We start from the raw sequence: 57,671 nt of genomic DNA on the forward strand, positions 1-57,671 counted from the left end.
CGCCGTCGCGACGGCGTCGAACATTTCTCCCCGGGTACAGACCCACTCATCAACGTAGTCAGCATGGAGGTCCTGGTAGTGGCGGTACGCGTCGACAGTAGCTGCCGCGATACGGTCATCGAGGGTTGAGCCCTCGAACTCCGCCGCCAGTGCGTCGGCAGTCCCGACGCCGGCGTCGTCGAAGAGTGAGAAACGACTACTGAACGAATCCGCAAGAGCGGCCGAGGCGGGTTCGCCGGCGAGAGCCCCATCTGTTTCGGCTGTCGTTCCGTCGAGCGCGTACTCCGCCAGCCGGCGGTTCAACTGCCCGGAGAGGGGTTGAACCGGACCGTGAAGCTTCTCGTGCCAGTCACGAACGACCGCATCGAGCGTCTCGGCACGAAGACGGAGGGGTTCGTAGGACGCGGCCCAGCGGTCCTCGACCATACTCCGGCGAGCGTCGTTCCGCGTTATATACAGGATTGAACCAAGAAGGTCATCAGCCACCTGGTCAGCCCTTTCAAAAGCAGCTTGTTCCAAACGTGCATGTCGGGAACCAGTTAGAAGCGTATTATTCATCGAATACTATTCAACAAGAGATCCGTCTTACTTCACTTTTGGCGAGATAATCTCGTTATAGGGGTATTCTGAATGCACACCACATTTCTACAGGTAGATTTAATACACGGAGTGATGCACAAGAGCCGAAATGGTCAAACGAGGGATTTTTGGATTCAACTGATGGAGAATAGCTTCAGTTCTCCTTTGGACTCACGGTGGGGAGTGCAACAATGAAAGTCGTAAATATAGTTGGTTCAGGTTCTCTTAATACCGAACTTGATCTTGAAACGCTCTCTGAAGAAATAGGCCAGCCTCAGGCTAGATATGACCCTGATAAGTATCCCGGTATATATCTTCGATTTGAAAAAGAAACCCCGCTAATCACTATATACAGAACTGGCAAATATATCATCACTGGACCCACTTCAGAGGAGGAAGTATTCGACCTTCGGGAACGGTTTCTTAATTTTCTGTCCGATATGGACGTCATTGAAAACGCAACTGACGAGTGGTTTTCCGTCCAAAACTACGTCTGTACTGAAGACCTTGATCAGACTCTGAATCTGAATGCGCTCGCTATCGGATTGGGACTGGAACAGACGGAGTACGAACCCGAACAATTCCCCGGCCTCATTTATCGTCCCGAAAGACACAACGGGGTTGTACTACTCTTCGCTACCGGCCGCGTCGTGATTACCGGCTGTCAAAGTGTGGATGCGGCAGAAGAGATATTCACCGATCTGAAGGATGATTTGGCGGAGTTTGTTTGAATCGAGTAAGTCGACCTTCCAAATCAACATTTAAGTCGAGTGAAGGAGCAAGGTGCTGTATGTCCATTTGGCTCGTCCAATCGAACACCTCCATCAGACTCAACATCCATGACTGACGAGCAAACCAAAGAGATTCGGCGACGTTTAGATGAGGACCTCTCTTTAGATGATTTCGAACGCGATTACCGCTCCACTGGAGAGGCGGCAACTCAGTTCTTCCAAGATCTCTTCGTTCAGGTGCTCAACTTCGAAGAGACGACATCACCTCTAGGTGACGCAACTTGGCAGGACATCCCTGTCCACGAGTGGCCGAATACAGCACGGGCGAATGCCGCTCGCCTCTTCGCCGAATCTGGGAACTTCCGCGTCATCTACGTCGAACTGGAGAAGCTGACCCGGACAGCCGAACGTAACGCTATCCAGAGCCTCACTCGGTCGGATCGGACGAGTGGGTGGGCCATCGACGGCTCCTTCCTGACTGTGTTCCACGCACCGGACGAGGACATCTGGCATCTCGTCACCCCCTACGAAGAGGACACCGACGACATCACGACTGGTCGCCCGGTGCTGCGCAGGTACACGCTCGGTGAGGGAGAGACCCACCGGACCGTCGCCAACGCACTATCAAGTATGGATGCCAGCAAGGGACGGCTGGCAGAACGCATCGACGAGGCGTTCCGAGTCAAGCCCGTTACTGAGGATTTCTATGAGAACTACAAGGGCGCCTTCGACACACTCAGTAAGGAACTTCGCCGTAAGGGGTTGGAGATCGAGGACGCCGACCGGTACGCGCACACCACGCTCAACCGGCTGATGTTCTTCTACTACCTCCAGAAGAAGGGCTGGATTGGTGATCGGAAGGACTTCGTCCGATGGTTCCACCAACAGTACGAGGAGTCCGACGAGGAGGACGTGTTCCACGAGAAGTGGCTCTCGGCGCTGTTCTTCGAGGGTATGAACAGCCCGGAAGGTGGAGAGATAGATGCTGATCTCCCCTCGGATGTCGAGTCGGCCATTACTGGACTCCCGTATATGAACGGTGGACTCTTCCAGCCAACTGAGGAGGACGAAAGCCATACCTTCCTGTCTGACTCTGTACTGAAATCGGTGATTGAAGAGTTCCTCGAACAGTATAACTTCACCGTCACCGAGGAGAGTCCCTACGACATTGATGTTGCCGTCGATCCGGCGATGCTCGGGAAGATCTACGAGTCCCTAATTGTAGAGCAGGAACGCGGTGAGGCAGGGATCTTCTATACGCCGCGAACGGAGGTTGACATGATGTGCCGAGTGGCGGTCTATGAACAGCTCACTACGCGCTCCGACGAATTCTCTAACCTTGATGACGAGCAGCTGGTCGAGTTTGTATTTACTGAACCACATGAATGGGAAAGCCAGACAGATAATGAGCGAGAAGAACTCTTAGAAACTTTACGAGAACTGAATATAGTTGACCCTGCATGTGGGAGTGGAGCATTTCTCGTGGGGATGAAACAAGCCCTCACCGAATTGTATAGAAAGTTGGGTGAAACGCCAGATTATGACCTAAAAGAACAAATCATCAATGAAAACCTCCATGGGGTTGACATCAAAGGCTGGGCTGTCCGCGTTGCAGAGTTCCGTCTTTGGCTCTCGCTGATTCAGGGAGAAGATGAACTCCCTGAAGAGCGGCCCGTCCTTCCTAATTTCTCATTTAAACTACATACCGGCGACAGTCTCATTCAGTCGGTGGGTTCCATCGAATTGCCTTCATTCAAGGAAATTCGAAGGGACGCAACGGAGGGGGTCTTCAAGAAATTACAGGAACTGGAAAAAGCAAAAGATGGATTCTTCCAAGGGAATATCGAAGACCAGTCAATTATCGAAGAAAAGCAGAAGGAGCTGCTAATTGCGTACATTGACGATAGAATGGAATCGCTGGAAGGCGCTGCAACAACCCAAAGTACGTTGGGGGGAGGAGCAACAGAGTCATCCCAGCAGTCCGCCGCGGAGGCTGAAGCCGAAATTGAACAATTGGAAACACTGCGTGAGCGCATCCTAGCCGGTGAGTTCACTGATTTCATCTGGGAGCTGAATTATCCCGAAGTAATGCTCAGCGGCGGATTCGATATCGTAATCGGAAATCCGCCATACGTACGACAGGAAGATATTATCGATCAAGGGATCAACCCCACCCGCTTGGAGGAATTATCCTCAGATGAGGTCAATGATCTAAAGTCAGAATATAAAGAGGATCTGCGGGAGTTCGTTGAGACTCGTTTTGACGTTAAGCCGTACAAGACCAGTGACTTGTATCTATATTTTTACTTCAGATCGATGGACCTTCTCCGCGAAGGGGGGACACTTTCGTTCGTCACATCTAACTCCTGGCTTGATGTCGACTACGGGGTTCGGCTTCAAGAGTTCCTTCTCACACAGGGCGATATTAAATACATTTTAGAGAACCGCTCACAGCGAACGTTTGAAGAGGCAGATGTTAACACGATCATCTCGATAATTAACAAAGGGGCCCCAGAAAGGCTTGTTGGGCGGCCCAGCTTCGTCTCAGTATACGATCCGTACAGCCAATTTACGGACACTGGAACATTAAATAGCGTACTTGTTGGAGATGGAGAAGAATCGGAGACTCTGTCATTCCAAGGGAACGATCTCGTCGTGCGGAATCGGAGCTCGTGGCGTTCGATCGAATTGTCAGCCGCCGCTCTTTGGCAACTTGGGGGAGGTACAACCACTCGAACCGGTAATGGAGAGGGGGAAGCAATTCCCCAAGGTAGGTACAGGTCCGGGAAATGGGGGAAGTACACTCGGGCCCCTACGGTGTTCTTCGAACTGGCCGGAAAAACCGACCAATCGCTGTCCCAGCTAGGAGAAGAGTGTACGATTAAGCGTGGGACACGTACTGGCGCAAATCAATTCTTCTATCTTCCGAGCAAGTACTACAACGCACATCGAGAGGGAGAAACCCTCGTTCTAAAGTCGACGGGGGAATGGCCAGATGCGGAGTACGAATCAGAGCTGCACATCCCGCGGGAATACTGGATGCATCAAACTGAGAATGGATGGGAACCGAACCTTGTACTGAAAACCTCAAAATCGTTCGATACAACGATCTTCGACCTCGATTCACTGGAACTTGGTAAAGGACTTCGCTACCTGCTCGTGATAGACGATCCCAAATCGGAGCTCAAGGGAGACATGAATGAATACGTCGAGTGGGGCGAGTCGTACGATCCCAGTCAAGATGATCTGGGGAGAAAGCGGACTGGGTTCCCCTCTTCTGTCTCAGGACGGGGTATTGAATGGTACGATCTCTCGGAAGATCTACAACGTGGGGATGTCCTACCTATGAAGAACATCAATACGCGTCACGTCTATTGGTTCCCCGAACAAAGGACATGGATTGATGACCGCCTCCACGGTATTGAGGTCCCCGGCGACGAGCGTAATCGTCGGTACCTTGCCGGTGTGTTAAACTCTACCTATGGAACCCTCTCATGTGAGGTGAATGGCCGCGTAAATCTGGGTCAAGGGGCACTAGATATCGCAACAGACGATCATAAAGCTACACTCATCCCACCGCTTGAAGATGTCGACACAGAGCTGAAAGATGAAATTGCTGACCAGTTTGAAACGTTTGGGACGAGGAGCGCCTCATCCATATTCGACGAACTTGGGGCAACAACACCAGCAGAATTGTCGTTTGACTCTGTTGCAGAGGATCGCTTGGAACTAGATCGACTTGTTATTCAAGAGTTGTTCGGCTTTGATGAGGACACCCATAGACAAGTATACGAAGGAACTCTTGAACTCGTTGGTCAGCGTATTTCAAAGGCTGACAGCGTCTGAGAGAGTTATACCCTCGAGATGAGGGTATGGAACCGCGGTTGAAACAGTTATATCCTAAGATCGCCCTCGAGAAGTCGCCGTTTAAATTCAGCGGCATTAATACCATTCTCCCTGTCTGTACTGATCCAGTTGGATCCGCCCGCATTAGGATCAATATTGTTGATTTTGAACAGTGTCATCATAGAATCATCGTTAATCGTTTCCTTGTTCTGATAAGCGATCAACGGGACGGCATCCGCTCCTTGCGCACTTGTTACCTGTAATACATAATTTCGGAGATCATCTTTGAATGGAGTCCACCCATCGAGATCAATGTAGCTTCTTTTCAATTCAATCAGATACTTCGGCGTTACACCATCGGATGTGATAACAATATCAAGATCCTGTTTTTTGAAGCGCTCAGGGAGGTTCGCCCGGCTCCAGTCGTGAAAACCGCCCGCTGTTCGCTTGTTCTTGGCCTTGCTGGTCCCCATACGGTCATAATCCGTTCCAAAGTACTCCTGTAATTTTGCCGCCGCACGATCCAGATCTAGCCACTCCCGATCGACGTGAAGGGTTCCATCAGGCTTGTCAGTTACCTGTCCCACCTCAAGTTTCCCAGAGTCAAATCGACCTTTTCCGATCCATAGTAGGGGAACGTTGTTCCCACGGGCGAACTTTTGCATCATCTGCAATTCGTCAGTCTTGGTGAAAGATTCGAATTCGCCCGGATAGTTATAAGTAAATCCGAGCAGAGAGGCATCATTCGAGCCGGATGCCTCTCCCCAAACAAGCATCGCCTTCTCATCTGTTGACATATATACACGTTCTTCTGAGGATAGGTACTCGTCGAAGTTGGAGCTCATCATGAAAACACCGTATTGGCATTAGTATATATCCGTCGCTGAGATTTGTCACGAGAAGCAACGAACAACTCAAAGGAACCGCCCACCAAAACAGTCATCTGTAATCATTGTGTCCGACGGATGTATGGAGCTAGGAATCATCGACAACGATCAATATTCTCGCCTTGATGAGGTTCTGAAGTCAGGGTTGGCGAGAAATGATGTTGATCGTATACGGATTGCGGTCGGCTACCTCTATATGAGCGGGCTAAAGCGACTCCGTCCCGAACTGGACAATTTCCTAGATCGGGGTGGTTCCCTTCAAATAATGATGGGGAATCCGAATCAGCAGGGTTTGGATGAACTCGTGGAAGCCAATAAAAACCTCAGACTCGCGGGAACACAATTCAGACAGGCTAGCAACGTCAAGTGGAGTGAACGAACGGAGATGCGTGCTGAGACCGCCGAAAATTATGCAAAACAGGTTCTCTATGAGGATCCTTCAGTCGAGAATCAGGAATTCTTCTCGAAACTGATTGACTGGCTGGAACAGGGACGGATCAAACCGCGGCTCTATCTCCAGGAGCGATTTCATGCGAAGGCATATCTTTTCGAAAAAGATGATGGCGACATCTTTTCTCCGCAAGGAGTTGGCGTGGTTGGGTCATCCAATCTGAGCCTAAGTGGTCTCCATAGCAACACCGAACTTAACGCGCCGGTTTATAACGAGAAGGTCAATCAACTTCAGAATTGGTTCGATGACCTCTGGGAGGAAGCGGTTGAATTTGATGAGGACTTGCTGGACACGTTTGAGGAGTCCTGGGTTTCAAACAATCCTGGACACGTTTCAGCGGACGACGAGCCACCAGCACTACCGGGCGATTCGCTTCCGAACGACACGACTGAGACACTTCGAGAGGTGAGCAGTGGTACTGGTCTCCCGGCACCATATCTGGTGTACACGAAAATCCTATACGAGCTCTACAAAGAGACGCTGGAGACCGCCGAGGACTATCTCCAGTCGTTCGACGTGTACGAGGACCTTTATGAGTTCCAGAAGTGGGCTGTAAATCGCGGGATCCGTATCGCCAACAAGTACGATGGTGTCCTCGTCTCCGACGTCGTCGGGATGGGGAAGACGTTCGTCGGCCTCGGTCTCCTCGAACATTTCCACGCACGGAACCGGCTTCGCGGCAACAAGGGGAAGATGCTGATCATCTCGCCGAAGCATCTCCAGCCAATGTGGGAGCGTATGGTCAACAAGCAGTACAACTTCAACGCGGAGGTGATCAGCCTGGGAATGGTGTCGAAGGAAGGCTACCACAAGACGCTCTTGGAGGAGCACGACGACACGACAGTGTGTCTCGTCGACGAGGCCCACCACTTCCGGAACGACGATACGCATCGGTACGACAATCTGCAGTCATTCCTACCAACGGTCAACCAGACGATTCTCCTGACGGCGACTCCGTACACGAAGAGCGCGTGGGACGTCTACAACCAGATCAAGCTGTTCCACATCGAGGATATCACGCAAATTCCGATTACGCCGCCAAACCTCTACGACTTCACGAAGATGGCGGATAACGACGAGACAGATCTCTCGAATCTTCTCAGTCACGTGATGGTGCGGCGGACTCGCCAGGACATCATCGACCAATATGGTGAGGAGGATGAGGATGGCAATTTGTATCTCCAGATGGGGGGCGAACGACGGTACCTCCCAGATCGGCACTTACAGACGGTCGATTACAATCTGCACGAAACGTACTCAACCGCAGACGGTGTGAATGATTCACTCTATGAGGCGATTGTAGAGACGCTGGAAGACCTCACGTTCGCGCGGTACTCTCTAGGTCAAGAGGAATACCTGAAGACAGGGTATGCGAATCAGGACCCGTATCAGAATCTCTCTTCGATGGGAAGGAGCATTCGTGGGTTGATGAAGTCCAACCTCCTCAAGCGGTTGGAGAGCAGTGTTCATGCCTTCTATACATCGCTCAATCGGATGCTTCGGAGCTACCGAATGTTCCGAGATCTACTTGACGAAGGAACGGTTGCTGTCGGGAGCGATGTCTCAGAACTCATCAATAGTGGGGAGCAGATCGACACCATCCTTGATGAGATCGACGAAATGGTCGAAGAAGGAGAGTACGCGGCGTACCAAACGGAGGCCTTCCATCTTGACGAACTAAAGCGTGACCTTGAGACCGATATCCAGCTCCTAGCTGATCTGCAGGCCACGTTGGAACCATTCCATCAGGAAATCCAAGACGACTACGCGATGGATGACAAGGTCGAACAGCTCCGGGGACTCCTTGGAAATCTCCGAGTAGGCTCACATGATATACTTCAGCGTGGGGATCGGGCTGAGAAACTGATCGTGTTCACGCAGTTTACAGACACAGTAGAGTATCTGGAGGCTGCGTTTGAGCAGTTCCAAGACCGGGGGCTAGTCTCTGATGACGTTCGGTTTGCCAGTGCCACGAGTGACACGTCGAATGTGGAGGACATCATCCAGCGTTTCGCTCCAGAGGCCAACGATGCACGGGATGAAATCGATCCGAGTGACGAGATAGACATCCTCTTTGCGACCGACGTGGCGGGGGAGGGGGTCAATCTTCAAGATGCGAATTTAGTCATCAACTACGACCTACACTGGAATCCCCTACGTCTAATTCAGCGAATCGGTCGTGTTGACCGCCTCGGGAGTGGCCACGACGATATCTATGCTCTCAACTTCCTACCGGAAACGGAACTTGAAGAGGAACTCGGTATCGTTGACCGTGTTGAGTCTCGGGTGCAAGAGATCAGTAGTGTTCTCGGTGAAGACGGGGAGATCCTGAGCCCGGAAGATAACGTGAACAAGTCGTATATGGAGGATATCTACGCCGAAGAGGACATCGAGAAGGTCGAAGACGACGTTAACGAGATCATCGGGAGTGACGATCTTATCGGTCCAGCAAGCAGCCTTCAGGATCTTAAACAGGAACATCCGGATCTCCTCAGTTGGTTGGATGACCGTGACGGTATTCGAAGTGCGATGGAGTGGGATCGAGAATATGACGGTGTCGTCATTGTCTATCGGCAAGGAGACTACACAACCCCGTACCTCGTTACGTTCCCGAGCGAGGGAGGTCAGGATCTTGCCACACAGGAGAAGGACACCATTGTCGAAACAATCACATGTCCCGTCGATGAACCAGTCGCATCCGTCGACGCAGAGAGATTCGACAGTCGCTACGAACGGGCTGTACAGGTGGCAAGAACGGAGTTCGGCGATGACATGGGGAAACGGCGGCAATTCCAGCGAGAGGCCCGTCAAGGTGCGAGTATTGATCGGGAATACGTAATTGACGAACTCGGAGAAGTCGCATCGTCTGTAGAAAATACCGACCAACAACAGACACTAGCACAGTTCCAGGACATCGTCGAGACTGTATCGGCAGACCAAATCCTCGACGAATTCCGAGACTTACGTAACGAGGAAGTCACGGGTGAAGAACTGGTAGCTGCTGTTCGAGAAATCATCTCACGGTATAATTTGCAAGAGAAATACGAGGAACGCCAAGAGTGGGCGGAAGAACAGGAAGAGCCACCCCATGTCGTCGCGGGGATGTATTTGAAAGGAGGAGAATAGATCGCTTCCCACCGCGCTGAAGTTCAAATAGCTGTAGGAGCCAACTCTAACCATGACCGAATTAGACAAACTGCCCACCACTGACTCTGGACATGTCGTCAAGCAACAAGCGATGAAGTGGATGGAAGGACTGGACGAACCAAGTGATGAAGAACTCAAAGACGCCGTGATTCCGAAGCCCTCCGACTTCTCAGGTAGTAAGTATCCAACAGAGATCTCCACGGTTCGAATTACCGGAACTCCTGAATTTATTGAGGCAGCAGGAGCCCTCCTCAAGCCCTTGCTCGATTTTGAAGACGATACTACCCGTGTCGAAGTCAATCTTCAACGTACTGAGGATCGGGATACCGGAGAACTAACTGATAATTACGCTCTCTACCTATCTATCGCCGAGCGGGGATGAGTCCAAGACACCACCAGTACACTATGGAAAACACAGACAAAGGAGATCGGGTCCGAATTGACATCCCCGACGAGACCGATCCAGACCACCAATATCACGGAGACCACGGTGTAGTTGTGAATGTTCTCTCGGACGACGCCGGCGTAGAAACAGGAGATTCACGGGACTCACGGCTCTATCGAATCCAGCTCGAATCGGGAGAAACGATTGATGTTCGATGGCGAGATATCCGTCCTCCGATTCAGTAACTGACTTTCAACCACCTAGTCGAGTAATCAGCGATAGGGTTCAGAGTCCTCGGTAACGACCTGATCGAATAAGCTCTCCACGCTTGCTTCAAGATTCTGGACGTATTCATCGTAGGAACCAGTGTCGGCGTTAGTCGTCACTGCGAAGGAGTGCAACGAGTACCCCTCGACTGTTGAGGGAGGCATCTTCACACTTCCACCGGGATAGACTAGAACGCCTGGAACTTCAAGGGAGAGGATGTAAGAGGTCAGCTGATACACGTCGCTAGAAGAGGGCGATTCGTGGTTGGTTTTCCACTTCGCATCGGCGACGAGTATCGGTTCCCCACCGGCTGTCCGGACGAGGACGTCCGGTCGCATTGAAACCGAGTGGGGACCGTCAACGAGGTTCGGGATCGAGGCCTGACCGTCAACGCGAAGACCCTCTTGTTCTTGTGCGACAGCACGAAACCCCCGTTCGACGATCCGCTCGAAGACGGTATTCATATTCACGAACAACGCCAGCGAGCGCTGAGTCCCGGCACGGATATCCTCGAAAAATTCTCGCTCTAACACCAGCGTCGCCAGTTCGAGTAATGTCGTATAGTGGTCATTTAGTCGAGAGAGTTCGATACGTCGAACGGTTGCTGGCTGTACCGGTTCCACGCTAACGAACTCCCTGAGCTGTCGCTCCTGTACTCTGAGCTGGCTCCTGAGGTCGTCATCACTTACGAGAGTGATGAGTACCCGAATTGACGCCAATACCGCCTGATTCAGTGTATTGTCCGTGGTAAACTCCTCGTAGTCGACGGCGAAGTCGGTCGTGACAGGAGAAGGGCGCTGAAGCTGTCGTTGTACGTCGATTCGGCCTTTGACACGTTTTTCGATGCTACTCGTGGCGACGTAATCCCGATGAAGACCTTGTGAGAGCACCGAGTGGAGTTCAGCCCGAAACAGGATTCCAATCGCATCAAAAAATGACGAGGCACTTGTGAAGTCCGTCTCCAAATCGAGAGTGTCGACCGGCGTGTCGAAGGCGTACCGAAGCGCCCACAGTAGCCGGGTCACGGTCCGTTTGGGGGTGACCTCGACGCGAACACCGCTGGGCAGCGTAAGTACGCCTACGTACGAGCCACTGGAGAGAGTTACCTTCCCGTCGCTCCCGAAGGAAACATCGAGTGGTGCAGTCCCAAAACGCTCCTCCATACGCTCCAAAAACTCGGCATCCGGTTGCGAAACGGGGAAAGGGTCGGTCTCCTCATGTTCCCCGAGAGAGATCGGCTCCGACGGGGGCTCGGTTTCGGTGCCGCCAGTTTCGTCGATCTGTGGACCGAGCCCACCAATCGGGAGAAACTCAGTCATGCTATTGTTCGTTCGCCCGATTGACGAACTCGCGAAGGCTTTCGATGAGATCGTCGATATCTGACTGTGCAAGATCTTGTACGTTGAGCTCAGGGCTCTCGAAATCCCCGTTCTCCCCGTCTTCCGGGTCCCACTCGTGTTGATAACCCGTAACCGATTCAAAGACCGTGGCGGCATCGTCGATGAACGCCGGTGAAACCTCACTATTGTCGTTCGAGACTACCCAGTTCCACCGGAACCCAATCGTTCCATCTTCCTCGATCTGAATGACCCCGACAGATGGGTTGACCGAATCTGCTTTCACCATCAAACTCGCATAGTCGCCGTCCCCAGGATCAAGATTGGCTATATCGTCGGCATCTTCAATCAACTGGGATATTTTTTCGGCGTTCGCCGGATCAAGCGTTGACGAAATCCGGTCACGGAACGCCTCAGTTGTTCTTTCCCCTTTCCCCCATGTGTCGTCAGCGGAGTCAGAGTCTGATTCTACAGATGATTCACGTTCTTGGCCGGACAGATCAACTGGGTTCTCGATCCCGCCGAGCGTACAGAGCGCCGTATAGAGGTCGGTGGCATTGAATGACTGAATACGCTCAGTATTCCAGTCAAATAGTGTCTCACCAGTCCCATCGAGAAGATCTTCTCGAAGCCGGTCGAGCTGCCCAAAGTAGTATTCTTCCAGTTGAGGCAATATATCGAAGCGCCACGCGTCGACGACTGCTGCCCTCGAATCGTGTTCGAGGAGGTAGGTGTGGCCGAGCTGTTTTCCTTTCCCAAGCTGTGCCGCGTCCAAAATACGCTCGTTGAGTTCATCAATAGCGAGGATACTGGCTGCTAAGAGCCGGTCCCTATCTGAGACGGCTCCAGTAGGTGCTGTGAGCAGTTCTTCGGGTTCCATCCCGGCGTCGATGGTGTCGTACTGCTCGAAGACGACATCGAGATTTGGTGGGAAATCAATAAATCGGAACCGTCGACGGAGTGCCGTATCGACCAGCGATATCGACTGGTCGGCAGTGTTCATCGTCCCGATGATGTAGAGATTCGGAGGTAGCGTGAACGAATCGCCGGAGTGTGCAAGTTCGACCTCGAAGCTGCCTCGTTTATCGGCCTCCAGAAGGGTGATGACTTCACCGAAGATCTGAGCGAGATTTCCGCGGTTGATCTCGTCGATGATCAGGACAAACGGCGGTGCCTGCTCACCCGCCGGCGTTGCCTCCAGCGCGTCGCTCGCGTCCTCAGCAACGTGTTTCAGCACCCCATCCTCGACATCGTAGGTAACACTTCCAGACTCTGTTGCGTCGGCAGTCAGCCCCTCGGTGAAATCCTCGTAAGAAAACGAGGGATGGAACGTCACCGAGCGAATTTGTTTGCCTGTGGGCTCCCTCTCGGTTTGCTCGTGGATCCATCGTCTCGCAAAACGCTTCGCGTCGAAGGTCTTCCCCGTTCCAGGAGGACCATACAAGATAACCTGCTTGTTCTGGACGAGCTGTCGTTCGATTTCTTCAGCACTATTCGGCTTTGACGGGAGTTCAGTGGCGTCGGTTGAGGTCACCTGCTCGACGTCGATATCAACTTGGCTGAGGAGAAAGTTTGCAGCTGCGTTCGAGAGATCCGCGAGATATGCTTCTTGGAGGTGATCGTTTGAGTTTATTGGATAGTATTTTTCTGTTCGGTATTTGTCTTGACCGAGATTTTCCTTAAACTCGCTATCGACAGAGAGTGGTTCATTGAACCAGTGAAAGTCGACAGCGATTCGCTGGTACTTCTGGTCACGGAAGGAGTATGTTTCGTGATGACCCGTGGCGATTGAGTAGCCGATGAGCTCGTCGTCGAAATTATGGAAGATTACATCGCCTTCCGCTACTCGTTCAAGATCGTGGTGCCACTCATTATCTACTTTAGCTCTCAGATATTCGTCTCGAATTTCAGCTTGATTGCCTTGATTGACCCAGAACGGGGTAGCGTCCGTCCCTGCAAGGTCCTGAATTGTTGGCGTTGATGCGGCGCCGCCCTCAGTACCAGAGTCAGTCTTAGCGTCGAGCACCGTCCGATAGAGTCGGATTGCCGCGTCAGAAGATTCGTTCTCGATACTCGACTCGTCGACCTTGTCGATCACATTGAATAGCTGATCCACCTCAAGCCGAATCGGGACCTCGAGTCCGTGATCAGCTTCTGCTGTCGCGTGGCCAACAACTTGCTCATATGTTTCGAGGAAATCTTCGAACTCCTCGACACCCTCTGCGTAGGAGCCTGGTTGATCGTAGTCGAAGAAGGCCAGACCGCTCTCAGTAGCGGCGTTGATGATCGGATACTCCTCAATATGGAGGTTACCAAAGAGTTCCCGGACCGTCGTTTTACCACCTAGTTCAGCTTCCCACTGGTCGTCGTATTGATCGGCATCACGAATTTCTTTTATAAGATCCGCAAGTTCGTCAATCGAATTGTCCCACTTAGACAGTATGTTCTCGGCGTTACCACGTTGGATAGCGGCATGCATCCGGTCCCACATCGACTTGAACCGTTCCGAGGTGGGATCGTCGATGAACGCATCCGCTCGCTCTCGGATATCTTTCGTCCTGTCGTGTTTTTCGAAATCAAATTCCTCGCCAGCGGTATGGTTTTCCGCGACTTCTCGCCACTCTTCGAGTACCTCCCGCTGGCCGGGAGTCAATATTGTAGGCATCTCTCCACCATCACTAATTATGCCGTAGACTCGCTCGATCGCCTGCTCATCGGGATTTTTGATCGGCATAACCGACTGTGGGGGAGCATAGGCCTCATCATATCCTAAAATCCGGTTGACCTTCGCCCGATTGTAGCCATTCGTCGGGTGTCGCCAGTGTTCCCAATCGATGCCGACGTGAAACTCTTCGACATCATCGTCCGGGGCCACCTTCTTTTCAGGGTCGGTAATACCTTCACCACTCCACGGCTCCGACACAGTGCCAACTCCAACATAGGTGCCAGAGGGTTGATCATACATCAGAACCCTGTCGCCCTCATTTAGGGGTTGAAGCTGTTCTCCGTACTCCGACTTGTCGGCAAACGTCGCGGCTACGCTGACGTCCTCGAATAGTCGTTCAAAATCGATTGGATTGTGATGTTGCCGATTAGTATGAACGAAATAGGCATCAGTCATCGATGATACCAATAGATTGCCTATTGGCTAAATAAAACCAGTCACCTAAATCCCCGCGGACGGTTCCACGGTCGGTATGTTTGGAACATCGTCTAGAAAGCAGAAATCCGAATCTAGCCCAAAGAGGACCCAATCCCAGGTTCAAGCCATATGCGTGCTGTGAGTCGCTTTGGGAGCAAAAGACCAACCGGGATCGGTGGTGACGAATTGGGGATTCCGGTATAATGAATTCTCGGCCAGCAGTTGATTCCGGAAACTCTCGGAAATGACTGCTTTCCACAAACCAGAATCGCGCTACTGCAAGGGTTTTTACAGGATCAGCTTAGGGCGATAGGGAATGATTCCGGAAACAACCCGGCCACGTTTTTAATACTAGCCTGAAAACCAGTCTACCAGATATAGATGATCCGCGATGCTCGCGTTCTCCGAGCCGGGTTCGTTCCTAGGGAAGTTGAGCATCGCGACGCCGAAGTCAACCATCTCTCCAGCGTTCTCGAGCCTATCACGAACGGGGAACCCGCCGACACCGCCATCGTCACCGGGCCCAGCGGCGCCGGCAAGACCTGCATCTCGAAGTTCGTCACCGAACGCCTCCGGGAAGAGGTTCTCGACGTCGAGACCACCTACGTCAACTGCTGGCGCAACTACACCCGGTACCGGACGCTCTACCAGATCCTCGACGACCTCGGTGCGACCATCGACATCCACCGGCAATCGACGCCGCACGACGAACTCGTCGACCGCCTTCAGCAACACGATGGCCCGCGAACCGTCGTCATCCTCGACGAGGTCGACCAGCTGGAGGACCCCAGCGTCATCTACGACCTTCACAGCCTCCCGCAGTTCGCGATCATCTGCATCGCGAACAAGGAAGAGGAGCTGTTCAGCCGCGTCGACGACCGCCTCGTGAGCCGCCTGCGCTCCAGCGAACACGTCCGGATGGACAAGTACCACGACGAGCAGCTGTACGACATTCTGAGTGCGCGGGCGAAGTGGGGCCTCGATGAGGACGTCATCACCGACGACCAGCTCTACCGGATCGCCGACGCGGCCGCCGGCGACGCTCGCCTCGCAATCGGCATCCTCCGAACGGCTGCCGGCAAGGCCGATCGGGAGAACCACGAGCGCATCACCGACGACATTCTCCTGGACGCCGCCGAGGATGCTCGGGCCCAGATCAAGCAGAAGAGCCTCGACTCGCTCACGCCGCACCAGCGCGTCGTCTACGACATCGTTCGCGAGCACGGCCCAGTCGGGCCGAGCGAGATTCACGAGCGCTATACCGAGGACGTCGATGACCCGCGGACGAAACGGACTATCCGCACGTACCTCTCGAAGATGGAGCAGTACAATCTCCTCGAGGCGGAAGGGACGAGTCGGGACCGAGAGTACTCGCTTGTCGATTCGGCAGCGGCGTCGCCGATGCAGTAACGGTGACCCCGTCAGCTATCAGGAACTGAACTCGCCGAGGCCCGATTGCTCGTGGTCCAGCGGCTCGATGACCTGGGAATCGTCGTTGCCGGGGTTGTTGACCCGCGTCGAGATCTCGTATGCGTCCAGATCGTCCTTCGGGTACGGCTGGCACAGTTCCTTGCGGGTGTCCGGGTCTGCGGCGAGCCAGTCGGACTCAGCGTCCTGCGGGAGGACGACCGGCATCCGGTCGTGGATTGAGTTCATCAGGTCGTTCGGCTCCGTCGTGAGAATCGTGACGCACGAGATCGTCTCGTCGTCGCCCTCCCAGACGTCCCAGAGCCCGGCCATCGCGAATGCGGGGTCGTCCTCGCGGTGAATCCGGTAGGGCTGTTTCGAACCGCCGTTTGGCGATTTCCACTCGTAGAACCCCGACGAGGGGACGAGGCAGGGACGTGATTCCCACGCCCGCTCGAAGACGCGTTTCTCGTCGGCAGTCTCGGCGCGAGCGTTGATGATGCCCTCCTCGGGTTCGTCCGCCCAGAACGGAATCAGCCCCCAGTGGTAGGCGTCGATCTCGTCTTGAGCCTCGTTCGTGATGATGTGGAGATCGTCACCAGGTGCGATGTTGTATCGGGGTGTGTACCCGCCGTCCGCGACGACCTCGGCATCGAAGCGGTCCTCGAGGTCTGCTTGGTCGATGAAGAGCGAGTTCCGGCCACACATACATCCTGATTCGACCGGGAGATTATTCAACGTGTCTGGATGTCTGAAAGCCCGGACTCGTTCGATTAGAGCTCGGTCGGGGGCAGCAGCTCACAGAGGACAGCTGCTTGGTCAAGAAGTGCGTCGAAGAGTCGTTCCGTCGGCCGATACAGCGCATGAAGTTCATCGACAGAATAGGTCGTTTTCTCATCGTCGTTGTCGGAGAGAAATCCACTTTCGAGAAGCGGGGCAAGGGTAGTATCTAGCGCAGCACCAGACCGTCCGGATTCGACTTCGAATGTGTGTCGAGAGAATTCAGGAAGGCACCGCGTACAACAGCTTAGGACGTGAGCACGTCGGTCGGCGAATAACTCGTTGAGAGAGGTTCGATGAGTTCGAGTCCAATAGTCGTCAAGCTTGACGTATGTACGGACGATCGGGGACATATCGTTGAGCGACCCATTGGCGTGAATGATCCCGAGATCGTTGAGTGCGTGTTGGTCTTGGATGCCCAATGACTCTCCCAGTGGGTGGAGAACAGTTTGGAGAGCATCGTGAAACCGTGAGGTGAGGAATTCTCCCGCGACAACGTGAGAGTTCCCGATGTTTCGAGTCGGGTGGATTGCTTCGTGATGATTCGGATCTCGGTGATCGACGTAGGTTCGTGGGTAGCTCATAGAGCACCGCATACAACGCAGTGTTGAGCATTAACATTCCGAGCGAGAGAATCTGAGTTGACAGCTGTGGTCTATTAACCAACGTCTTGATGCAAAGCGCAGATCTGTTGGTTAACAATAGGTAGGTCTTGATTCAGGAAATGGTCTCGGAAACAGCCCCCACACAGAGAATTCACGGGACTGTACCGTGATTGGATACAATCCATCTGTGTTCCCTGAAACGTGGAAGCGACACGCCGCGGCTTATCGGGATTGTGGACATCCAATCAAGTATGCCTGACCAATCGACAGCTCCCTCGAACCGTCTTGCTGTGGACCAGCCGACACGGGGAGCTGACCGCAATCGGTCCCTTGCTGACCAGGCCGATCCGGCTAGGGACGAGATGCTGTTGCCGCAGCTTGGTGACGGCATCACGTTGCTCGACGTCGAGGGAGGCCGCGGCGTCCCAATCCTTCAGTCGCTCGTGCTCGACCACCTCCTCCTGCATGACGGACCCGCCTTCTGGGTCGACGCAAATGGACACGCGACGACGACGACACTCGCCCAGATCGCGCCCAGTCAACGGTTGCTCAACCGAATCCACGTCGCCCGCGGATTCACTGCCTACCAGCACTACGGCGCCGTCTGTGATCTCCCGTCAGCGGTGAACAAGTCGATCCAGATGTCCACCACCGACGCCAGGGCGGCCGTTCGAGGGGAACCAAGTCGTGACGAGGACACGTCGCCCCACACACCCGCTCTCATCGTCGCGCCGGCCGTCGACGCCCAGTACCGTGCCGACGATACCCTCGGCGAAACCCACGCGAAAACCCTCCAGGCCCGCACCCTTGCCCGGTTGGCGACCTACGCCGAGGGGTACGACATCCCGGTTCTCGTTACGCGAAACGAACGAAACGAATTCACCGAACCGGTCGCGACGGTCGCCGACCACCACCTGGAATGCGAGCAAACCCGGATGGGGCCACGGATCGTGGGTGAAGACTTCGAGACACTCGTCTATCCCGTCGACGACGGCGCGTACTACCAGACGACGTTCGCGTACTGGCGGCAGCTGCTCGCGGCACGCGCCACGCAGGTCGGCGTGGAACCGACGACGCCGGCGCCGTCGACGCCGACCCCGGAGGGTGTCGGGACAGGAGTCACCGCTGACGGTGAGACGGTGGCGGCCACCGCGGATCCCCTGCTCGATGCGTGGACGGCGACCGGGACAGGAGGGCGATAGAGATGGGGCGCACAAACCCGACGTACCGGGATGCACTCCGGGCCATCGAAGAGCGCTGGGCGGAGTTCCGCCGGGCACTGCGGCGTCGCGACCAACCGCGCTTCGACCAGCTGTTCGAGTACGCCCGCAAGCACGCCGACGCGAGCGGGCTGTTGAACCACCAGAACCCGCTGCTGCCGGCGCTGCTCAGCATCGATCTCGAACAGGAGGCCCGCCTCGACGACCACGAGGAACGCCTCGAGGAGCTCGAAGCCGCGGTCGCAGCACGCGATGACCAAGAGAGTGCCCCACCGGACTCGAACCCGTGACGATGCCGTTCAGCATCGACTTCTTGGACGACGGCCGCGTCCTGGAGTGGGAGGCAACCGCCGACGGTGCCGTCGCGACCGAGCGCGATGACTACACCCCACGCTTCTACGTCGCCGCTCGCGACCCTGATGCCGACCTCGACCTCACGACGCTCCAGTCGGTGTACGACCAGCACCCGGACGTCGTCGCGACCGAACTGGTTGCGCGACGACCGGGCTTTCGACGGGACGAGGAGGCCGTTCTCGCAGTCGACGTTGCCCACATCGACCGCGTCACTCCACTCGCCCGGCAGACGCGCCAGCTGTCGGACTATCCAGTCGGGGATCTCGCCTGTTTCAACGTCGACTTCTCGCGGGAGTTCCGGTACTGTCTGGAGACCGGCGCCGATCCGACGCCGGCGAGCGAGCTGTCGACGCTCCGGCTCAGCGTCCCGGTGACCGAAACGAGCAACGACGTCTACGAGGAACTGTCCGTTGCCGGCGACACCGTCACCGGCTCGCCGACGGATATCCTGACCGCCGTCCAAGAGGCACTCGAAGCGCACGATCCGGACGTCCTGGTCTGCTCAACCAGCGAGATCGTCCCGACCCTGTACGAGATGGCGACGGACGCCGGCGTCGACGACTTCTCGCTGAGTCGGTGGCCGGACGTCGACTACCAGCAGCTCGCGAGCCGGTCGACGTACTCGAGCTACGGCCGCGTCGGCCACTCCCCGGCGCGGTACAACGTGCCCGGCCGGGCGATTATCGACGAGTCGAACACGTTCTTCTACGGGGAGACGAACCTCGACGGCGTCCTCGACCTCGTGTCGCGCTCGAAAAAGCCCGTCCAGGAACTTGCGTGGGCGTCGATCGGGAACGTGCTCACGGCGATCCAGATCTGCGAGGCCCACGACCGCGACATCCTCGTGCCATGGAACTCCTGGCGTCACGAGTTCTACAAGCCGATGGGGACGCTCCACGACGCCGACCGCGGTGGCTTCATCTTCGCGCCCGAGGTCGGCCTCCACGAGAACGTCCACGAACTCGACTTCTCCTCGTTGTACCCGAACATCATCTGTACGCGGAACGTCTCGCCGGACGTCATCCGGTGTGACTGCCACAGCGACCGCGACGACGTCCCCGGCCTCGGGTACTCGATCTGCGACGAGCGGGGTTACCTCGTCGACGTGCTACAGCCGATCATCGACGCACGCGACGAGATCAAGGCGACCATCCGTCACGAGAAGGAACGGGACGACCCCGACGAGGACCGACTGGCAGAACTCGAGGGGCGGTCGGGAGCGCTGAAGTGGATCCTCGTCGCCTGCTTCGGCTATCAAGGGTTCAGCAACGCGAAATTCGGCCGCATCGAGTGCCACGAAGCGATCAACGCGTTCGCTCGCGAGATTCTGCTGACGGCGAAACAGCGACTGGAAGCCGGCGGCTGGCGGGTCGTTCACGGCATCGTCGACTCCATCTGGGTGACCCCGGACCCCGACACCGACGACGATGACCGCGAGGACCTCGAGACGCTCGCGACGGCAATCACAGAAGAGGTCGAGATCCGGCTCGAACACGAAGCCCACTACGACTGGGTGGCGTTCGTCCCGCAGCGCGAGAGCGACGCCGGCGCGTTGACGAAGTACTTCGGGAAGGTCGCCGGCGACGACGACTTCAAGATACGCGGTATCGAAGCCCGGCAGCGTTCCACCCCACCGTTCATCAAGGACGTCCAGCGGGACTGTCTCGAACGGCTCGACGCGACTCGGTCACCGGACACCGTATTCGACTGTCTTCAGGACGCGATCAAGCGCCTCCACGCTGGAACGGTGCCGGTCGAGCAGCTCGTCGAACGGAATCGTGTCTCCAAGCCGCTGGAAGGGTACACGCAGAACACGCAGAACGTGGCGGCGCTGAAGCGGTCTCGGGACCAGGACCTCGCTATCCACCCGGGACAAGACATCGAGTACGTGGTCGTCGACGACGAGAAGAGTTCGCGAGAGCGAGTCGCGTTGGCCCACGAAGAGGTAGAGTCGTACGATGCGTCGTACTACGAGACGCAACTCGTCAGAGCTGTCGAGAGTGTGCTGTCACCGCTTGGCTGGGATCGGACGGAGATTCGACGCGAGATCGCGGAAACTCGTGAAACGGACTTGACCGCCTTCACCGAGATTGGAAGAAGTTAACCAACACCATCGAGGTATCGGGAGAGTTGTTGGTTAATACTGAGTGGAGACACGGAAGGGAGCTGGAGAGAATACTTCGCCCACACACCCCTCGTCCAGAGTGAAAACCAATCAAGAGAGTGGGGCGAGGTCCACGGGAAACGGGGGTTCTCGTGGGAGAAGCTCAGCAAGAATCACGGAAAGACCACCTGAGACGGAAGAACACGGAAGAAATGGAACAGCAAACACGAGCAGCGGTTCGAAACCACCCGGACGAATGCCGCCTTCGTCCTCTTCCCTGTGCTGAATGCACTTGGAGAGTGGTAGGAGGTAGGTAGTAATAAAACTTCTAGGTAATACTATGCAGGTTGGTATGTTTGGGGGAAACTTCGACTGTGTGCCGACTGCTGTTCGGGGCGTACTCGTCTCACGTCTTGTGATTTCGGTACTTGCCAGCCGACTCGTCGTGTGGTTTCCGTCGGGTCAACCGAGGGACTCTCGTAGCGTTTCACTCTGGACGAGGGGTGTGGGGGGTTCGATTCCATCGTCCGCGTATTATGAGACGTTGAAGGAACAATCGTCATTCTGACTATTCGCCAACCAGCGAACCGGCATCAAAGCCGAAATCGGGATTGGTATCTCCCGATCTCCCTCATCAATCGGAATCAAGATACCCGATCCCGACAGTTCCGATTGTACCCTGCTTTGCTTCGGATGGAGATCTGACCTGCGTCTTCACTCTTGATTGGGGGTGCCGACGAACGCTCGTCAGCATCACTCGAGGTTCACACTCCACTCCAGCTCGTCACACCAGCGCTTTCACTCTGGACGAGGGGTGTCTGCCGTGCGTCAGACGTCCAGGGCCGATGTGTCCTCTCATAGAAATGATTGGCTCTGTTGAAATCCTCAGAGAGTTACATGTTCGCCGTGTAATTCAATGAGATGAAGTCCCTCCCGAAGTCGCAGATTCTCCGGTTTACTGAGAAGGCGATCCATCTGGCACGGCGAGCTGTCTCTCGGTACTCCTCGAAATTCTCCAAACACCGCTATACACTTCCCCAGCACGTTGTTCTGCTCTGTCTCAAAGTTCGGAAGAACACGACCTATCGTGGCCTGCTTGATGAGTTAATCGAGATGCCACGCATTCGTCGAGTTCTTAGATTAGCCGAACTTCCCACGCCATCAACGCTCTGTAAAGCGTTCAATCGACTTGATATGGCTGTATGGCGTGCTATATTGACTCTCTCAGCGACGCTACTTCCGACGAGCGGTATCGTTGGTGTTGATGCGTCAGGGTTTGACCGCAGTCACGCTTCGAAACACTACACGAAACGAGCTGAACTCACGATTCAGCAGCTCAAAGTGACGTTGCTGGTCGATACGAAAGTGAACGCAATCCTCGATCTCCACGTGACGACAACACGAAAACACGATAGCCAGATTGCGCCGTCGTTGATCAAGCGCAACTCCGAGGATATTGGCATTCTCCTCGGAGACAAAGGCTACGACGATCAGAAAATCAGACGGCTCGCCCGGCAACACGAGATTCGGCCACTAATCAAGCATCGTGAGTTCACATCACTCCACAAGGCATGGAACGCTCGCTTAGACGCTGATCTCTACGGCCAGCGGAGTCAATCCGAGAGTGTGAACTCCACGCTCAAGCGAAAGTACGGTGCGTTCGTTCGATCACGACACTGGTGGAAACAGTTCCGTGAACTCACTATCGCTTGTCTCGTTCATAATCTCGACCGGTCACTCTGAGCGGTCGATCTGCGTACTTTAGATGAAAATCCGCGTGAGTATTAGTGAAATATATTGGTGTTTCCACGTTAAGCAAGAGCGCCATAGATCCAAACCATTTTGATTGGGTAATTCATCCCCTAATTTAATCGGCTGTTATAATCTCGCTCATGGATCAATTCCAAATTCTTCCGGGACATTGTGTGGTCCATGATGACTATATCGAGATCGAAAGTAACAAAATCACTAGAGCCAAGCGTCTCCTGAAAAATAGCCATACACTACAAATAATTCTGTCAACAACAGCTCTCTATCTGATATTGTCGATTGTTTTTAACACTAGTATATTTGTCAGAGAAGTCGCGGTAAATGGATTAGTTAGCGGTGTACTTTTGGGGTTTTTATTATTATCTGGGAAATATGTCTACAATAGGTATTTTGGAGTCTCTGACGAAACTAAAATTGAGTTTGGAACAATCCAACAGATCATCTTGTCCAAACCAAATAAGATCGGTCATCCACACATGATCATACAGTATCAGGAGAATGACTCTGAAAAACTCCGAGTAGTTCAATTGATGCCGACGTGGTCTAAGAGTGAAACAGATACTCTATCAGATGTTGAGGATATATTAGTCCAGAATGGTATTGAATATAAACGCCGTGAAGATCCTAAGTAACTTCTGGGCCGATCTTTCACATTCACTCTCTGAAAATAATATACGGCTTTATTGGGTTCCATTGAAGCAACTCTCAACTAATCGACACTAACCCAGTTGAAGCCAGCATACAATTCTCATTTACAGCCGTTTCACACGATTTTATGTCTGAATAATGGGATTTCAACAGAGCCAAATGATTGATTACCCGGTTCGGGAGATACACTCTGGACGGGGGGTGTCGTCTCAACCAAGTACGCTGATCCTGGATGGAGGGCTATTCACTCTTGACCAGGGGTGTGTCAAACCCGCTCCAGTCTGGCGTTTTCACTCTGGATTGGGGGTGCCGGTCTGCGTCGGTAACGCTTGCTCCGAATCCGATTTCACTCGGGACCGACTCGACCCTTTGTGAGGATTATACGCCAGCGACAAAACATCAGAAGACGACCATAGCCCGATTTACACTCTGGTCGAGGTAGCCAAATCATTAAGTAGGTCCCATCCGCGATGTCTGATATTGATGGCTGAGGAACCGTCCCAACTCTCTGACTTCGACGGCCGCTACGAGGATCCCGCTGACGATCCCCTCTTTGACTTTGATGAAGATGACCCCGACCGCGCCAACATTTTCGCTCGCAAGGAACTGCTGAAGGTTGGCCACGTCCCTGAAAGCGGCCGTATCGTCGGCCGGGATGGCGAGATCAAGGCCGTTGCTGCTGAACTCAGGCCAATCGTTCGTGGCGATCCGCCCAACAACGTGATTATTTACGGCAAAACGGGAACCGGGAAGTCGCTCGTTGCCCGTCACGTCACCGAACGAGCCCGGCGAGCCGCGGAGTCGAACGGTGTGTCCGTCGGCACGGTCTACGTCGACTGCGCGCAGCACAACACACAGACACGCGTCGCGAGGACGGTGACTCGTTCACTCAACGAGACGGACGAGACTGACTTCGATATTCCACGCGCAGGGATTGGCAGCGGTGAATACTACGACTATCTCTGGGAGATTCTGGATACTGCCTACGAGTCAGTCATCATCATTCTCGACGAGGTCGACCGACTCGATGACGATGATATTCTTATGCAGCTCTCGCGAGCTCGCGAATCGGGGAAAGCGGATTGCCACCTGGGCGTCATCGCCGTCAGCAACAAGATCGAGTATCGCGACCAGCTGAACGAACGCGTTAAGTCCAGTCTTCGCGAGGAGGAATTCGTCTTCCAACCCTACGACGCGAATCAACTGCGCGAGATTATGAAGCACCGACGGGACGCGTTCCATGATGGCGTTCTCTCGGATGATGTGATCCCGCTGACGGCGGCACTAGCCGCTCAAGAACACGGTGACGCCAGAAAGGCCATCGAAATTCTTCGTCACGCCGGCGAACTAGCCGAACGAGAAAACGTCGATACAGTCGTTGAGGAACACGTTCGTGATGCTCAGGAGTGGGCTGAAATCGATCGGTTCGAGGAGCTGCTACGCGGGTCGACGACCCAGGTCAAATTCATCCTCTATTCGCTCGCGCTGCTCACCGAAGAGAATCCGAACGAGGATGGATTCTCCACCAACCGGATTTACGAACGGTATCAAGCGACGACAGAGAAGGCTGATGCGAAGACTCTCAGCGAGCACCGCGTCTACGAGCTGTTGAAAGAGCAGGCATTCCTCGGCGTCGTTGAATCAACTCGGACCGGGGGTGGCCGGGGTGAAGGCAGTTATCTCGAGCACCGGCTGGTTCAGGACACCGGCATCGTGCTGAAATCTGTCCTCCGGGATAGCCGGCTGGAAGACCTGGCCTAGCTCCCGTTTCGGTCACCGACCACACCCCTGATCACGAGTGTATCTCTCGATACGTCGGAAACGTGGGGTGGGTGATCCGAGATCGTCTTCTACTCCCAATAATCGACTTTGGCCGGGTGACGAAACGACGGAAACGTGGGGGGTGTGATCCCCTCGATCGTGGCTGCGTTCCCTCCACCGACCTCCGGTTACGACGGAAACATGGGGTGGGTATCTTCTCTCCGAGTGTTACCTGTTTGGACTGACCGGACCCATTCACACTGAGGGGTGTGGCGTGGGTTGAATCCATTCACACTCTGGGGTGTGTCCTCTGCTACTAATTGCGCTGAACAAACACCCAGCTACGGTTCACTATCGTCTACTCGTCGGGACTGACGGGGCCTTTATACTGGGAACGAATTTTTTCGCCCTCTCGCCACTGCCAGTAGTAGTAGCGGTTGTCGTTAATCTCCTTGATCGTGATCGTGGCCTTCGCCGGGACGTCGTCCGGCAAATCGTCGGGGCGTTCTTCGATTTCGCTTTCATCTGAGTCCTCTTCGAGACGTGCCTCGCGAGCTTTGTGCTCAGCTAGCTCTTCAGCGTAGCGGGCAACGTACTGGAGTTGTTCAGAAGAGGACTCGTTGAGCGTATTGACGAGGTCTGTCGGGAGTTCCGCCGGCGGCCTCGGTGGCTCGTAGGACATCAGCGGTCGCCTCGAGTTAACCAACAAAAACCGCATCGGCATAGATTTGTTGGTTAATAAGATATCGCCCCGTCACGGGCTGAAGAGTATGAATAGCAAACTATTCCGGAATAGAACGTTCCATTAGATGTCGTCGGGACGGGGCGCGTTCTCGTACTTGACCATCTTCTCGGGCTTGTCGGAGATGGTCTCATAGATCTGCTGAAGCGTCTCTTCAGCGGCGAGCAGGTTGTGTTCCTCCAGGAACTCCCGACCCGCTTTGGTGAGTCCGTAGAACTTCCAGGGGTAGCCCTGTCGGCGCTGGTCGTCGTCCAGGGCGACCTCCTTCACGATGCCCTCACCGATCAGCTTCTGGATGTGCTTGTAGACAGTGGCGTCACTCACGCTGGGGTTGAGCTCCTCGAGTTCGTACATCGAAGGAAGCTGCTCGGGGTGCTGGAGGATGTTGTTGATCAGGGCAAACCGCGTCTGCTGAGTGACAAAGTGGATGAGTTCCCGTGGTGTCGTGCTCTCACCGTTCCCAAGGCCATCATCCATATCCGTGTGTTCAATCGAGTACGCCAAAGTAGTTTACCCCAGAGTAAACTACTGAGCAGGAAAGACTGAGGAGCAAGATAGGACCTACGCCTGTGGTGGAAGCTGACCATCTGGACGTGGGACCTGCCCCTGTTTGATTTCGTGGTCGACGCGACGCATATGTTTGCAGCCACCGTCTGGAGCGCGCTGCTGCCAATCGGGACAGGTACAGGATTGCCCGATGATATCGACTTCGTATCGATTTCCGGACGCCGCTTCGACTTCGTAGCGACCACCCTTGGCGAGTAGAGAGACGGTCATCGCTTCCTCGACAGCGCGTTTCGTTCGTGGCTCGAGATCATCGGCCGAGGTGGAGCCGTCTGATACGAGCATTCGGTCGCGAACGTCTCCCGCCTGTCCGCCGTCTGGAGCGACAGCGCTTCCAATCTCCTGAATCCGGTTTTCCAAGAGTGCTTCCGCAAGGTTCCCCTCCGGCCAGAGAAAGTGGACTTCTCGTCGCTCTCGATGATCGTAGGAGCCACAGGTGGTGGCATTCCCTTCCCAGACTCGCCATGCCCCCAGCGCGGCCATCACGGTGAGGATGCCCCGAGGAACCGGTGTTTGGTCCTCAGGGTAGAACACTCGAAAGCGCGTACAGTCGTCCTGTGGCGGTACTGTGTCCCACCACTCGACGTCGGACCCCCAACTGTCGTACATCGCTTGATCCCGGCCGTATCCAACCGTCACGCCATCGACCTGCGGGACCTCTTCGGGGATCGCGTTGGCATCGCCTTCGAGGAGTCGGAGTACAGCGTACCGGAGATACTCGTGTGTAGGGGAGTTCGTGGTTTGGGCGATCTGGTCGTACTGCTCTGCGACTCGCTCCGCTTCTGCCAGAACGGCTCTGAGATGTCGCTCTGTCATATTTCGGTGAGGCTGGAATGCGCCTCCACCCCTCGGCGGGCGCTCAAAAACTTAACCAACGCACCAGCCAGATATCCTGAATTGTTGGTTAATCGCCAGAGATCCGGATGCGACACTCATCGGTCATCCACACCGACATCGGCCGTTGCCTACGGCGATCCCTGTTGGGAGATCACCGTGTCCAACTGTTCCCAGACCATTTCGAACGCCGGCGGATCACCGGTTAGATCCGGCAGCGTGGTCTCCCACTGGTGGCGGATCGTCTCTTGTTGCTCGTCCGGGAGTCCGTCGTTCAGATCAACGGTGAGCCCATCGTGTTTACACTTCGCGTCGAAGGCGGGCCCCACGTCGGCAAAGTTGATCGCGACTGAATCGGTTTCGAGCAGCTGATAGAGATCATAGTAGTCACGGGCGGCTCCGCGCTGGTAGATCGCTCGGAGCTTTTCGGCGAAGATCTCCTCGACGCTGTACGCCTGGAGATCGAATTCGGGCACGTCTTCGTACGCGTGCGTGTGCTGAACAGGGTCGAAGGCGACGTGCTCGTCGACCATCACGTCGATGCTGGTCGTGTTGGGGTGGTTAAGTACGGCGCGGTACTGAATGCTGATGTCGACGTAGTGGGTCGGGTAGTGGTCCTGCTGGGATTCGTGGTGCTCGCGAATCTCGAATTCGATGCCAGAGCGGTCGGCAATCGTATCGAGGACCGTTCGGAGCTCCTGTTTGGACCCCTGGTACTCCCCTTCTACGCCAAAATCGAGGTCCTCCGAGAACCGCCACGATTGCGGGAAATACAGCTTGGACAGCGCGGTCCCGCCTTTGAACAGGAGGTTGTCGCCGTAGCCGCTCGTGAAGATGCCCCAGAGGAGCCACGAATTAACGTAGTTCTTCTCGGCGTACCCTTGCCGAACGCCCAGTTCACGAGCGAGAATCCGGAGCCGCTCCTGACTGATCATCGCGATCAGGACTCCGTCGGCTCCAGTATGGCTGGCTCGACGTTGATTCGGAGGCGATACGTACTGTCGGTCGATCCGGTGTCGGGCCGCGTCGGGTCCAGTGAGGAATATCCACTCGTGAACGACGCGACGAGCTCTTCGCGGGCGGGGAGGTCGATGCCGAGCTGGTCGGCGAGGTAGACGATTCGCTTGGTCGCAGCGCCGTTGTCGAGGCGTTCGAGGTACTCGCCGACAGTGACCCAGTCGCAACCCCGTTCGTCGGCAGCACGCATCGCGGTCGCAAGTTCCCGAAGGCCTCCACAGAACTCGGGGTGGTCCGCACAGTCGACCAGCGTCTTTTCTAGGTCGCTGACCTGAACGGTCGTGCCCTCGACCGATGTCGGCTCAAAGCCGAAGAATTTCTGCTCGGTGACTGTCGTGACGCGGTACGGGACGCCGTGGATCTCCCTGCTTTGCGCTCGGGTCGGCGTGACGACGTACACCGTCCGGGGAACCTGTTCGGTCAGCCCGTGGTGGCTGAGGGCGCTGTAGTAGCCGATGTACATCGGCTCGGCGACGTGGGCAGCGATGAGGTACTCGTGGGTGGTGTACACGGCCTCCTCGCCGGCAGTGAGTGGAATGATGAGATACGTGCCCGGGAAGAGCCGGTCGAGCCAGCCCTTCTCGGTGAGCCGGGAGGCGATCTCGCGGGCGGTGTTTGAGGGTACCTCCAGCGTCGTCTCGATGTCGTCGACGGAGATGATCTGGTGACCCGCGCCAGCGAGTCGTGCAAGGAGTCGACTTTCTCGAGTCGAGAGACCCTGGCGCATATTTTGCGTTTGTTCTATGGTACTCATACCTGCGTTTCTTACATAGAGTATAAACACGGGCCTGCTTTAGCCTTGCGACTGTCGCGAACGGCGGAGACGAGCAGACTTAACCAACGAAATTGGGGGTGTCGAGTCGAGTGTTGGTTAAGAATTCAGACGGCGTCTTCGAGCACGTCGATGAGCTCTTCTGCTGTGGAACTGATCCGGTCGAGACGGTTACGAACGATCTCGGGATCGTCCGACTCCCACGCGGCTAGGTAGAACGCCGACCCACTGGTATCCAGCCCCCAGTACCGCCCGACGACGTAGGCGACGGCTTCGGCCTCGACTTCGCGTTTCGCCCGCTCGGTGTCGTCGTCGACGTCGAAGTGGAGCAGGCCGTGTGCGTACTCGTGGATCAGCGTCCGCGCAAGGTCGGCATCGTTCGCCCGATCACGCACCTCGACCCGCGGTTGCATATCGACGAGACTCAGCTGCTCGCAGATGCCTTTCGCCTCGCCGTGCGTCCACTCCGCTTCCGGAACGATCCGCACCGTCACGCCAAGCTCGTCGGCGGCTCCAGTCAGCCGACCGACGAGGTCGCCGGCATCCCCGGTGGCTTCCGTATCGAGATCAGGAAGCGGTTCGCCTTCGGTCTGAGAGACGTCGAACACCGGCGCAGGCTTGAACCCGACCAGCCCCTCGGACCACTCTTCGGGCGGTGTCTCGTCGTACTCACAGTCGCTGTTCTCGTGGTAGCTCGGCGAGTTCTCGCACTCCGGACACTGCTTGGTGATGATCGGGGCCCAAATCCAGATGGCCGATTCGCCCTCTTGGACGTGCCTGTCGAACTCCTCCTGCCACGTTCGGTAGCCGGCGACCTTTGTCGCGTCGGGGTACTGCCGCTTGATCAGCAGCGTGTTTCGATAGGAGTAGTCGTGGAAGCGGCTCTGGACATCGAGCCATTCCTGGAACTCACCGCTGGCCTGCGCGTCGTCGACCCCGGCGACGAGGTCGTCGATCCACTGTTCGATGGTACTGTTCATCTCGTCGGATCGCGTGTCGGTCTGGTCGAAGGAGACCGACGAGTCTCTGGTCGTGGACATCGTGTTCACCGAATCGAATTCACGGCGACTGCGTCTGTTCAGACCGCGCCGCACCCCTCAGGGGCGTTCAAAAACCGCTCTGCCGGTCAGCGGAGCTCGTGGTGTTCGTCCGCAAAGCCGACCGTGACGAGGTACTCGAGGAACTCGTCGAAGCGCTCGACGTCGCTGGGTGTGTCAGTCGCAAGGTGACGCGTCCACTCGATGGCCCACTGGAAGGCGGGATCTGTCCCGCCCTTGCCGTGTAGATACCACCACCGGGCCGCTTTGAGAACCACTATGGGGTTCGTCGGCGGCTGCTCACCGGCGAGCCCACGGGTGATGGATTCGATTTCGTCAGGGACGTCGGCGGGATCGACCTCCGCTGATTGCGTGTTGTCGATATCAACGGGAATATCGTCGACCGAGACGTTGTCGGGACTCTGTTGTTGACTCAATGGACGTCACCTCGGAAAGCTTTCGAAGAAGCTCTGGCGCTCTCCGGGAGCACGAAAAACAGGCCACCCAGTTACGTGGGAGGGCTTTTGACCGGTCAGCATCAATGAAGACCAACCAATCGATGTCGCACTGTAGGTCTGCCTTGCCCCGAGCGACTCTCCCGGTGATAACTATACCGGGATTTTGTTAACGTAGTCGGCGTCGGTGAGAGTGGCTTGGACGCGAATAACGTACGGACAATTCGGTATATGGAACTCTGACTGTGGAATGGCAAGAATCGGATCGTTTTTTGAAACCGGTCTGAGCCCTTCGTAGTGTAATTCAGCTCCGGAGACTCTTGAATGGGAATCGCACCGATACTGTTGAGAAGCTCGACAGCCAGCCACACCGTCGAGTGACTGATACACGGGACATCGACGACAAGGTTCGGAAATTCCGTGTCGTGGGCGCTGGAGAGCAATCAAAGAATGTCGTCTGTAGCGCCGATACGAAAGTCGTTATTGCTCTGGAATGTCGCGTACTTCGAGTTCTCCGTTTGGTAAGATGTATGCCCCGAGATTAATCTCAGTACTGGACCACATCCTTCCCAAATCTGGACCGTCCTGACCAGGTACTTCCCATTCGTGAGTAACAGACAAGCTATTATCAGAGGTTACAGTTACAAAGTAGATCCCATCGCTTATTGCGGCACGTTCTATTGTGAATCCATTATGAGGTCTAACAGTGTAGGTTTCGGAAAACTGTGTTTTCCTACTATCCGTTCGACTGCTAGCTGGTGCTATCTCAATTTCTACTGTTTGCTCTTTCTGGCTAAAGTTGACTAATCGAATCCCACGGTATCTGTCGTTGCTCGACTCAGTCGGGGTCCTGGCCCTGATGCGCTTAGTCTCTGCTCGTATGAATTCTCCTCGGGTGAGGTAGTACAGAGTCGGGTTGGTAATTCCTTCGCCAGTTGACCGTCCGCTTTCATCACGAGACTCGACCGAAAAGGCACATTGTACAACAACGCAGAACGCATTTCCGCTCTGGCGTTCAATAGCGGCGTAGCAATCGTAATCTAGGTCAATTATATTGCTATCATTCTGGATATATTCATTATATCTGGTTACTTCTTCATACATTTTTGCGAACCGAATGGCAGACTCCTCATCTAACTCATCTGGAGCCTCGGGATGCTCCTTCGATTCAATTGAAGACGGTCTACCGAATAGACAGCCGCTGAGCGCAATTTTAGTCCCAATCGCCGATGTTGCGAGAAACGCTCGACGATTCATACAGATTCTTTTCCCACCGGTTCTTATATTTTGTGTAGAATGTATTTTTACACGTCTAATAGTTACATCTACGTTCGAATTAATTAATGTACTAGATTCTGCCCGTAAATTATAAGTAGTTAGTTTGCTAATAAGATTTCATGGGATCTAACCAAAGATCCTCGCGGAAGAAAGCTGTACAGATCGGCAGACGGAGTTTCCTCGCTACGACAGCGACACTTGCTGGAACAAGCGTCACTGTTGTCGAAGCCTCCGACGAGGCGGTTGATCGGTTTAGCCTTGGAAAGCGAGGATTCATCGAAACTTCAGTGACACATAAAGGTGCTCCCGACTACCCGAGATCGCAGGGGCATCGATATGTAGCAGATTATATTATTGAAGATTCATTACTTTCGTTAATAAATTTTCCCATTGAAACAATCAAAAATAATAAAACTATCGTCACCACCGGAAAAAAAATACAATAAATTGGGAAGCGTTGATTTTGATTCCCCCTCTCAAAAATCACTGATTATTGACCGAGATTACCGCTATCTTGAAGAAACTACACTAACACTTGAAGATGAATACTCCACTCCAACAGTAGTAACCAAGGAAAGGGACGATGGAAAAATCCGATTTGAAGTAGATGATCAAGTAATAGATGTCTCTCCTGGTGAGGAAAGAAAAATCGAAATTTCTGATCAGAAAATCAACGTTTTGGAACGGAATGAAAATGGAGACACTAAAGTAGTGAGAGAATCAGTGACGCCTATTCTCAACGTATTTAACCATGGTTTGGTTGATATCTATGGCAGTCGTAACAACGCGATTGTCCCTGCGGACACAAGAGATCCATTTGGACGGTCGATCGTTGATTATTTCGAAAAGGCTAGCAATCTTAACATCCCCGATGGGCCTTCATTTGTCGTGATTCCCAATGAGGTGTTGAAATAATGCCATCTACGGATATCTACCTCGTTGGAACGGAGAACTACTATGATAACTACGACTCTAGTCAGTGGCCCGAACAATATCCGGCATCTCTGATGGGTAATATCGCAGACTGGTGTGAGGTGACTTGGTCTGATTGGGTTGACCAAGAATTAGGATACGAATCTAATTGGAATGCGCGCGGAGGTCAAATTCCAGAGTCTACACTCTCAAACTCATCGTTGTCACAGCGAAGGACAGACGCTGATAATTGGCTCCAAAACAACTGGAAATATTACGATGAGTGTGACGCTGTTTTGGTTATTGATTATAAATCACTCTCTGATGGTCTCCTCGGATATGCTTACATTGGGACAGCGGGCGATAGCCAAAACAAGACTGGAATAGTCAATATGGAACCCTTTGAGGGTGGATCCCCAAGCAATTTCTTTGATGAGGTTGAGTATTATGGGACCTCATTCCATGAGGTTTGTCACCTGTATGATGCGGTTCACTCCGATGGAGGAATATATAATGATGACGAAACTTCGTTAATGGTCTCCATAGCCGACGATACAAACCAGTGTTATGACGAAGGTGAAAAAGAAGTTAGAACTAGGAATGTACACGGTTGCGCACATACCGCCGTCAGGTATCATATGGATCAAAACTTGTAGCATATTGAACAGGTGGGGGTAAACGTCGTCGAACTTGGCCGCTGATTGACCGTGGGCTGGTCGAGATTCCGCTTTTTGTCGAGTACGTAGACACCGACTATGGCCGGTGAAACGGGAAGTATACCGTTGTCTGTACAAAGGGTCCAGTACCGTGAGGATGTGGTACATTGTCCGTGCGGGCGCCCAGTCTGTGTCCGTCCGTTTAGTAACGCCTTCAAACTGGAAATAGAACGCGTACGTCTTCGCAGTGGTGATCACCGCTAAAAGTCTGACACCGACCGCCTTGGCCAGCAATTGTTACAATACATCGTGGATGGGTGCTGGAAGTCCAAGCTGTCGGCTCGCAAACTCTAGATCAAAGAGTACTGCCACGAACAGAGTCGCGCCGACCTAGATCAGCGCCAACCCGGCGACTGCGTCTGTTCAGACCGCGCCGCACCCCTCAGGGGCGTTCAAAAAACCGCTCTGTCGGTCAGCGGAGCTCGTGACGTTCGTCCGCAAAGCCAACCGAGACGAGGTACTCGAGGAACTCGTCGAACCGCTCGACGTCACCAGGCGTGTCGGTCGCAAGGTGACACATGGCGAGCGAAAGCCACCCCTAAAAGGGTGTAACCGACAGCATGGCTCGGCAATCCGGGCTCTATTGCTCGTCTGGATGTTCTATCGCTCCCAACCCCGCTTCGATGATCTCCCGATAGGCTTCTTCGAGAGTCACGTCCTGCTGTTCGGCGTAGTCTTTCACGCGCCCGTTCAGCGTGTGCGAGATGTCGATGTTTGGTCGCATCGTTAATGTCCAAAAGACATTTAGACAGTCAAGAACAAATGTCTGTTGTCGTGAGGCGAACCAATACGTTCGCGGTGCGCCCTCTCTCCGAGCAGGATGAGCAGTTGCTCCGCGAACTGTTAGACGCCTCTGCCAGCCTCTGGAACGAACTGAACTACGAGCGTCGCCGGAACTTTTTCGACGGCGAGAGTGTGTGGGATACCGCCGACTATCGCAAGCAGTATGTCGGCGTCCTCGGCTCCGCCACCGCTCAACAGGTCATCCGTAAGAACAGCGAGGCGTGGCGGTCTTTTTTCGCAGCCAGAGAGGATGGCGAGGACACCGCCCCGCCCGGCTACTGGGGCAACGAGGACGACGGCAGGGAGTTGCGAACGTACATCCGTAACGACCAGTACACCCTCGAAACCGGCGAGCGGAGCCGCCTCGAAATCCCCATCGGCCAAGACCTGAAAAACGAGTACGGGCTTGGCTACCACGACCGACTGCGCCTCGAAGTTGCTGGCGACCCAAACTGGGAGGGCGAACAGGGCCGGTTAGAACTGTACTACGACGAGGTCGATGACACGTTCAGGGCTATTCAACCCGTCACCGTACCTGATTCTCGACGGGATTCACCACTAGCCGAGGAATCGGCTGCCTTGGATGTCGGCGCGAACAACCTCGTCGCCTGTACGACCACGACCGGCCAGCAGTACCTCTACGAGGGCCGCGATCTGTTCGCCCGCTTCCGGGAAACCACCGAGGAGATCGCCCGCTTACAGTCCAAACTCCGTGAGGGTCGGTACAGCAGTCGCCGGATTCGACGCCTGTACCGCAAGCGGACACGCCGACGCGACCACGCACAGGATGCGCTCGTCCGCGACCTGATCGAACGACTATTTGAAGAAGGCGTTGCGACCGTATATGTGGGCGATCTCACCGACGTGCTATCCAAGCACTGGTCCGCAGAGGTGAACGACAAAAACCACCAGTTCTGGGCATACCGGTCGTTCATCGACCGGCTTGCGACTACCGCCGAGGAGTACGGTATCACGGTCGAAGTCCGCTCAGAAGCATACACGACGGCGGAGTGTCCAGTGTGTGGCGAACGAGAGATGACGGAGCGGGACGGCGACGTGTTCCGCTGTTTGTGTGGCTACGAGGGGCACGCCGACCTCGGTGCGTCACGGACATTCCTTGAACGACAGGCTGGCGAATCCGAAGTCGGGTCGATGGCACGGCCCGTGCGCCTCATGTGGGACGACCACAACTGGTCGGAGTCACCACGCTCTCCCGAGAGGGCCAGTCCCAACGAGGAGCGCACAAACCGGAGTACCCGCACGGGGAAACTTGCCTCCGTGGAGACGGCATAGCCAACATCCCCACCGGAGGAATCCAACCCCTTCAGGGGTGGGAGGATGTCAATCACTGGAAGTCACCTCTGAGAGCTTTTGAAGGAGTCCTTGCCCTCTCTGGGGCCACAAAAAACGGGTCGCGACGTCACGTCGGCGGGAGGTAGACGCTCTGTTCGCCGGCGTGATTTTTGAACTAGATTGGTTCCGTTGGAATCCTCAGAAGTGACCGTTTCTATTGCGTTGCGGACAGTACAGGCTGTTCAACAATTAAGCCGACTGTATACGCGTCGCCATCCATCTGATGCCGGACCCCGCAACGTAGCCGATTGTTCCGATGATGACCGCAAGCGCTAGGCCAAAATTGACGCTTGTTTCGAGTCCCCCAAGTAATTCGGCGCGGGCAGACCCGTATGCGAACCCCGACATTCTCGGCGAGGTGTACCGGCCTGCCCCCATCCACTCACCAGAGAGATAACCGACGAGTGGTGGAAAAGCGTACCCCCAGAGGCTAACCAGCCATAGTGTGCCGACGGTTGGGACTAAGCCCGCACCGAATATCCCCGCAATGACGGCAGTTCCCGGAACAATCACAAGCCAGCCCCAGAACTCATAGAGGCGAACACCCACACCGAGGAGGAACGCGACGGACGCGAGACTCAAAAGACCGACAACAGAACCGATAACAGCCCAACGAGGGAGACGGTCACCGAGGATGTGTCTCCGGACCCGACCATTGTTGAGATGTCTCATACCCTTTGTTTCACTTCCGGATTATTAGTTGTTTGGCCGAGTGCGCAATTCCTGTCGACCGCCTGTTTCAGGCGAGATACTCTGTTGAGGTGTTTTACAAGAATTCAACAACCCCTATTTTCTTTCAGATGATGACTCAAAGAAAATCCGAATTAGCTTCCTGTTTCACGCGATTGTATTGATCTTCCGCCCAATCAAGCGCATCTGGGGTATCATTCATGAGAATTCCACGCACTCCCTGTTCCGTGAAAATGATGATACCTGCCTCAGACGAATCAACAATCCAGAGGCCAAAACTAAACGGCATCGTAGCAGTGTGTAAACTGACATTACTGTCGTCTTGTAGTTTATTTGTAAGTGATGAAAATACGGCACGCATCCGTTCAAATACGTCGGGTGGGATAATTAAATCGAGAGAGTAATCTTCAGTACTGCGTACACGTTCGTAGAGCTCCTCAGCGAAGCCAGTAATCACGACTGGGGTAATAATGGTAATATATTTACCAGTTTCGACACTATCTAGCAACAGTTGTATAATGGCATCTGGCATCGACGGGTCAGCTCTGTTGACACTTGCCCCCTCAAGAAACGGGTAATCAATCATATCCGTTGTTGAAAGTTCGTTGATTAGTGGACCTGCCTCAACAAGACTCTCCAGCCGACCCAGATATGCTTCTCGTGCCCTGTAACTACACCTTCCGAGTGGCGTAGGTTTCCACACGCCGTCTTTGTAGACCACGAACTCACTATCGGCGAGGTCACGCAAAGCGCGGTCCAGCGTAGAACGTGAGACATCAACCACCTCTTCCAGTTCGCTCTTTGAGCGAGGCTGATCCATTAGGATGTGAAGGAACGAGTAGCGTTCGGAGAGGACACTGTCGGGGTCATCGCTTGATGAATAACCCATACTTACTCCTTAGTCCAGCAATCAGTTAAATTTTTCACATTTAAATAGGTTAATTCACTAGGAGTAAAATAATACTATTCACTATATTCAAGAAAATCAAACTGGAGGAGTGGGCATCAATATGTAGGGTGGTATCTCATTATATGAAAAAATTATCGGCCGGTAAGGTGAATATAACATGGCATTATTCCTTGTGTGTGGTGTGATCACATGGCCACTAAACAAAAAGACGTTCAAGCTGGTCAAAATCAAGACGAGTCGAATGAAGCGACCACTACTGAGAGTAGCTCGCGCAGAAATGAAGAGTGCTCAACAGATACTCAGAAACGGACAATATCTAGTCGACGGTCCACATTAAAAACCGTCGGTATACTTGGAGTGGGTTCATTTGGCTTTTCACGGGTGGGTGTCGCATCTTCTGAGAAAAAATCAGATGAAAAAGAAATCGACTACGCACTTCGTCGAGAAGAGCCAGGAGACCCAACCTCCGCAATCACAAAACGGACTAAGAGAGTTCCTCGAGACTGGTACCGTTCGCTCAAGAGGAGTGAAAAAGTCCGTAAGAGAAAAAATTTTGAATCAAAACCATATGTAGGTGAGGTTGATCTGATTCCACCAATACACGGTGGAGCAGGACCACAAATTCAGGTTGGAGTCATTCAGAATCCCGACGGCTCAGCTCATCCTGATCTTCCCTCTACTCAGGAGGCAAAAGACAAGATTCCTACAGAAGTTGAGCGAATTCCAGTTGATGTCCACGAAGTCACTGAGTTTAGAAACGGCTGCTACGAATACGATTACGGCGATAGTGTCCCAGCAGGTGCCGAAATGGAGGTCGGATATGAGACCGGTTATTGTACTATGGGAGCGCAACTGAACAAGGACGGGAACTCATACTTTTCGACATGCCAGCATATATTTTATAATGACGATCCTAAATCAAGAAAGTTGTACAATCAAGATGATGATGCTGCGATTGGTGACGTTATAGAATCATACTGCACGTACGATTTTGTTGTTGCTGAGCCAATCAATGGCCACACACCGACATATAGGTTGGCAGATCCCAATGGAACCCTTTCGGACCTAACTATCGTTGAGCAGTTTACAAAAAATGCGCTTCATGATAAAGTAGCTAATGATGAAGAATTGACCAAAAGAGGTGTTAAAACCTGTGAAACTACTGGAAAGATCCGATCGGCTAATGGATATATTGGGCCTGTTGACATAGGGTGCGGTTTCCGAAATCATCAAGTGAAATGGGGAAAAGATGATGGTGACTTTGACCCGGGTGATAGCGGATCCATAGTCTATCAGAAGGTGGGAAGTGATCAAGTTGCTGTTGCTGGAACTTGTAACGGGTGGGACCCTGTTAATAGATATATCGTATATGGCCAATCAGCTTACTCTATCAAGAATAACAAAGGGTACACCTATATTTAAAATAATATTAGATATGAGCGTTTATAAAAATACTCTGTAATAAGCTTTGTTTGTGCTAGGTTCTCCGAGAATTAACGTTTTTGATGATTGCTTGGCTTGACGTCTTATTTCACAGAATAATCATTCAACAGCATCGTTGCTCGCGGGCGGTGACCCCCGCACCCCTCTCTGGGGGCACGAAAAACAGGTCGCGAAGCCACGCCGGCGGGAGGTAGACGCTCTGCTCGCTGGCGATCTCCTCCAGGTTGTTCCGGTGGCGGTGGCTGAAGTAGCCTTCGTAGCTGCAGTATCCACAGCTTGCGCCGGTATCGTATTCGGCGACGTATGGGCCGCGGCGGGTTCGCCAGACGTTCGTCCCGCACTCGGTACAGGCGGCGTCCTCGAGATCGGCAGGACTCGGTCCCTCGTACTCGACGTCGAGCCCCTCGTCTTGCGGTGTCGTTTCGGGCCAGATTCCGTGGGTCCTCCAAAACTCACGGACGCGGGCGAGGCTGTGGCGCACCGTCTTTCGGACGGTGACGTGGTCAGCGTGGCGACCGCTGTCGTCCCAGCCGTCGGCCGTCCAGAACTCACCGAACTGCGCGCCGCGATGCAGCCCGTTCCAGTCGACGCCGACGATGTCGGCTGGTGGCTCGTCCGTGAGTGTCGGTCTGGTCAGCTGTCGAATGGCGTCGAGCTGCTTGGGCGGACTCCCGCCGAGGATGTGGACGTGCCGCCCTCTCCAATCGGCTGGGTCGGAGAATTCGTGGGCCAGGCGGTCGGCGTATCCCCGTGAATACCCGAGGACGAGGGTCTCGGGTATCGCGTCGATCACCGCCCGCGACTTCGGAACGACGATGAGCTCGGCCTCTGGATAGCTCGCTTGGATCTCACGAGCAGCAGCGACGTGGGCGTCGATGTCGTCGATTTCGTCGACGTCTCCGATGACCCCGACCTCTGGTTCGTACTCGAAAAAGCGGTCGACGAACCGGTCCAGATCGGGATTCTGGAAATCGTTGTCGAGCATCCCAACGGGAATCTCGAGATTCAGGTACTGGTCCGTCTGATACCCACAGTCTTCCCGAAACCCGGGGAGAAATCCAAGGGCTAGAGCATCGCCGGCAAAGGGAGCTCGGTGGAGGAACGCCACGAAGTCTGTTTGTCTGGCGGCGGCGATTTCCCGGGCGGTGCTGGCGCTGGAGCTCAGCTCGAGAGACATGATTAGGCTCGCGAGGCCGCTGCTGGCTGCCCCGCACCCATTCAGGGGCCCGAAAAACCGGAGCACATGCTGTTAACCAACAATAGGAGAACTCACGCGGAATATGTTGGTTAAGAACAAAGCTTACTCTTCGCCCTCACGCAGCTCTTCGGCCTTCCACTTGAGCCGGCGCAGAATCTGCGTTCGATTTTGGTGGGTGTTCTCGTAGGCAACACACTCTTGCAGGGTTTCCATATCCGGAATCGTCGCGATTCCTGCCTTGACCAGGCGCGTGTTCGATGCTTCAAGCCGCTTCTCTGGCGGGAATTCGTCGCTCTCTTCGTCGTTAGTGGTTCCCATCTCGAAGAGCCTCCACCCCTTTGGGGCCGACACAAACAACTCTCCGGACGATGACGCCCCATCTCTAATAGAGATAAAACCGATACAACAGTTACCGTAATGGTCATCCCCCGCGAGTGTTTACAGCCCCGTATGGAGCGAAAGACGATCTCCGTCACCGGGATGTCGTGCAACGGGTGCGAACAGAACGTGGAGACCGCCCTGCGAAACCTCGACGGTGTGAGTCGGGTCGAGGCCAATCACGACGCTGACACGGTCGACGTGGTCCTCGAGGATGGAGTCTCAAACGACGACGTGAACGCGGCAATCGAACAGGCTGGCTACGACGTCGTGGCTTAGTCGGCCGTCACTCGGCTGTCTCCACGTTCGCCGTCGGTCCGTTCTTCTAGGGCGAACTTGGTGTTGACACCCTCGCCGGAGAGGAGCTGACCAGCGAAGCTGTTGGCGAGGACGGCCGAGACAGACAACACCATCGCAAGCATCGCGAACACCGGGTGAACGAGCCCCGTGGTCGCGGCGGCGACGCCGATGCCGTTGAACGCGAAGGCCGTCGCGAGGTTCTGACGGGTCTTCCGGTAGCTCTCTTTTCCGATCTCGTAGGCATCCATCACGCCACCAAGCCGGTCGCCCATCAGGACGATATCCGCTGACTCGATGGCGATATCGGTCCCTGCGCCGATGGCGATACCAATGTCCGCCTGCGTGAGTGCGGGAGCGTCGTTGATGCCGTCGCCGACCATCGCGACGCGGTAACCCTCGTCCTGCAGGCGACCGATCTCTTCGCGTTTCTCGTCGGGCAGCACGTCTGCCATAACGCGGTCGATGCCGACCTCCTCGGCGACCGCGTTCGCGGTGCGCTCGTTGTCCCCGGTGATCATCACGGGCGTAATGCCGACCTCTGTCATCCGCTGGATGGTCGCAGCGGCGTCGCTCTTGACCTCGTCACCGATACCGATCAGACCGAGTAGGTCACCGCCACGAACAACTCCAGCAACGGTGAGGCCGCGGCCTTGGAGTCGCTCAATATCGGCGTCTCCCTTCGACAGGTCGATCCCCTCGTCGCTGAGCCATCTCGGTTTCCCGACCAGCACGTCGTCGCTGGCCACGGTTACCCGGACGCCCTTGCCGGTCACGGAATCGAAGGCGTCGGGGTCTCCGTACTCGAAGCCTTGCTCGTCGGCGGCCTCGAGGATCGCATCGGCAAGTGGATGTTCGGAGAACGCCTCCGCGCTGGCCGCAGTCGTGAGTACATCCCCCTCGTCGGCACCGAAGGCGACGACCTCACTGACGGCGGGTTCGCCGACGGTGATCGTGCCAGTCTTGTCCAGCACGATGTGGTCGACGTCGGGGAAAATCTGGAAGGCGTCACCGGAGCGCATCAGGATGCCTCGGTCAGCGGCCTTCCCGCCGCCCCGAATTAGCGCGAGCGGTGTCGCCATCCCGAGGGCACATGGATAGCCGAGCACGAGGACCGCCAGCGCTGCGAACGCCCCGCGCTGGACGTTGGGGGCTGCACCCCACGCAAGCGGTGCGACCACCCAGAAGAGGAACGAGAGCGCGGCAATCGTCAAGACGCCTGGGACGAAGTACTTGAGGACGCGGTCGGCGAGCTGAATGATGCCGGGCTTCATAGCGCGTGCTTCCTCGATTTCGCGGGCCACCTGGTTCAGGAATGCGTCCTCGCCCGTTGCAGTTACCTTGATGAGTAGCGTCCCGGTCTCGTTGACGCTGCCGCCGATCACTCCGTCGCCCTTCGCCTTCTCCTCGGGGATGGACTCACCGGTGGCAACCGACTCGTCGACTGTGGATTTACCCTTGACGACCTCACCGTCGACGGGGATGTTCTCGCCGGGCTTGACCCGGACGTAGTCGCCGACGTCGAGGCCGTCGAGGGGGACTTCCTCGACGTCACCGTCCTCACCGATGCGGCGTGCCGTGTCGGGCTGGAGGTCGAGCAGGTTCTGCACGGCCTGCGAGGACCGCGTGCGGACGATGAGGCTGGTGTACTCCGAAAGGATGTGATAGGTGGTGATGAACACAGAAACGGCGAAGAAGTGGACGGTCGGGAAGCCAGGGAACACGAACAGGCCGAGCAGCCCACCAAGTAACCCTGCGAACGCGCCCGCTTCCAGGAGAACGTGCTGATTGAAGATCCCCCGGCGCAGGCTCTGGTAGGCTTTCTCTTTGATGTATCGTCCAGGACCGAACATCGTCCCGAGCGCCAGCCCGAGAGTCACGAGATCCATCGCGAGAGATGTTGACTCGAAGCGCCCCATCACGACAATCATCCATCCCATCAGGGCAGCGACAACGATGGATGCGCCGCCGGCGAAGAGGAGGCGGCGCTTGCCGTCGGCGAGTTCGGCCTGCTGTTGCTCGTACCGCTCCGCTTTGTCAGGGTCGCGGATGGTGTACCCGAGATCTCGGAGCGTGTCCTTCACCTCGACCCCGCTCAGGCGCTCATCGTCGTATTCGACGAGAACTTCCTCGTGGGCGAGACTCACGTCGACATCCTCGACACCATCGGTTCGGCTGTAGGCCTTCTTGATGCTCTCGGCACAGAACGAGCAGGACATCCCCCCGACGTTGAATTGTTCGTGTGTCGTTCCCATCGTGCCTGATGGTTATCGTGCGACGCGGATAACTATTACGACGAACATTATAGCGGTATTAGGATGCTAATACTGCTGTCGGGAGAGTGGCGTTACTCTTACTGTTGTCGTCCGATTATGGCTTCACAAGAATGGCGCTCCTCGAATCTGACGTGCCGATCCGCGAAGTCGTGACGACGGACCCAGAGAAAGCGAAGGCGTTGGAGAACGACGTCCGGGCGAAGATCCTCGATATGCTCGCGACCGAGGAAATGACGATCGAGGAGATTCACGATGAGCTGCATCGTCGTGGCGAGGAGAAAGCCGAGACGACGGTACGCCACCACGTGAACGTCCTGAAGGATGCAGGGATGGTGGAAATCGCTCGTCTGGAAGAGGCTGGCGGGGGGACGCGGAAGTACTACAAATCGAACACGCGAGTCTTCTCCTACGATCTTCCGGAAGGCGCCGACAATAACCTCGCGGAGGCGCAGTCTACCGCGTCCGAAGAATTGACCGCCCTCATCGAGACGTTGTATGCGGACCACGGTACCGAGATTGAGGCGGTTGCCCGCGAAATGAAGCCTTGCGAGTACTGCGACACCCAGCACTACGAGGAGTTCATCGTTCGCGAACTTCTGAACCGTGCCCTCATCGAATTAGGCGAGAGCGGCACACTTGACGATGTGTTCTCGACTGAGAACTGATACTCACTCGATACAGCAGCTCATTTTGGACGTATCCCGACGGAACGCCTGACAGGCCTGCTTGAACGCCTCGGAGAACGTCGGGAACGGGTGGACAGTATCGATGATGTCGTCGACGGTCAGTCCGAACCTCACAGCCAGCGTGGCTTCCATAATCATGTCGGCGGCACGCGGCCCGACCATGTGGACGCCGACGATTTCGTCGGTCTCGTGGTGTTTGACGACCTGGACGAGGCCGTCAGTATTCTTCACGGCTTTCGCCCGCGGCACGCCCGCCATCTGGACGGTCCGGCACGAACAGGTGCCGTGCTCGTCCATATACTCGAGTTCGGTCGTCCCGACGGCGGCGACCTCGGGGCTGGTGAACACGACTGCGGGGACTGCATCGTAGTCGATGCTGACGCCCTCGTTGCCGAAAGCATTCTTGACGGCGTGATTGCCCTCCTTGGCGGCGACCGTCTCCAGTTCGGGCTCGCCGATCACGTCGCCCGCCGCGTAGATGTCGGGATTCGTCGTCTGGAAGTACTCGTCGACACGAATCGTTCCATCGGGGTTCGTTTCGACCCCTACCGTTTCGAGACTGGTCCCCTCGCTGTTGGGCTGGACCCCGGTCGCGACGAACAGCGCGTCGCCGGTGACCGTTCGCTCAGTGCCGTCGACGGTTGTTTCGACGGCGACGCCCGACTGGATCGCTTCGGCGCCGCCGTCAGCTGCTGGCCTGCGGACGCGCCGGAAGTCGTTATCGGTGAGTATCTCGATGCCTTCCTCATCGAATGCACGCTGCATCTCGCGACCAAGTTGGCCTTCCATGTCCGAGAGGACGCGCTCGGAGCGCTGGAGAATCGTCACGTCGACGCCGACACGGTGGAGGATCTGGCCCCACTCCAGCGCGATGTACCCACCTCCGAGCATTAGGATACTCTCGGGGAGGTCGCGCTCCTCGAGGATGGTCTTGCTCGTGTAGTAATCGACCTCCTCGAGGCCGTCGATGGGCGGCGCCCACGGTGAACTGCCGGTCGCGACGAGCGCCTTCTCTCCAGTAATGCGCGCGCCCTCGTCGGCGCCGTCGACGACCTCGATGGTTGTGTCGTCGACCAGCTGGCCGTACCCCTCGTAGATGTCGGTCTCGAAGTGCTCGGCGACATCGACGTAATTCTCCTGCCGGAATCCCTCGACGAGGTCGTCGGTCCCGTCGAGTGCGTCGGCCCAGTCGACAGTCGGTTCCTTAGGGTATCGAACGGCGTCGAAGGGATTCTCCGACGCTGCAGCGCCGCTCTCGGCGACGGCAAGCAGATGCTTACTCGGGACACAGCCGACGTTCACGCAGGTTCCGCCGATGGGCAAGCCGGTGTTCACCATCGCCGTCGAGAGGTCCCGTCGGCTCGCTTCAGTGATCGCGGCGAAAGCTGCGGCGCCACCGCCGAGAATCACGAGATCATAGTCGGATGTGTGAGTCATCTATACCGAAACTTTACGACGGGAAGTTCTTATACTCCAGAGTCCGAAGCTATAGAGTAGGTTGGAGGCCACGAAGCTATGGCAGATACTACTTCACCGGCGCCAACGTGCGATGTTGAGGGGACGTGCTATTGTCCGCTCACAGGAGTTATCGACACGTTGAGCCGAAAATACGCGATGCAACTCGTTAGCATCATCGGCGCACACGACTCACTGCGGTTCGCGGAGATCGAAGATCACCTCCCAACAGCGAGCACGTCGACAATCTCGAAACGCCTGAACGAATTCGAGGAGGCAGGACTCGTCTCACGGACGCAGTACAACGAAATCCCCCCGCGTGTCGAATACGCGTTGACTGATGACGGGGACGAGGTTCGAACACGATTGGAACCGCTACTCGAGTGGGCGACAGAAAATAGCGGAAATGCGTAAACCGAGACAATCCAAAAGAGAAACCAATTCTCCACGGACTCCCCTCAAGTCTGGTTAGGCCTCTGGGGATTCGAGTACTGTGAGATTCTGGACTGGGAAGGGATTGCTTTCTCCGGCGAACTCGTCCTCAGGGACGTAATGCCAGAGGTGGCCGTCTACCTGGTAGAGAAACGACTCGCCGCCTTCTGCTTCAACTCGTACCCGCTTCCCGACATTATCGTCTTCTTCCCAGCCGATCACGGTCAACGGCTCGACGGGCCATTCAAAGAATTTGACCGAGTCACCACGCTCCAACTCTTCAAAAGTCTCTATATCCCCCTGCTGTGGCTCTCGCGCGTCGAGAGTCGGATTATGCTCAATAGACATGGTCTCTGGGTACGCCCCTACTCACTTAATACTGTCAGCAGTGGATTCCAGCCGCAGGAACGGAAGCACGCCTGGCGAATTTTCTCGCCGACTGCTCTTAGCCCATCGCCTCTTGGAACCGCTCACGCAACGCGTCCTCACGTTCTTCGAACTGCTCGACTTTCTCCTGCAGGTCGTCGCTGACGCGCTCGATGCTCGCCAGCGCTCGTTCGCCGGCAAGCGAGGCCTGTGACCCGTCGTCACCGTCCGCCTCTAGCTGCTGCTCGTACGCCTGCTCGACGCGCTCGATCGTACCTTCCGGATTGAACAGAATGTCGTTGGCGATCCGAACGTACTGATCGAGAGACGCCCCTTCTTTCCCCTGATCGAAGTCCTGAGAGACGAGAATGGCGGCGGCGTGTTCGTCGACGAGGCCACCCATTTCGTCTACTTTGTTCTCGACTAGTTCCTCGAACTCACTGAAGGGGATTTCAGTGTTGAGCTCATCGAATATGTCTCTAACACCACTCATACTAATACTCACTCTGGACTCACTCGGTGGCTAAAAACATACTCCTCAAACCCTCCCTTCTAATGAGTTCTTGTGGTCTGAGACAGGGTTATCCTTCCATCAGTGAAAAGTGGATAGTTTTGTCTGTTTGGGCCGGGGTTTGATTTCCCCGTCGGGTGCGTATCTGTGATAATAGAGGGGATATTTTGATTGGTTGAAACTCTGGTATTTAGCACTGGATGGTTCCCCGATCTCATTTGAAAACTGTTCAATTGCTTCTTCAAGCGAAATTGCAGGCCCATCATAGTGATTTGCCTCATATTGATTCCACGATGAGCGTGCTGCTTTTGGTAACTGGCGGTGATAAAATCGGTAAGGGGGCTTGTCTTCTCGATGTATGTGTACGTGACAACTTTGACAGACGGGAATTAGATTGTCAAGGTTGTTATTGTTGGTGTTGGCATCTATATGATGTATTGGCAAATTATTCCTCCTTTCCCCTTGTGTACGACCACAAACGACGCACCTCTTCCCTTTCTGGGCGAAAACTTGTCTCCGGACTTTGTCGGGGATGTTTGCCATAACAGGATATAGGATTGATTATATATATAATGACGAGAAAGGTGAATTTACCAACGAGTAGCCGGCTCGTTTCTTTTTAGCCCTGGCGTCTCCAGAATATCATATAGCGATATACCATATACGCCAAAGACGAATCGCCCGTCAGTCGCAGAGACAGGCTCCTCCTTCTCGAATCTGGTTCACACTGAAACTGTGGACGGCGAGAGCAAGTTCGGCCATTGCGTCTGCCTGCTCTTCTGTCGGTCTCCCGCCCCCGTAGTAGCTCTCTGTCCGGTTCTCACTATACAGATCCTTCATGTCTTCTGCTGTTTCTTTGGTGAACAGACCAATCTGATGTGCGCGTTTGTAGCTGAACTCGTGATCTTTGAAGTCCTGAAGCTCATCGTTCGACATCGCGAGGGCGTACGCTTCGATGGATCTCTCTATGGTTCCAAAACTCACCTCGATGACCGCTGTGTAGTAGTCTCCCTGCGCCTGAAGCGTGTCAGTCACCTCTATGAGCCGGCACGCTTTCGTCAGTTGGGTTTTCCAGTCGTCGTCAGCACTAATTCCTTCCTCGAACTCTGCTCGACCACGGCCTGCCATCTTGAAGGCGTCCTGTGCCCGCTCCAGGGACTCAAGGATGTCAGTGGGATCATCCCTGTCACTCATCGCTACCACCTTCCTCGAGAAGGAGCTTTTCGACCGTCTCAAACTGGTTAGTGCTGTAAATCGGGATTCCTGAAACGACAATTTCCCGGATGTCGTCGGTATACGTGGGAATCGCTTGGACCGTTTCAACGTCGATGTCGTAAGCGTACCTGTTGCCGTCGAACTCGGTGTCTTCGAGGTCGCGACCAACACTGTTCGCCTTCCGCTGGTTGGGGGCTCGTTCGTTCGTCGTGAGCACCCAGAGGTCGATGTCGCTGCGCCGATCGGCTTCGCCACGGGCCACGCTCCCGTACAGGACGGTCCCGATGACGCCGTTGAGACGGCCAGTGAGTGCGTCGACAGCGGCCTTCACGGGCTTATGGAACTCTGGTTGCGGTATTCGGAGGATCGGGTCGTCCGGCACAGCAAGTCGCTCTCGGTTGATCTGAACGAGCCGCTGGTTGTTATCGGGGCGTTCAACCACTAATCCGTTCTTGACGAGGGTGTTGATCGCTCTCCGAACCGTCTGTTGGGAATGGCCAATCTGGTCAGCCACCTCGCGCTGTGAAAACTGCTTGAATCGGTGGTTCGTTAAAAATAGCAAGATGTCGTTCGTTGCTTTGCTTTTGAATAAATCCGCGTCAGAGGCGGGTATTGGAACGGATATGGACGCCCCCTGTTCGGGGCTCGATTCCGTCTCATGGCTCATATGCCATGCTACGGCTCACTACTATATAAAGTTTATATGAAAGTTCGGGCTGTACTTATGAGCAATCGAGCCGCCGGTTATCCGTCGATGTCTTCGATCGCCTCGGCAGCGGCATCGCCGAGCTCGCCTGCTTCGATGTGCGAATACCGTTTCCGGACCATCTCTTCGGAGTTGTCTAAATATCGAGCAGCGACCGTATAGCCGAATGCTCGCACTAAGACTTCCCCCATCCCTCGGCGGCCCCCGTGTGGGGCGAGATACTCGTGTTTGGTATGTTCGACGTCCACGTCGCTGTCCTCAGTGATTCGTTTCAGTGCCCCGCGAGCGCCGTCGGTCGTGATCGAGGGGAGGCGGATATTCTTTGAGAGAGCGAGGAAGATGTCGTAGTCACTTTTATCACGCAGAGTGGAGATTTCTTGCTCGTCAAGGCCCCGATTCGCCAATTCCTCTTGAACGCATCCCGAGACGGTCGCGAAGTGGAATGTCGGAAAGACGGCCCACTGGTCAGAAGGGGGATCGAGACGCTGTTTGTAGAGCCGTAGTGGTTCGATGACGGGGTCTGGGAGGCTCGCGCTGTCCCACGACTGCTTCTTTCGGTAGACGTCGATGCTCCCGTCGTTGAGGCTGACATCCTCCCAACGGACTCCTCGTCGGCGAGGGTCACTCCCGTCACGGACTAACTCACCAATGCGAATCGCCGTATAGGAGACGAGGTAGACAAGTGCGCGATCGCGGGCCGCTCGAAGAGCGTCATACCGAGCGCGAGCTTTCGCATCGGGATCATTGCCTGAGACTTCTGAAAGCCTCTCGCTCGCCTCGTAAGCGGTGTCGTCGACGTGCTTGGTGATAGCGTGTCGCTGGTCGGATGTCCACGCTTGTTGATCACCGGGTCTCCGGCCGTCGTCCTCGGGTAAGGGCGCTGTCGCGCTCGCTCGCTGCGCGAAGTGCGTATCGAGGTACCCTTCGGTGACGCACCAACCACACCACGCTGAGAGGTAGGCGTAGTAGGTCTGGACCGTATTTTGCTTGAGCCCCCGGTCACTCGCTAAGTGACGCGCGTACTCGCGGAACACGCTTTCGGAGAGATCGTCGAATGTCGGGTCGCGATCGGCGTCGTCGGGGACAATCCCCATCCACTCGTCTGGGCCTCGCTCGCCAGCTGCCCAGTCCGTGAACCGTTCTAACTCCCGCTTGCTGTTTCGCCGGTAGTGGCCCCCGCTACTGTCTCGACCCTTCCCGATGTCCTGAAAGTAGCGGGTGAACGTCGCGTCGAGGGAGGCCCCAGCCCCCGAGTCACTAAGCATCCGGGACCACCGCCGGAGCTGCTCGGTCGAATTCCGGGGTTAGAGGCCTGTTCTGTGTAAGGATCACGTTTCGTGCTTGTGTGACGGCGTGGGGGTACTTCAAACTACTTCTGATTATTGGAGTAATCACGTCCAGACGCTTATTTGCCTAAAGTTCCGAATTCTGGCGGTAGTAGTGTTAATAGCCAAGAAACCGGGTTTATAAATTATATATCGCTATATCAAAACTGAGCCGGCGATCTCAACTGAGTTCACCGTATAGAGGCAGAATCAGACTATTCTGAGGTTGCTGTCGGGGTATTGTAGAATAGCTTTCTATTTTGGAATAGTACGCTATTCAGTCGATTCTGAAGAAGCAGACTCGCGAGCTTGTTCGAATCGTTCGGCCACTTCGTCTACGAGATCTTCCTCCACGACGGTTCGGAGAAGAGCATCAGTCATTTCCCGAACGACGATGTTCTGGTAGCCGTGCTGGTTGAGCTCGCGTTCCAGTTCATACTTCAGCCAGGAATCGAAGTCCTCGATCGTAGCCTCCCGGGCGTAGAAAGGCCGCTGTTTAGCGGCCTCATAGCTGAACGCTGAATCGGTCATCGGGTTTTGTCGTTCGACGGGTTCCTGAGAGGGCGTCTCCTCGTCGCCTCCCGATTCAGACGCGTCATCCGTATCCTGGGGTTCGTCGTCCGGTTCATCTTCGAGTGTCTCCCCGAGGTCGGCAAACGGATCGTCGTCAGACATGGCGGACCACCTCACCTGCCTCGACGATGTGCGCCAACTCGTCGAAACACTGCAACTGGTCACAGTCAGGGTCGTAGTCCAGCAGGGGTTTGCGCTCGCCATAGGCCTTCGTGATGCTGGTTCGGTCCCGGATGCCCGGTGAGGGTTTGAGATCGCCGGCATCGACAGCCTCCCAGTCCGTGATTCTCGCGAAATTCGGGATGCGATCCTGAAGATTATCGTGCGAGTTGAGACGTTCGAGGAGCTGTCGATCTTGAGTCTGCTGGTCGATACGGCCGCTCAACATGTTCGGAACCAGTGACAGAACGTCGACGTCCATATGCTGCCGAAGCGGTGAGATCTGTCGCTCGATGGTTCGCTCCAAGCCGGCCATCGCCTCGTTCCCCGGGGCGAGCGGAAGCACCAAGTTCGCCGTCGCGACGAGCGCGTTGTCCGTGAGTCGGGATCGGTACGCCGGCGAATCTGTGACGATATAATCGTACGTGTCCTCAAGGAGTGGGTCGACGACTTCCCGTTTGAGCAGCGCAGAGGGTTGGAATACGTCGCCGACGACGATCTCCCGCTCGACCTGTTCTAAGTCCTCGCTGGACGGGAGGATATCGAACTCATAGCTGGTATCGTAGACAACTGAAGTCGGGTCAGCATCGTTGAAGAAGACGTCGCCGATGGTTTCCTCGGTGTTGTGGTACTGGTCGTCAAACCCCAGCCCCACGGACGCGTGGCCGTTCGGGTCAAGATCGATGAGGAGGACATCGTGTTCGTGTGCGGCCAGTTGTCGGGCGAGGTTGACCGCAATCGTCGATTTGCCGACGCCTCCCTTCAGCATACACACCGAAACAGCCCGAGAGTTCCCATCGGTCTGTACCGAATCATATGGGCTATTTGGGCTATTCGTTCTATCTATGCTATTCTTGCTATCTGAGCCACTCATACTATCCAGCAGTATCAACCCCTCTCAACTTAACTCTGTGGTGAATAGTCCGAATAGTATTCTATTCCAAAGCAACACGCTATTCCAGAATAGTACACTACTCTAGAATAGTTAGGATAGAATCAGTAAATGTGGCTCAGGAGACGAGCTCCAACATAGAGCGAAGTTCAGATTCGATATCAGTCAGTTCACTCCGTTGCCACTCAAACCGTTCTTCCACCCCAACATCGGTAAACCGGAGTGAAGCACGAACCTGCCGGGCGGGATCGTGCTGGAAGAGCGCGAGAGCGTAGGCAAGCATTTGCGGCCGATAGTGGTCAGCGAGGGTATCAGTCGTCGTCGACGAAAGATCGTTCGTCTTGTAGTCGATGATATGATACGCATCAGGAGTGACCAGAAGACGGTCAATATCACCCACTATGCGGGAGTCATCAAGACGAGCGACAACTGAGTACTCGTCATAGGTCGCTTCGAGTGGGAGGTCCGCCTCAGTTTCATCGACGAACCGGATCGCATCCTGGGCATGGCTCACGGCCGCTTGGAGATCGTCATCCGTCGGTTCCTCGCTCCCCATACGACTCAATTGACGAATAAACGAGGGCCACTCTTCTCGTGGGGGACGGAGCTCATTGAGCCGATGGACAACAGTTCCAAAGGTGGTGGGACTCAATCCGACTGTCCCATCCCCCGACGTGTAGCTGTGTCCGTCTTCGGAGGCATCCGCAACAGCACTGACGAGGGTCGTCGCGGCAACGCGAACGGCAGCCTGACGTTCCGGCGGGGAAGGGACAGTAATCGCAGGGTCTAACTCTTCAGTCGGAGCCTCAGATTGCCATTCAACCGGCCGAGGTGGAGCCTGAATGGTGTATGGGGCATCACCAATTCGAGCGTCTGTAGCTCCATCGTGGAAAGCCTCAGCGACTAGCTCATGATCGTCAAACAGAATGGGCTGGAGCCAATCCCGCCATCGACTGGCGTCGTCGAAATCATCTGGCTCACCGAGTTCGAGGTGGCCAGACTCTTCGATATCGATGTCGTGTGTTCCACACAGCAGCAGGTGGTCCCGAGTTCGGGTACAGGCCACGTAGAGTAGTCGTTTGGATTCCGCACGCTCTTGCGGGAGCAAGCGGCGATCGGCATATTCGTGGACTGCAGTCTTCTCGATTGAGAACGCATCGTTGGGGTGGGGACCACCCACTGCAGGAATTGGTGGGGCATCAGTTGTCCCCTCGACGAGGCGGACATAGCCGTGGTCATCGACGGACCGCCCGAAATTGAGGTCACTTCCGAGATCGGGGACGGTGACGATCGGGAACTCGAGTCCCTTCGCGGAATGGATCGTCATAATCCGGACGCCCTCGGCGTCACCCGGAATATCTGCCTCCCCCTCACGAGGGTCGATCTCGGCTTGGCGGTCGATCCGGTGAAGCAACCCGGCAGCTGTGTGAACACCGTTCTCGCTCCAAGTACGGACCTGGTCGCGGAACTTCTCGACGTTCGCGACGGCCTGGTGACCGCGTTCGTCAGCACTCACGCTCGCAAGATACCCCGTGTCGTCGATCACTCGGGACAACAGACGGTTCCACGGGAGGACGCCATCTTCAGACGGCTTCGCGCAGCCACTAAGGGTCCGCCATGTCGTGAGGAGGTCGAAAGCATCCGCGAGCTGTGGATCGTCCGTCTCGGCGAGTGCATCCCACACTGAATCAGCCTCGGCAACTGCCGGTGCGAGGCGGTCATCGGTGAAGCCAAACAGCGGGGACCGAAGCACCCCATAGAGAGAGACGTCGTCCTGCGGATCACCAAGTACCCGAAGTAGGTTCGTCAGCGCCTGGACCTCGGGCGTATCGTAGAATCCGACGCCACCGACGACAGTATAGGGAATGTCGTACTCCTCAAGGGCCCGCTGATACCGATCCAGATGGGTTCGCCGGCGGAGGAGGATTGCCGTGTCGTCCGGCGTAGCGTCGCGATGAACACCCGTGTCGGGGTCTTGGACTGTCGGTGGATCGTCGAACAGGTTGGTCAGTCGAGCAGCGAGCGCTTGCGCCTCGGCCTCGATGGTGTGGTCGAGCGCACCTTCAGCTACCGGATGGTCACCGCCGAAGAGTTCCGCCGCCGTGTCGGCGTCGTCGGGCACAGCGAGATACTCGACGCTGCCGGTGAGTCCCTCGATGTCTTCGACTCGGTCGCGCTGTGTGGTCAGCGTCTGTGGTGGCGCTTCGTAGGGTTTGTGGGTGTCCCCCTCCGGTTGGAACAGGTACTCGAAGAGCTCATTCAGGAACGACAGCGGCTCGTCCAGCGTCCGGAAGTTCCCAGAGAGTTCGAGCGCGGTCGGACTCTCGGCCTCGCTGTCAGGGACGTCGTCGACCCCACGGACTTCGTTGACAGTCTGGAGTTCCGCTCTCGCCGCCCCGAACGTCGTCACGTCGGCCCCACGGAATCCGTAGATACTCTGTTTCTCGTCGCCGACCAGGAAGACGTTCGACGCCGTCTGCTCGTCGACGCCCGTGAGGAGCCTGACCAGCTCCCACTGGCGCGGGTCCGTGTCTTGGAACTCGTCGACCATCACGGCCGCAAACTGGTCTTGAAGCCGCTCCGTGACCGCATCGTTAGCTCGCAAGAACTTGAGCGTCGTCTCGATCACGTCGGGAAAGTCGAGTGTATCCCGGCGGGCCTTCTCGTCGGTGTAGGTTACGAGGACATCGTCGAAGACCCGCATCAGAGCCAGCGCGTAGTGACCGCTGTTCGCTTCGAGCTCACCGGGTGTGGTCTCGACCGCATCCGCGTGCGGTTCGACGGCATCGATAACCGTGTCGATGGCGTCCTTCAGGTCGTCATAGACGTCACCGTACTCACCCCAATCGTCCCGGTCACCGACGACGTACCCCGAACTGCTGTACAAGCCGCCGTTCTTCTTCTCACAGGCCTCGTACAGCTCGAGAATTGCCCGCTGACAGTCGCGGGGATCGCTTTCCTCGGGGGCGTCCGGGAGTGTCGCCGCGACCTCGGAGAAGGTCCGGTAGGCCCGAAGACCGTCCTCGTCGGCGATGGCGGCCTCGCGGTCGACACGGCCCGTGACCGTGCGTAGCTGCTCAAGGAGTCCATCCGCATACAGCGTCTGTCGAGCGTCGGCAACGTCGAGATCACAAACGACCTCCCAGCAGATATCGACGTAATCGTCGACCTCGGCCTCACGCCACTCCTCGAGGACGGCCTCGCTCTGGGGCCGTTCGTCGAGTAGTCCAGCGAGTACATCGACCAACTGGTCGCGACCCCAGAGCTGAGCAAGGAGCTCCACGTCGTTATCGCCCTGGTTGCGTTCGAGGAACTCCGTCACGACTTCGCGTTGGAGTGTCGCGGCGCCGTCTTCGTCGAGTACGTCGAAGCCAAGCGGGACCGGAGCCTCGACGGCCCGTTCTCGCAAGAGCCGCGTACAGAACGCGTGAATGGTGTGGACGTAGCCGTCTTCCAAGTCGTCGAGGACGTTTCGCCAGCGGTGGTAGGCCTGTGGTGAGTCAACAGCCTCGAGCCGGTCGTATACCTCCTCTCGAACGCGCTCAGTCAGTTCGGCAGCGGCCTTTCGCGTGAAGGTGATCGTGACAATGTTCTCCGGCGTGAGCGATGGGTTCTCGGCCAGAATCGTCACGTACCGCTCGGTGAGCGTTGTCGTCTTCCCCGTCCCGGCGCCGGCAGTGATCGCGACGTTCCGGCCCTGAACGAGCGCATCCTCCTGTTCCTCCGTGAGCTGTATCTCCTCGGAGGCATCAGTCATCGCTCATCACCGCCTCGATGTCCTCGTCGTCACGAACACGGAGCGGAACGTACGCGGTGTCGTCCTCGTGAACCTTGTCGACGAACTCCCGCTTGCGGTGGTGGCGGACATCGCACGCCCGACGGTAGTCACAGTATCGGCAGTTGGCACCACGAGCGGACAGGAGCGTCGTATGGAACCGTCCGTTGGCAATCGCCTCGTCGATTTGGCCCAACCACTCCGGAACGACATGGTTCAGGAAGCGACGGAGTTCAACCTCGGAATCGAACTTCGACTCGACACCGCGTGGAACCTTGAGATCGTTGGGCGGTCGTACCTGATAGTACGTCGCCGAGAGCGAGCCCTCCTCGAACAGATCACCGTCGACGACCTCGGCGACAGCAAGCAGATAGATGGGGAGCTGGAACTTCGTGCCGCTGGTCGTTTTCGTCATATACGGTGCTCGCCCAGTCTTGTAGTCGTAGAGCGTAAGCGTCGGTTGCTCGCCGTCCCGGCTCACGTCGACGCGGTCGATGTATCCACGAATCGAGACGGTCGAACCATCCGGTCGCTCCACCGTGAACGGTCCAGCATCCGAGTCGGGAAGCCCCTCGCCGAACGGGGCTTCGAACAGGTGTGGGCGGCCGGCGCCATCTCGGGAGAGTTCGTTGTCGAGGAAGGTAGCGAACAACCCCTGTTCCGGCGCGTCGTGGGGTTTGCTCCCAGCCTCGTACGGAGCACTCTCGCCGGCACCCAGGCCCGCGAACAGCTCCGCCTTCCACCGTTCGTAGAACAGGCCGCCGTACTCGAAGTCAGCATCCCGAAGTTCATCGACGGCAACCTCGCGAAGGTGCGTCGCCAGGTCGTCCCGGTCGAAGTTCGTGAGATCGACACCGTCCTCGGTCTCGTCCTGTAAATCCGCGAAAAACCGTTCGAGGACGTCGTGGACGTACGATCCGGTTTCGAGGGGCGTAGGGACGACCTCGACGTCGTCGGGATCCTCGATTCCGAGCACTTCGTCGGCGTAGAACTTGAACCCACACTCGACGTATCGCTCGATGCGACTCGCGCTGTAGGGTTCCCGCTCCGACAGAGGGTATACCTCATCGACTGTCTCGGGATCCAACACGCCGTCGTGGTCGGAGAGGCCAGCCGTTCCCCTGTTGGCCGCACAGTGGAGTCCCCGATCCGTGCGCTTCGTCTGCTCGGGGGAGAGATCACCTCGGTCGCCGGCGCGGCTGACTGCCGCACGCCGGTCGGCCGTTGCAGCGACATGCCGCTGTAGGTCCTCGCGGGAGCCCACGCGGTCGTCGACGCCGTCTTCGGGTTCGATGCCGGTCACGCGCTGGAGTTCGTCGAGGACCGGCGACCGGACGACGGCGGATTCGTCGTCGCCCGTCTCTGGTGTGGTGATCGTAAGTTCGTCGACATTCGCGAGCAGCGTCGCGAAGAGATAGCGCCCCCGGAGTCGCTCGTCACCGGTGTCGAACCGTGGGTGGGCGTCGGTCATCTCCTCGAAGAAGGCCGGCCGTTCCGGCGTCACCGGGAAGTGCTCGCTCGTCACGCCCACGAGAAACACCTTCTCGAACGAGCGCATCCGAGCGTCGAGCATCCCCATCACTTCAACGTGGCCGCCGGCAGCGCGTTGGGGAACCCGAATCGGCACGCCGTCGAACGCACGAGTGAACAGTGCCAACGGGGAGAGGTCGCTATTGACGGCCGACAGTGACTCGAACGAGGAGAGGACCTCGTCCACGAGGTCGTACGCTCGTTGTTCGACGGCTTTCTCGGCGCCGTTAGCGTAGTCCTCCGTCGCCGCCTCAAGGTCGAACTGTACGTCCAATAATCGACAGAGCGTCTCAGTCGCGTCCTCAATGTCCCCTGTTCGGAGCGACTCCAAGGTGGCCAGCAGCTCCTCGATCAGTGCCGCCGCTTCGTCGTCGAGGTCATCTAGCAGGGGCGACACAGAAACAGTATCACGCCGGCGAGCAGCTGCCGTGACAGCGTTGGCTTGGTCGGTGTCGACGACATCAACCAGTGGATTTGCCAGCAAGGACGTGAGATCCTCAGCGCGTGGATCCGGTTCGGCGAGGTTCAGGAGATCGTGGACAACGCTCCCGGTGAACGTTCGGTTCAGTTGTGATGCGGCGGTCGTGACGTGCGGGATGTCGAACGTATCGAACGTGTCCTCGACGTACCCCGAATAGGCCTCGGTCCCGGGGACGACGACAGCCAGGTCGTCAGGATCGCGTCCATTGGCCAACTCAGTCCGGAGCTCGCGAGCGACGAAGCGAATCTCGCGCTCGGGCGTCGGGAGTTCACGCCATCGCAGAGTGTCTGGAGCAGGGACAGTGTCCGGGTTCGGGCAGTAGAGCGACTCGGTGATCGTTCCGAAGGTCTGCCCTGACTCGTCGGCAGGCTCGAGTTCTACTGTCTCAAAGTCGAGCGCTTCGTAGACCTCTAAAGCGTCCTCCGCAACAGCGTCGACTCCGCTCCGACCATCCTGGTGGAGCGGAAGCAGTGCAATCATCGGAAGTTC

Annotated in this window: 47 protein-coding genes and 2 pseudogenes (1 of these 49 running past the window's edge); 19 read left to right on the forward strand and 30 right to left on the reverse strand. The window is 55.9% G+C overall.

Annotated elements, in window-relative coordinates:
* A pseudogene (locus tag EXE51_RS14210) lies at positions 1–426 on the reverse strand (PD-(D/E)XK nuclease family protein); the annotation flags it as partial.
* Positions 427–770: 344 nt separating this feature from the next.
* On the opposite strand from EXE51_RS14210, the gene EXE51_RS14215 reads away from it, so the two are divergent.
* The gene (locus EXE51_RS14215; protein ID WP_137692874.1) at positions 771–1,310 is read left to right on the forward strand and encodes a TATA-box-binding protein; all 540 of its coding nucleotides are present in this window, start codon (positions 771–773) and stop codon (positions 1,308–1,310) included.
* 108 nt (positions 1,311–1,418) lie between these two features.
* Entirely contained in the window at positions 1,419–5,156 is a 3,738-nt protein-coding gene (locus EXE51_RS14220; RefSeq protein WP_137692875.1) for an Eco57I restriction-modification methylase domain-containing protein, read from the forward strand.
* Positions 5,157–5,203: 47 nt separating this feature from the next.
* Here the strand turns inward: EXE51_RS14220 and EXE51_RS14225 are convergent, their stop codons facing one another.
* Positions 5,204–6,001: a hypothetical protein gene (locus EXE51_RS14225; protein ID WP_137692876.1), complete on the reverse strand. Its 798-nt coding sequence runs from the start codon at positions 5,999–6,001 to the stop codon at positions 5,204–5,206.
* Positions 6,002–6,125: 124 nt separating this feature from the next.
* Between EXE51_RS14225 and EXE51_RS14230 the strand changes: the two genes are divergently transcribed.
* The 3 genes from EXE51_RS14230 to EXE51_RS18260 are packed head-to-tail and all read left to right on the forward strand — an operon-like array spanning position 6,126 to position 10,271.
* Positions 6,126–9,620 (forward strand): helicase-related protein, encoded by a 3,495-nt coding sequence (locus EXE51_RS14230; protein ID WP_137692877.1) that lies wholly within the window; start codon positions 6,126–6,128, stop codon positions 9,618–9,620.
* A 52-nt stretch (positions 9,621–9,672) separates the two neighbouring features.
* Positions 9,673–10,023, forward strand: a complete 351-nt coding sequence (locus EXE51_RS14235; protein ID WP_137692878.1) for a hypothetical protein — start codon at positions 9,673–9,675, stop codon at positions 10,021–10,023.
* A 23-nt stretch (positions 10,024–10,046) separates the two neighbouring features.
* The gene (locus EXE51_RS18260; RefSeq protein WP_137692879.1) at positions 10,047–10,271 is read left to right on the forward strand and encodes a hypothetical protein; all 225 of its coding nucleotides are present in this window, start codon (positions 10,047–10,049) and stop codon (positions 10,269–10,271) included.
* A 27-nt stretch (positions 10,272–10,298) separates the two neighbouring features.
* On the opposite strand, the gene EXE51_RS14245 is transcribed toward EXE51_RS18260, so the two are convergent.
* Together EXE51_RS14245 and EXE51_RS14250 are read right to left on the reverse strand one after the other, a co-directional pair.
* Entirely contained in the window at positions 10,299–11,612 is a 1,314-nt protein-coding gene (locus EXE51_RS14245; protein ID WP_158413897.1) for an McrC family protein, read from the reverse strand.
* A gap of 1 nt (position 11,613) precedes the next feature.
* On the reverse strand, positions 11,614–14,751 hold the full coding sequence (locus tag EXE51_RS14250; protein ID WP_241990637.1) for an McrB family protein: 3,138 nt from the start codon (positions 14,749–14,751) through the stop codon (positions 11,614–11,616).
* A 402-nt stretch (positions 14,752–15,153) separates the two neighbouring features.
* On the opposite strand from EXE51_RS14250, the gene EXE51_RS14255 reads away from it, so the two are divergent.
* Complete coding sequence (locus EXE51_RS14255) at positions 15,154–16,182, forward strand: Cdc6/Cdc18 family protein (protein WP_137692881.1); 1,029 nt, start codon at positions 15,154–15,156, stop codon at positions 16,180–16,182.
* An 18-nt stretch (positions 16,183–16,200) separates the two neighbouring features.
* Here the strand turns inward: EXE51_RS14255 and EXE51_RS14260 are convergent, their stop codons facing one another.
* A complete protein-coding gene (locus EXE51_RS14260) occupies positions 16,201–16,887 on the reverse strand; it encodes an SOS response-associated peptidase (protein WP_137692882.1) in 687 nt (228 codons plus the stop codon).
* A gap of 1,039 nt (positions 16,888–17,926) precedes the next feature.
* On the opposite strand from EXE51_RS14260, the gene EXE51_RS14270 reads away from it, so the two are divergent.
* The 6 genes from EXE51_RS14270 (at position 17,927) to EXE51_RS14295 (ending at position 25,421) form a co-directional block, all read left to right on the forward strand.
* Entirely contained in the window at positions 17,927–18,766 is an 840-nt protein-coding gene (locus EXE51_RS14270) for a hypothetical protein (protein ID WP_137692914.1), read from the forward strand.
* Positions 18,767–18,768: 2 nt separating this feature from the next.
* Positions 18,769–19,074, forward strand: coding sequence for a hypothetical protein (locus EXE51_RS14275; RefSeq protein ID WP_137692884.1), 306 nt, complete (start codon positions 18,769–18,771; stop codon positions 19,072–19,074).
* A gap of 2 nt (positions 19,075–19,076) precedes the next feature.
* Positions 19,077–21,242 (forward strand): type B DNA-directed DNA polymerase, encoded by a 2,166-nt coding sequence (locus EXE51_RS14280; protein WP_199234061.1) that lies wholly within the window; start codon positions 19,077–19,079, stop codon positions 21,240–21,242.
* Between the two features lie 921 nt (positions 21,243–22,163).
* Complete coding sequence (locus tag EXE51_RS14285) at positions 22,164–22,985, forward strand: IS5 family transposase (RefSeq protein WP_077152424.1); 822 nt, start codon at positions 22,164–22,166, stop codon at positions 22,983–22,985.
* 149 nt (positions 22,986–23,134) lie between these two features.
* Positions 23,135–23,644 (forward strand): hypothetical protein, encoded by a 510-nt coding sequence (locus tag EXE51_RS14290; RefSeq protein ID WP_137692886.1) that lies wholly within the window; start codon positions 23,135–23,137, stop codon positions 23,642–23,644.
* 499 nt (positions 23,645–24,143) lie between these two features.
* Positions 24,144–25,421: a Cdc6/Cdc18 family protein gene (locus tag EXE51_RS14295; protein ID WP_121571058.1), complete on the forward strand. Its 1,278-nt coding sequence runs from the start codon at positions 24,144–24,146 to the stop codon at positions 25,419–25,421.
* Positions 25,422–25,779: 358 nt separating this feature from the next.
* On the opposite strand, the gene EXE51_RS14300 is transcribed toward EXE51_RS14295, so the two are convergent.
* The 8 genes from EXE51_RS14300 to EXE51_RS14335 form a co-directional block, all read right to left on the reverse strand.
* The gene (locus EXE51_RS14300; RefSeq protein ID WP_137692887.1) at positions 25,780–26,103 is read right to left on the reverse strand and encodes a hypothetical protein; all 324 of its coding nucleotides are present in this window, start codon (positions 26,101–26,103) and stop codon (positions 25,780–25,782) included.
* Between the two features lie 123 nt (positions 26,104–26,226).
* Positions 26,227–26,640 (reverse strand): MarR family winged helix-turn-helix transcriptional regulator, encoded by a 414-nt coding sequence (locus EXE51_RS14305; RefSeq protein ID WP_137692888.1) that lies wholly within the window; start codon positions 26,638–26,640, stop codon positions 26,227–26,229.
* Positions 26,641–26,724: 84 nt separating this feature from the next.
* A complete protein-coding gene (locus EXE51_RS14310; RefSeq protein ID WP_137692889.1) occupies positions 26,725–27,543 on the reverse strand; it encodes a hypothetical protein in 819 nt (272 codons plus the stop codon).
* Between the two features lie 149 nt (positions 27,544–27,692).
* Positions 27,693–28,496: a nucleotidyl transferase AbiEii/AbiGii toxin family protein gene (locus EXE51_RS14315; RefSeq protein ID WP_137692890.1), complete on the reverse strand. Its 804-nt coding sequence runs from the start codon at positions 28,494–28,496 to the stop codon at positions 27,693–27,695.
* A gap of 5 nt (positions 28,497–28,501) precedes the next feature.
* Positions 28,502–29,332 carry a type IV toxin-antitoxin system AbiEi family antitoxin gene (locus EXE51_RS14320; RefSeq protein WP_137692891.1) on the reverse strand — a complete coding sequence of 277 codons (831 nt, stop codon included), beginning with the start codon at positions 29,330–29,332 and terminating at the stop codon, positions 28,502–28,504.
* Between the two features lie 125 nt (positions 29,333–29,457).
* Entirely contained in the window at positions 29,458–30,390 is a 933-nt protein-coding gene (locus EXE51_RS14325) for an ImmA/IrrE family metallo-endopeptidase (protein WP_137692892.1), read from the reverse strand.
* 86 nt (positions 30,391–30,476) lie between these two features.
* Positions 30,477–30,824, reverse strand: a complete 348-nt coding sequence (locus EXE51_RS14330) for a hypothetical protein (protein WP_137692893.1) — start codon at positions 30,822–30,824, stop codon at positions 30,477–30,479.
* 498 nt (positions 30,825–31,322) lie between these two features.
* On the reverse strand, positions 31,323–32,099 hold the full coding sequence (locus EXE51_RS14335; protein ID WP_137692894.1) for a hypothetical protein: 777 nt from the start codon (positions 32,097–32,099) through the stop codon (positions 31,323–31,325).
* A gap of 411 nt (positions 32,100–32,510) precedes the next feature.
* Between EXE51_RS14335 and EXE51_RS14340 the strand changes: the two genes are divergently transcribed.
* Complete coding sequence (locus tag EXE51_RS14340; protein WP_137692895.1) at positions 32,511–33,035, forward strand: hypothetical protein; 525 nt, start codon at positions 32,511–32,513, stop codon at positions 33,033–33,035.
* Complete coding sequence (locus EXE51_RS14345; protein ID WP_137692896.1) at positions 33,035–33,688, forward strand: hypothetical protein; 654 nt, start codon at positions 33,035–33,037, stop codon at positions 33,686–33,688. Before EXE51_RS14340 ends, EXE51_RS14345 begins: the two co-directional genes overlap by 1 nt.
* 640 nt (positions 33,689–34,328) lie before the next feature.
* On the opposite strand, the gene EXE51_RS17560 is transcribed toward EXE51_RS14345, so the two are convergent.
* Positions 34,329–34,472, reverse strand: a complete 144-nt coding sequence (locus EXE51_RS17560; protein ID WP_158413898.1) for a hypothetical protein — start codon at positions 34,470–34,472, stop codon at positions 34,329–34,331.
* A 38-nt stretch (positions 34,473–34,510) separates the two neighbouring features.
* On the opposite strand from EXE51_RS17560, the gene EXE51_RS14350 reads away from it, so the two are divergent.
* Complete coding sequence (locus EXE51_RS14350) at positions 34,511–35,824, forward strand: IS200/IS605 family transposon protein TnpB (RefSeq protein ID WP_008580604.1); 1,314 nt, start codon at positions 34,511–34,513, stop codon at positions 35,822–35,824.
* Positions 35,825–36,073: 249 nt separating this feature from the next.
* Here the strand turns inward: EXE51_RS14350 and EXE51_RS14355 are convergent, their stop codons facing one another.
* Both EXE51_RS14355 and EXE51_RS14360 read right to left on the reverse strand, forming a co-directional pair.
* Positions 36,074–36,556, reverse strand: a complete 483-nt coding sequence (locus tag EXE51_RS14355; protein WP_080505575.1) for a hypothetical protein — start codon at positions 36,554–36,556, stop codon at positions 36,074–36,076.
* Positions 36,557–36,692: 136 nt separating this feature from the next.
* On the reverse strand, positions 36,693–37,463 hold the full coding sequence (locus EXE51_RS14360; protein ID WP_137692897.1) for a winged helix-turn-helix domain-containing protein: 771 nt from the start codon (positions 37,461–37,463) through the stop codon (positions 36,693–36,695).
* A 210-nt stretch (positions 37,464–37,673) separates the two neighbouring features.
* Here EXE51_RS14360 and EXE51_RS14365 point away from each other — a divergent pair, with 210 nt between their 5' ends.
* Positions 37,674–38,906 carry a hypothetical protein gene (locus EXE51_RS14365; protein WP_137692898.1) on the forward strand — a complete coding sequence of 411 codons (1,233 nt, stop codon included), beginning with the start codon at positions 37,674–37,676 and terminating at the stop codon, positions 38,904–38,906.
* Positions 38,907–39,030: 124 nt separating this feature from the next.
* Here the strand turns inward: EXE51_RS14365 and EXE51_RS14370 are convergent, their stop codons facing one another.
* Both EXE51_RS14370 and EXE51_RS14375 read right to left on the reverse strand, forming a co-directional pair.
* The gene (locus EXE51_RS14370; protein WP_137692899.1) at positions 39,031–40,104 is read right to left on the reverse strand and encodes a DUF6610 family protein; all 1,074 of its coding nucleotides are present in this window, start codon (positions 40,102–40,104) and stop codon (positions 39,031–39,033) included.
* A 123-nt stretch (positions 40,105–40,227) separates the two neighbouring features.
* On the reverse strand, positions 40,228–40,443 hold the full coding sequence (locus EXE51_RS14375) for a hypothetical protein (protein ID WP_137692900.1): 216 nt from the start codon (positions 40,441–40,443) through the stop codon (positions 40,228–40,230).
* Positions 40,444–40,575: 132 nt separating this feature from the next.
* On the opposite strand from EXE51_RS14375, the gene EXE51_RS14380 reads away from it, so the two are divergent.
* Positions 40,576–40,782, forward strand: coding sequence for a heavy-metal-associated domain-containing protein (locus EXE51_RS14380; RefSeq protein WP_137692901.1), 207 nt, complete (start codon positions 40,576–40,578; stop codon positions 40,780–40,782).
* Here the strand turns inward: EXE51_RS14380 and EXE51_RS14385 are convergent.
* Entirely contained in the window at positions 40,779–43,055 is a 2,277-nt protein-coding gene (locus tag EXE51_RS14385; RefSeq protein ID WP_137692902.1) for a cation-translocating P-type ATPase, read from the reverse strand. The genes EXE51_RS14380 and EXE51_RS14385 overlap by 4 nt on opposite strands.
* A gap of 131 nt (positions 43,056–43,186) precedes the next feature.
* Between EXE51_RS14385 and EXE51_RS14390 the strand changes: the two genes are divergently transcribed.
* Positions 43,187–43,741: a winged helix-turn-helix domain-containing protein gene (locus EXE51_RS14390; protein ID WP_137692903.1), complete on the forward strand. Its 555-nt coding sequence runs from the start codon at positions 43,187–43,189 to the stop codon at positions 43,739–43,741.
* A 3-nt stretch (positions 43,742–43,744) separates the two neighbouring features.
* Here the strand turns inward: EXE51_RS14390 and merA are convergent, their stop codons facing one another.
* Positions 43,745–45,199, reverse strand: coding sequence for a mercury(II) reductase (gene merA / locus EXE51_RS14395; protein WP_137692904.1), 1,455 nt, complete (start codon positions 45,197–45,199; stop codon positions 43,745–43,747).
* A gap of 78 nt (positions 45,200–45,277) precedes the next feature.
* Between merA and EXE51_RS14400 the strand changes: the two genes are divergently transcribed.
* Positions 45,278–45,631 carry a helix-turn-helix domain-containing protein gene (locus EXE51_RS14400; protein ID WP_137692905.1) on the forward strand — a complete coding sequence of 118 codons (354 nt, stop codon included), beginning with the start codon at positions 45,278–45,280 and terminating at the stop codon, positions 45,629–45,631.
* A 54-nt stretch (positions 45,632–45,685) separates the two neighbouring features.
* On the opposite strand, the gene EXE51_RS14405 is transcribed toward EXE51_RS14400, so the two are convergent.
* The 10 genes and pseudogenes from EXE51_RS14405 to EXE51_RS14450 form a co-directional block, all read right to left on the reverse strand.
* The gene (locus EXE51_RS14405) at positions 45,686–45,997 is read right to left on the reverse strand and encodes a hypothetical protein (RefSeq protein WP_137692906.1); all 312 of its coding nucleotides are present in this window, start codon (positions 45,995–45,997) and stop codon (positions 45,686–45,688) included.
* Positions 45,998–46,094: 97 nt separating this feature from the next.
* A pseudogene (locus EXE51_RS14410) lies at positions 46,095–46,367 on the reverse strand (hypothetical protein); the annotation flags it as partial.
* 240 nt (positions 46,368–46,607) lie between these two features.
* On the reverse strand, positions 46,608–47,069 hold the full coding sequence (locus EXE51_RS18265) for an HNH endonuclease (protein WP_137692907.1): 462 nt from the start codon (positions 47,067–47,069) through the stop codon (positions 46,608–46,610).
* A gap of 141 nt (positions 47,070–47,210) precedes the next feature.
* The gene (locus tag EXE51_RS14420; protein ID WP_199234057.1) at positions 47,211–47,720 is read right to left on the reverse strand and encodes a DNA-binding protein; all 510 of its coding nucleotides are present in this window, start codon (positions 47,718–47,720) and stop codon (positions 47,211–47,213) included.
* Complete coding sequence (locus EXE51_RS14425) at positions 47,713–48,408, reverse strand: MarR family transcriptional regulator (protein ID WP_199234058.1); 696 nt, start codon at positions 48,406–48,408, stop codon at positions 47,713–47,715. The genes EXE51_RS14420 and EXE51_RS14425 overlap by 8 nt, the downstream gene beginning before the upstream one ends.
* Before the next feature lie 77 nt (positions 48,409–48,485).
* Positions 48,486–49,712: a phage integrase SAM-like domain-containing protein gene (locus EXE51_RS14430; RefSeq protein ID WP_137692908.1), complete on the reverse strand. Its 1,227-nt coding sequence runs from the start codon at positions 49,710–49,712 to the stop codon at positions 48,486–48,488.
* 333 nt (positions 49,713–50,045) lie between these two features.
* Complete coding sequence (locus EXE51_RS14435) at positions 50,046–50,447, reverse strand: hypothetical protein (RefSeq protein WP_137692909.1); 402 nt, start codon at positions 50,445–50,447, stop codon at positions 50,046–50,048.
* The gene (locus tag EXE51_RS14440) at positions 50,440–51,378 is read right to left on the reverse strand and encodes a ParA family protein (RefSeq protein ID WP_137692910.1); all 939 of its coding nucleotides are present in this window, start codon (positions 51,376–51,378) and stop codon (positions 50,440–50,442) included. Before EXE51_RS14440 ends, EXE51_RS14435 begins: the two co-directional genes overlap by 8 nt.
* A 136-nt stretch (positions 51,379–51,514) precedes the next feature.
* Positions 51,515–55,153, reverse strand: a complete 3,639-nt coding sequence (locus EXE51_RS14445) for an exodeoxyribonuclease V subunit beta (RefSeq protein WP_137692911.1) — start codon at positions 55,151–55,153, stop codon at positions 51,515–51,517.
* Positions 55,146–57,671, reverse strand: part of the annotated coding region (locus EXE51_RS14450; protein ID WP_137692912.1) for a PD-(D/E)XK nuclease family protein (this coding region is incomplete at its 5' end). 232 nt of the annotated region lie beyond the right edge of the window; 2,526 of its 2,758 annotated nt are in view. The genes EXE51_RS14450 and EXE51_RS14445, both read right to left, overlap by 8 nt.

Source organism: Halorubrum sp. CGM5_25_10-8B (genome assembly GCF_005435095.1).
Classification (GTDB): domain Archaea; phylum Halobacteriota; class Halobacteria; order Halobacteriales; family Haloferacaceae; genus Halorubrum; species Halorubrum ezzemoulense.

Excerpts from the sequence above, each read along its gene's own strand:
- EXE51_RS14310 (WP_137692889.1), bottom strand. The coding sequence starts at position 27,543 with ATGACAGAGCGACATCTCAGAGCCGTTCTGGCAGAAGCGGAGCGAGTC.
- EXE51_RS14385 (WP_137692902.1), bottom strand. The coding sequence starts at position 43,055 with ATGGGAACGACACACGAACAATTCAACGTCGGGGGGATGTCCTGCTCG.
- EXE51_RS14380 (WP_137692901.1), top strand. The coding sequence starts at position 40,576 with ATGGAGCGAAAGACGATCTCCGTCACCGGGATGTCGTGCAACGGGTGC.
- EXE51_RS14390 (WP_137692903.1), top strand. The coding sequence starts at position 43,187 with ATGGCGCTCCTCGAATCTGACGTGCCGATCCGCGAAGTCGTGACGACG.
- EXE51_RS14300 (WP_137692887.1), bottom strand. The coding sequence starts at position 26,103 with ATGTCCTACGAGCCACCGAGGCCGCCGGCGGAACTCCCGACAGACCTC.
- EXE51_RS14345 (WP_137692896.1), top strand. The coding sequence starts at position 33,035 with ATGCCATCTACGGATATCTACCTCGTTGGAACGGAGAACTACTATGAT.
- EXE51_RS14355 (WP_080505575.1), bottom strand. The coding sequence starts at position 36,556 with ATGAGACATCTCAACAATGGTCGGGTCCGGAGACACATCCTCGGTGAC.
- EXE51_RS14405 (WP_137692906.1), bottom strand. The coding sequence starts at position 45,997 with ATGTCTATTGAGCATAATCCGACTCTCGACGCGCGAGAGCCACAGCAG.
- EXE51_RS18265 (WP_137692907.1), bottom strand. The coding sequence starts at position 47,069 with ATGGCAAACATCCCCGACAAAGTCCGGAGACAAGTTTTCGCCCAGAAA.
- EXE51_RS14445 (WP_137692911.1), bottom strand. The coding sequence starts at position 55,153 with ATGACTGATGCCTCCGAGGAGATACAGCTCACGGAGGAACAGGAGGAT.
- EXE51_RS14360 (WP_137692897.1), bottom strand. The coding sequence starts at position 37,463 with ATGGGTTATTCATCAAGCGATGACCCCGACAGTGTCCTCTCCGAACGC.
- EXE51_RS14295 (WP_121571058.1), top strand. The coding sequence starts at position 24,144 with ATGGCTGAGGAACCGTCCCAACTCTCTGACTTCGACGGCCGCTACGAG.
- EXE51_RS14245 (WP_158413897.1), bottom strand. The coding sequence starts at position 11,612 with ATGACTGAGTTTCTCCCGATTGGTGGGCTCGGTCCACAGATCGACGAA.
- EXE51_RS14440 (WP_137692910.1), bottom strand. The coding sequence starts at position 51,378 with ATGAGTGGCTCAGATAGCAAGAATAGCATAGATAGAACGAATAGCCCA.
- EXE51_RS14305 (WP_137692888.1), bottom strand. The coding sequence starts at position 26,640 with ATGGATGATGGCCTTGGGAACGGTGAGAGCACGACACCACGGGAACTC.
- EXE51_RS17560 (WP_158413898.1), bottom strand. The coding sequence starts at position 34,472 with ATGCGACCAAACATCGACATCTCGCACACGCTGAACGGGCGCGTGAAA.
- EXE51_RS14285 (WP_077152424.1), top strand. The coding sequence starts at position 22,164 with ATGAAGTCCCTCCCGAAGTCGCAGATTCTCCGGTTTACTGAGAAGGCG.
- EXE51_RS14325 (WP_137692892.1), bottom strand. The coding sequence starts at position 30,390 with ATGTCCACGACCAGAGACTCGTCGGTCTCCTTCGACCAGACCGACACG.
- EXE51_RS14280 (WP_199234061.1), top strand. The coding sequence starts at position 19,077 with ATGCCGTTCAGCATCGACTTCTTGGACGACGGCCGCGTCCTGGAGTGG.
- EXE51_RS14290 (WP_137692886.1), top strand. The coding sequence starts at position 23,135 with ATGGATCAATTCCAAATTCTTCCGGGACATTGTGTGGTCCATGATGAC.
- EXE51_RS14220 (WP_137692875.1), top strand. The coding sequence starts at position 1,419 with ATGACTGACGAGCAAACCAAAGAGATTCGGCGACGTTTAGATGAGGAC.
- EXE51_RS14400 (WP_137692905.1), top strand. The coding sequence starts at position 45,278 with ATGGCAGATACTACTTCACCGGCGCCAACGTGCGATGTTGAGGGGACG.
- EXE51_RS14320 (WP_137692891.1), bottom strand. The coding sequence starts at position 29,332 with ATGAGTACCATAGAACAAACGCAAAATATGCGCCAGGGTCTCTCGACT.
- EXE51_RS14250 (WP_241990637.1), bottom strand. The coding sequence starts at position 14,751 with ATGACTGATGCCTATTTCGTTCATACTAATCGGCAACATCACAATCCA.
- EXE51_RS14370 (WP_137692899.1), bottom strand. The coding sequence starts at position 40,104 with ATGTCTCTCGAGCTGAGCTCCAGCGCCAGCACCGCCCGGGAAATCGCC.
- EXE51_RS14420 (WP_199234057.1), bottom strand. The coding sequence starts at position 47,720 with ATGAGTGACAGGGATGATCCCACTGACATCCTTGAGTCCCTGGAGCGG.
- EXE51_RS14365 (WP_137692898.1), top strand. The coding sequence starts at position 37,674 with ATGGCCACTAAACAAAAAGACGTTCAAGCTGGTCAAAATCAAGACGAG.
- merA (WP_137692904.1), bottom strand. The coding sequence starts at position 45,199 with ATGACTCACACATCCGACTATGATCTCGTGATTCTCGGCGGTGGCGCC.
- EXE51_RS14350 (WP_008580604.1), top strand. The coding sequence starts at position 34,511 with ATGTCTGTTGTCGTGAGGCGAACCAATACGTTCGCGGTGCGCCCTCTC.
- EXE51_RS14435 (WP_137692909.1), bottom strand. The coding sequence starts at position 50,447 with ATGTCTGACGACGATCCGTTTGCCGACCTCGGGGAGACACTCGAAGAT.
- EXE51_RS14230 (WP_137692877.1), top strand. The coding sequence starts at position 6,126 with ATGGAGCTAGGAATCATCGACAACGATCAATATTCTCGCCTTGATGAG.
- EXE51_RS18260 (WP_137692879.1), top strand. The coding sequence starts at position 10,047 with ATGGAAAACACAGACAAAGGAGATCGGGTCCGAATTGACATCCCCGAC.
- EXE51_RS14375 (WP_137692900.1), bottom strand. The coding sequence starts at position 40,443 with ATGGGAACCACTAACGACGAAGAGAGCGACGAATTCCCGCCAGAGAAG.
- EXE51_RS14215 (WP_137692874.1), top strand. The coding sequence starts at position 771 with ATGAAAGTCGTAAATATAGTTGGTTCAGGTTCTCTTAATACCGAACTT.
- EXE51_RS14270 (WP_137692914.1), top strand. The coding sequence starts at position 17,927 with ATGCTGTTGCCGCAGCTTGGTGACGGCATCACGTTGCTCGACGTCGAG.
- EXE51_RS14235 (WP_137692878.1), top strand. The coding sequence starts at position 9,673 with ATGACCGAATTAGACAAACTGCCCACCACTGACTCTGGACATGTCGTC.
- EXE51_RS14315 (WP_137692890.1), bottom strand. The coding sequence starts at position 28,496 with ATGATCAGTCAGGAGCGGCTCCGGATTCTCGCTCGTGAACTGGGCGTT.
- EXE51_RS14425 (WP_199234058.1), bottom strand. The coding sequence starts at position 48,408 with ATGAGCCATGAGACGGAATCGAGCCCCGAACAGGGGGCGTCCATATCC.
- EXE51_RS14255 (WP_137692881.1), top strand. The coding sequence starts at position 15,154 with ATGATCCGCGATGCTCGCGTTCTCCGAGCCGGGTTCGTTCCTAGGGAA.
- EXE51_RS14335 (WP_137692894.1), bottom strand. The coding sequence starts at position 32,099 with ATGAATCGTCGAGCGTTTCTCGCAACATCGGCGATTGGGACTAAAATT.
- EXE51_RS14260 (WP_137692882.1), bottom strand. The coding sequence starts at position 16,887 with ATGTGTGGCCGGAACTCGCTCTTCATCGACCAAGCAGACCTCGAGGAC.
- EXE51_RS14275 (WP_137692884.1), top strand. The coding sequence starts at position 18,769 with ATGGGGCGCACAAACCCGACGTACCGGGATGCACTCCGGGCCATCGAA.
- EXE51_RS14225 (WP_137692876.1), bottom strand. The coding sequence starts at position 6,001 with ATGAGCTCCAACTTCGACGAGTACCTATCCTCAGAAGAACGTGTATAT.
- EXE51_RS14430 (WP_137692908.1), bottom strand. The coding sequence starts at position 49,712 with ATGCTTAGTGACTCGGGGGCTGGGGCCTCCCTCGACGCGACGTTCACC.